46 protein-coding genes are annotated in these 49715 nt (G+C 72.4%); 20 read left to right on the top strand and 26 right to left on the bottom strand.

Going from position 1 to position 49715, the window contains the following annotated elements:
* Positions 1–179: 179 nt before the first annotated feature.
* On the bottom strand, positions 180–689 hold the full coding sequence (locus ACFV4G_RS27740; RefSeq protein WP_380444824.1) for a hypothetical protein: 510 nt from the start codon (positions 687–689) through the stop codon (positions 180–182).
* Between the two features lie 142 nt (positions 690–831).
* Here ACFV4G_RS27740 and ACFV4G_RS27735 point away from each other — a divergent pair, with 142 nt between their 5' ends.
* Both ACFV4G_RS27735 and ACFV4G_RS27730 read left to right on the top strand, forming a co-directional pair.
* Positions 832–1410: an NADAR family protein gene (locus ACFV4G_RS27735; protein WP_380444823.1), complete on the top strand. Its 579-nt coding sequence runs from the start codon at positions 832–834 to the stop codon at positions 1408–1410.
* Positions 1411–1606: 196 nt separating this feature from the next.
* Positions 1607–2662 carry a hypothetical protein gene (locus tag ACFV4G_RS27730; protein ID WP_380444822.1) on the top strand — a complete coding sequence of 352 codons (1056 nt, stop codon included), beginning with the start codon at positions 1607–1609 and terminating at the stop codon, positions 2660–2662.
* A gap of 76 nt (positions 2663–2738) precedes the next feature.
* Here ACFV4G_RS27730 and ACFV4G_RS27725 read toward each other — a convergent pair whose 3' ends face one another.
* Complete coding sequence (locus ACFV4G_RS27725) at positions 2739–4121, bottom strand: glycine--tRNA ligase (protein ID WP_380444821.1); 1383 nt, start codon at positions 4119–4121, stop codon at positions 2739–2741.
* Positions 4122–4333: 212 nt separating this feature from the next.
* On the opposite strand from ACFV4G_RS27725, the gene ACFV4G_RS27720 reads away from it, so the two are divergent.
* The 4 genes from ACFV4G_RS27720 to ACFV4G_RS27705 are packed head-to-tail and all read left to right on the top strand — an operon-like array spanning position 4334 to position 7510.
* Entirely contained in the window at positions 4334–5362 is a 1029-nt protein-coding gene (locus ACFV4G_RS27720) for a metal ABC transporter substrate-binding protein (protein WP_380444820.1), read from the top strand.
* Positions 5363–5373: 11 nt separating this feature from the next.
* A complete protein-coding gene (locus tag ACFV4G_RS27715) occupies positions 5374–6138 on the top strand; it encodes a metal ABC transporter ATP-binding protein (protein ID WP_380444819.1) in 765 nt (254 codons plus the stop codon).
* Entirely contained in the window at positions 6135–7064 is a 930-nt protein-coding gene (locus ACFV4G_RS27710) for a metal ABC transporter permease (protein WP_380444818.1), read from the top strand. Before ACFV4G_RS27715 ends, ACFV4G_RS27710 begins: the two co-directional genes overlap by 4 nt.
* Before the next feature lie 35 nt (positions 7065–7099).
* Entirely contained in the window at positions 7100–7510 is a 411-nt protein-coding gene (locus tag ACFV4G_RS27705) for a Fur family transcriptional regulator (RefSeq protein WP_329931091.1), read from the top strand.
* Positions 7511–7583: 73 nt separating this feature from the next.
* On the opposite strand, the gene ACFV4G_RS27700 is transcribed toward ACFV4G_RS27705, so the two are convergent.
* The 4 genes from ACFV4G_RS27700 to leuA all read right to left on the bottom strand — a co-directional run bounded on the left by ACFV4G_RS27700 (position 7584) and on the right by leuA (position 12133).
* Positions 7584–8420, bottom strand: coding sequence for an isoprenyl transferase (locus ACFV4G_RS27700; RefSeq protein ID WP_380444817.1), 837 nt, complete (start codon positions 8418–8420; stop codon positions 7584–7586).
* A gap of 4 nt (positions 8421–8424) precedes the next feature.
* Positions 8425–9171: a DNA repair protein RecO gene (gene recO, locus ACFV4G_RS27695; protein ID WP_359969802.1), complete on the bottom strand. Its 747-nt coding sequence runs from the start codon at positions 9169–9171 to the stop codon at positions 8425–8427.
* Positions 9172–9403: 232 nt separating this feature from the next.
* A complete protein-coding gene (locus ACFV4G_RS27690; protein ID WP_380444816.1) occupies positions 9404–10096 on the bottom strand; it encodes a TerB family tellurite resistance protein in 693 nt (230 codons plus the stop codon).
* Between the two features lie 240 nt (positions 10097–10336).
* Entirely contained in the window at positions 10337–12133 is a 1797-nt protein-coding gene (gene leuA / locus ACFV4G_RS27685; RefSeq protein WP_380444815.1) for a 2-isopropylmalate synthase, read from the bottom strand.
* Positions 12134–12482: 349 nt separating this feature from the next.
* On the opposite strand from leuA, the gene ACFV4G_RS27680 reads away from it, so the two are divergent.
* Together ACFV4G_RS27680 and ACFV4G_RS27675 are read left to right on the top strand one after the other, a co-directional pair.
* Positions 12483–13523, top strand: coding sequence for a M4 family metallopeptidase (locus ACFV4G_RS27680; protein ID WP_380444814.1), 1041 nt, complete (start codon positions 12483–12485; stop codon positions 13521–13523).
* Between the two features lie 143 nt (positions 13524–13666).
* A complete protein-coding gene (locus ACFV4G_RS27675; RefSeq protein WP_329931097.1) occupies positions 13667–13933 on the top strand; it encodes a protealysin inhibitor emfourin in 267 nt (88 codons plus the stop codon).
* A 46-nt stretch (positions 13934–13979) separates the two neighbouring features.
* On the opposite strand, the gene era is transcribed toward ACFV4G_RS27675, so the two are convergent.
* The 15 genes from era to hrcA form a co-directional block, all read right to left on the bottom strand.
* Complete coding sequence (gene era / locus ACFV4G_RS27670; protein ID WP_359969813.1) at positions 13980–14909, bottom strand: GTPase Era; 930 nt, start codon at positions 14907–14909, stop codon at positions 13980–13982.
* Positions 14910–14958: 49 nt separating this feature from the next.
* Positions 14959–15120 carry a hypothetical protein gene (locus ACFV4G_RS27665; protein WP_380444812.1) on the bottom strand — a complete coding sequence of 54 codons (162 nt, stop codon included), beginning with the start codon at positions 15118–15120 and terminating at the stop codon, positions 14959–14961.
* A 102-nt stretch (positions 15121–15222) separates the two neighbouring features.
* On the bottom strand, positions 15223–15576 hold the full coding sequence (locus ACFV4G_RS27660; RefSeq protein ID WP_380444811.1) for a cytidine deaminase: 354 nt from the start codon (positions 15574–15576) through the stop codon (positions 15223–15225).
* Between the two features lie 46 nt (positions 15577–15622).
* Entirely contained in the window at positions 15623–16168 is a 546-nt protein-coding gene (locus tag ACFV4G_RS27655) for a DUF4383 domain-containing protein (RefSeq protein WP_380444810.1), read from the bottom strand.
* A 38-nt stretch (positions 16169–16206) separates the two neighbouring features.
* A complete protein-coding gene (locus ACFV4G_RS27650; protein ID WP_380444808.1) occupies positions 16207–16443 on the bottom strand; it encodes a hypothetical protein in 237 nt (78 codons plus the stop codon).
* A gap of 43 nt (positions 16444–16486) precedes the next feature.
* Positions 16487–17812 (bottom strand): hemolysin family protein, encoded by a 1326-nt coding sequence (locus ACFV4G_RS27645; protein ID WP_380444806.1) that lies wholly within the window; start codon positions 17810–17812, stop codon positions 16487–16489.
* Between the two features lie 19 nt (positions 17813–17831).
* Positions 17832–18326, bottom strand: coding sequence for an rRNA maturation RNase YbeY (gene ybeY / locus ACFV4G_RS27640; RefSeq protein ID WP_063347517.1), 495 nt, complete (start codon positions 18324–18326; stop codon positions 17832–17834).
* Positions 18327–18340: 14 nt separating this feature from the next.
* The gene (locus tag ACFV4G_RS27635) at positions 18341–19477 is read right to left on the bottom strand and encodes a PhoH family protein (protein ID WP_380444804.1); all 1137 of its coding nucleotides are present in this window, start codon (positions 19475–19477) and stop codon (positions 18341–18343) included.
* 206 nt (positions 19478–19683) lie between these two features.
* Positions 19684–20607: a ribonuclease Z gene (locus ACFV4G_RS27630; protein ID WP_380444803.1), complete on the bottom strand. Its 924-nt coding sequence runs from the start codon at positions 20605–20607 to the stop codon at positions 19684–19686.
* Positions 20608–20612: 5 nt separating this feature from the next.
* Positions 20613–20966, bottom strand: coding sequence for a histidine triad nucleotide-binding protein (locus ACFV4G_RS27625; RefSeq protein ID WP_380444801.1), 354 nt, complete (start codon positions 20964–20966; stop codon positions 20613–20615).
* A 65-nt stretch (positions 20967–21031) separates the two neighbouring features.
* Positions 21032–21874, bottom strand: coding sequence for an RDD family protein (locus ACFV4G_RS27620; protein ID WP_380444799.1), 843 nt, complete (start codon positions 21872–21874; stop codon positions 21032–21034).
* Between the two features lie 100 nt (positions 21875–21974).
* The gene (locus tag ACFV4G_RS27615) at positions 21975–25223 is read right to left on the bottom strand and encodes a S41 family peptidase (RefSeq protein ID WP_380444797.1); all 3249 of its coding nucleotides are present in this window, start codon (positions 25221–25223) and stop codon (positions 21975–21977) included.
* Between the two features lie 148 nt (positions 25224–25371).
* Complete coding sequence (locus ACFV4G_RS27610) at positions 25372–26121, bottom strand: 16S rRNA (uracil(1498)-N(3))-methyltransferase (protein WP_380444796.1); 750 nt, start codon at positions 26119–26121, stop codon at positions 25372–25374.
* A gap of 127 nt (positions 26122–26248) precedes the next feature.
* The gene (gene dnaJ / locus ACFV4G_RS27605) at positions 26249–27391 is read right to left on the bottom strand and encodes a molecular chaperone DnaJ (protein ID WP_363649839.1); all 1143 of its coding nucleotides are present in this window, start codon (positions 27389–27391) and stop codon (positions 26249–26251) included.
* A 77-nt stretch (positions 27392–27468) separates the two neighbouring features.
* Positions 27469–28503 (bottom strand): heat-inducible transcriptional repressor HrcA, encoded by a 1035-nt coding sequence (hrcA, locus tag ACFV4G_RS27600; protein ID WP_380444794.1) that lies wholly within the window; start codon positions 28501–28503, stop codon positions 27469–27471.
* 249 nt (positions 28504–28752) lie between these two features.
* Here hrcA and htpX point away from each other — a divergent pair, with 249 nt between their 5' ends.
* From htpX to ACFV4G_RS27585, 3 genes are read left to right on the top strand one after another with little or no spacing between them, the layout of a single operon-like run.
* Complete coding sequence (gene htpX / locus ACFV4G_RS27595; protein WP_380444793.1) at positions 28753–29673, top strand: zinc metalloprotease HtpX; 921 nt, start codon at positions 28753–28755, stop codon at positions 29671–29673.
* A gap of 36 nt (positions 29674–29709) precedes the next feature.
* Positions 29710–30294, top strand: coding sequence for a hypothetical protein (locus ACFV4G_RS27590; protein WP_380444792.1), 585 nt, complete (start codon positions 29710–29712; stop codon positions 30292–30294).
* A gap of 24 nt (positions 30295–30318) precedes the next feature.
* The gene (locus ACFV4G_RS27585) at positions 30319–31152 is read left to right on the top strand and encodes a DUF3097 domain-containing protein (protein WP_380444791.1); all 834 of its coding nucleotides are present in this window, start codon (positions 30319–30321) and stop codon (positions 31150–31152) included.
* Here ACFV4G_RS27585 and ACFV4G_RS27580 read toward each other — a convergent pair.
* The 3 genes from ACFV4G_RS27580 to ACFV4G_RS27570 are packed head-to-tail and all read right to left on the bottom strand — an operon-like array spanning position 31143 to position 34911.
* Entirely contained in the window at positions 31143–31679 is a 537-nt protein-coding gene (locus ACFV4G_RS27580; RefSeq protein WP_380444790.1) for a Uma2 family endonuclease, read from the bottom strand. The two genes, ACFV4G_RS27585 and ACFV4G_RS27580, sit on opposite strands and share 10 nt — an antisense overlap.
* Positions 31680–31700: 21 nt before the next feature.
* Positions 31701–32930, bottom strand: a complete 1230-nt coding sequence (hemW, locus tag ACFV4G_RS27575; protein ID WP_380444789.1) for a radical SAM family heme chaperone HemW — start codon at positions 32928–32930, stop codon at positions 31701–31703.
* Positions 32931–32988: 58 nt separating this feature from the next.
* A complete protein-coding gene (locus ACFV4G_RS27570; protein WP_380444787.1) occupies positions 32989–34911 on the bottom strand; it encodes an AMP-dependent synthetase/ligase in 1923 nt (640 codons plus the stop codon).
* Between the two features lie 346 nt (positions 34912–35257).
* Here ACFV4G_RS27570 and ACFV4G_RS27565 point away from each other — a divergent pair, with 346 nt between their 5' ends.
* The 4 genes from ACFV4G_RS27565 (at position 35258) to ACFV4G_RS27550 (ending at position 41301) form a co-directional block, all read left to right on the top strand.
* A complete protein-coding gene (locus ACFV4G_RS27565) occupies positions 35258–36991 on the top strand; it encodes an ABC transporter ATP-binding protein (protein ID WP_380444785.1) in 1734 nt (577 codons plus the stop codon).
* A 134-nt stretch (positions 36992–37125) separates the two neighbouring features.
* Positions 37126–39024: an ABC transporter ATP-binding protein gene (locus tag ACFV4G_RS27560; protein WP_380444826.1), complete on the top strand. Its 1899-nt coding sequence runs from the start codon at positions 37126–37128 to the stop codon at positions 39022–39024.
* 196 nt (positions 39025–39220) lie between these two features.
* Positions 39221–40132, top strand: a complete 912-nt coding sequence (sigJ, locus tag ACFV4G_RS27555) for an RNA polymerase sigma factor SigJ (RefSeq protein ID WP_380444784.1) — start codon at positions 39221–39223, stop codon at positions 40130–40132.
* Between the two features lie 89 nt (positions 40133–40221).
* Positions 40222–41301 (top strand): NAD(P)/FAD-dependent oxidoreductase, encoded by a 1080-nt coding sequence (locus ACFV4G_RS27550; protein ID WP_380444783.1) that lies wholly within the window; start codon positions 40222–40224, stop codon positions 41299–41301.
* 118 nt (positions 41302–41419) lie between these two features.
* Here the strand turns inward: ACFV4G_RS27550 and lepA are convergent, their stop codons facing one another.
* Positions 41420–43288 (bottom strand): translation elongation factor 4, encoded by a 1869-nt coding sequence (lepA, locus tag ACFV4G_RS27545; protein ID WP_380444782.1) that lies wholly within the window; start codon positions 43286–43288, stop codon positions 41420–41422.
* Between the two features lie 214 nt (positions 43289–43502).
* Between lepA and ACFV4G_RS27540 the strand changes: the two genes are divergently transcribed.
* Together ACFV4G_RS27540 and rpsT are read left to right on the top strand one after the other, a co-directional pair.
* Entirely contained in the window at positions 43503–43808 is a 306-nt protein-coding gene (locus ACFV4G_RS27540) for an antibiotic biosynthesis monooxygenase family protein (RefSeq protein WP_380444781.1), read from the top strand.
* A 200-nt stretch (positions 43809–44008) separates the two neighbouring features.
* Positions 44009–44278 carry a 30S ribosomal protein S20 gene (rpsT, locus tag ACFV4G_RS27535; protein WP_218205877.1) on the top strand — a complete coding sequence of 90 codons (270 nt, stop codon included), beginning with the start codon at positions 44009–44011 and terminating at the stop codon, positions 44276–44278.
* 346 nt (positions 44279–44624) lie between these two features.
* Here the strand turns inward: rpsT and holA are convergent, their stop codons facing one another.
* A complete protein-coding gene (holA, locus tag ACFV4G_RS27530) occupies positions 44625–45623 on the bottom strand; it encodes a DNA polymerase III subunit delta (protein WP_380444780.1) in 999 nt (332 codons plus the stop codon).
* A gap of 83 nt (positions 45624–45706) precedes the next feature.
* Between holA and ACFV4G_RS27525 the strand changes: the two genes are divergently transcribed.
* From ACFV4G_RS27525 to ACFV4G_RS27515, 3 genes are all read left to right on the top strand, one after another.
* The gene (locus tag ACFV4G_RS27525; RefSeq protein WP_380444779.1) at positions 45707–46000 is read left to right on the top strand and encodes a hypothetical protein; all 294 of its coding nucleotides are present in this window, start codon (positions 45707–45709) and stop codon (positions 45998–46000) included.
* A gap of 286 nt (positions 46001–46286) precedes the next feature.
* Positions 46287–47696 (top strand): M14 family zinc carboxypeptidase, encoded by a 1410-nt coding sequence (locus ACFV4G_RS27520; RefSeq protein WP_380444778.1) that lies wholly within the window; start codon positions 46287–46289, stop codon positions 47694–47696.
* A gap of 283 nt (positions 47697–47979) precedes the next feature.
* Complete coding sequence (locus tag ACFV4G_RS27515) at positions 47980–49617, top strand: alkaline phosphatase family protein (RefSeq protein ID WP_380444777.1); 1638 nt, start codon at positions 47980–47982, stop codon at positions 49615–49617.
* Positions 49618–49715: the final 98 nt, after the last annotated feature.

The following is a 49715-nucleotide window of genomic DNA, read 5'->3' as shown; positions in this document are numbered from 1 at the left end:
ACCCCACCCCCCCCCCCCGCCCCCCGCCCCCGCGCCCCCCCCCCCCCCCCGCCCGCGCCCCCGCTCCCCCCCCCCCCCCCCCCCGCGGGCGGGCCCCCCCCCCCCCCCGTGTCCTCGCCGGAGCACGGCCGAGGGCCCGGATCGCGGGGATCCGGGCCCTCGGGGAGTCGAGTGCGGGCTCAGGCGGTGGCGGCCGGCTCGGCGTCCAGTTCGGCGAAGAACTCGTCGGCGATCGCGCGCGTGCGCGGCAGGTCGCCCAGCGGCTCGCCCACCACGCGGCCCGCCAGGTCGACGGCTACGGCGATGACGTCCTCCTTGAGCGCGGCCTCCGCGAGCACGCGGTCGGCCTCCAGCTGCACCTTGGCCGCCGCGACGATGCCGTCGCGCTGCGCCTGGCCCTCGGCGCGCACCGCCGCGATCAGGGCCGCGCCCTCCTCGGCGGCGTTCTGGCGGATCTCCGCGGCCTCGTGCCGGGCCGCGCTGAGCTCGGCCTGGAGCTGGTCGTGAACGGCCCGCGCCTCCGCCTGCGCGGCCTCCGCCCGCTCGGCCCCGCCCTCGATGGCGTCCGCACGGGCGGCGAGGTTCTTCTCGATGCGCGGCAGCAGCACCGCACCGAGAACGCCGAATATCAGGAAGAAGCAGAAGAGGCCGACGACGAGTTCAGCTGGATCTGGCTGCAGTGGTCCCATGCGGCGCATGCTAGTGGGAGCTCTCAACAGTCCGGGCGGCGCCCCCTTGGTGACGTCCGGTCAGCCTTGTCCCGCCAGGCTGCTCCGGGTCCGATCGAAATACGGTTGCGCCGCCTCCGGAACTTCGTGTCAGAATGACGATATGAGCAACGAGCACATGGGGGACCCGGTCGACACCCGCGACCGGACGGAGCTGGCGGCGCTCGTGGACGCCGGCGCCCGGCCGAAGTGGCTGATGTTCTGGGGGCACCGGGCCCGGCAGGACGGCGCGATCGGGCAGGGCGCGCTGAGCCAGTGGTGGCCGTGCCGGTTCACCGTGGACGGCGTGGAGTACGCGAGCGCCGAGCACTGGATGATGGCCGGCAAGGCGCGCATGTTCGGGGACGCCGCGATCGAGCGGCGCGTCCTGGCGGCCCGCACGCCCGCCGAGGCCAAGAAGCTCGGCCGACTGGTCGCGGACTTCGACGAGGCCACCTGGACGGCCGGGCGCTTCGAGCTCGTCGTGGCGGGCAACGTCGCGAAGTTCGGCCAGGACGAGGCCCTGCACAGCTACCTGCTCGGCACCGCGAACCGCGTCCTCGTCGAGGCCAGCCCGGTCGACCGCGTCTGGGGCATCGGCCTCGCCGCCGACGACGAACGCGCGGAACGCCCGGCCGAGTGGCGCGGGGAGAACCTCCTCGGCTTCGCCCTCATGGAGGTCCGCGCCCGCCTCACCGCCTGAGGCCCGCGCCCGCCTCACCGCCTGAGGCCGGCCGCCTCCCCCGGAGCGCGACCGGCGCACTTCTCGCAACGACCGCCGTCCGCGCGCTCCTTGACACCAGCCGGAGACGGCTGGACGTGCCCCCGTAACCGCCCCGCCACATTCCGACACCAGGATGTCTCGCAGTCAGGGACCAGATGGACAGGGTGGGGCGATCATGCGCATGCGGTCGAGCGCGCAAGAAAGCGAACTGCAGGCTCACGAACTGCGCGCGGAGCTGGACGAGTTACTCCGCGCCAGCCGGTACGCCGGGCAGCGCGAGCGACGGCTCACCGAGGCGATACAGGCCTCCCCGGACCGGCAGTGGCCGGACGGGGAGCTCATGCGGCAGCTCGCCCAGGCGCGCACGCTGCGCGAGGGCCTGGGCGCCCGGTGCATCCAACTGAGCGACCAGCTACAGCAGTTGGAGTTCGACCTGCGCCAGCACCCGGCGCAGGCGCCGCAATTCGCCACCCCGGAGCCGCCACCGCCGCGCCCGGACATCGGGGCGCTGGCGGGGCGGGTGACCACGCTCCACCGCAGCGGTGCCCTCACCGAGGTGGCCGACCTGCTGACCCAGGCCGCCGTCCGGCTCACCCCGGACGAGACCGCCCAGCTCGCCGGCCTCCTGGCCCGAAGAGGCCCGGGCGAGGCCTCCCGGCAACTCGCCCGCAGCGCCGCGCACACGGCCCCCGAGCACGCCGTCGCGGTGCTCGCCGAACTGCGCGAGGCGGGGCTCGCCGACGAGGCGGCCGAATTGTTCCACGCCTTCTGGGGCTACCCGGCCACCGCCCTGCCCGCCCTCCTCGCGGCCCTGGAGCACGCCGGCCAACTCGCCGACGGGGCCACGCTCCTGTGGGAGTGGGGCTCCGCCCCGACGCCCGAGCTGACCGTCCTCGCCGCCGGCCTCCGGCAGGCGGGCCGCCACAACGACGTCCGGACGCTGCTGCGCCAGGCCGCAGGCCGCCCGACGGCCGACCTCGCGGCCCTCGCGACGGACCTCCCGGCGCCCCTGCCCGCCGTGCTGCTGCACGAGCTCGCCGCGCTCCGCCCGCCCGTCGAACTCGTCCGGCTGGCGGCCTCGCTGGACCACCACCGCGGCCTCTACGACCTGCTCCTCGCCGCCCTGCACGCCGACCCGGCCAGGCACCGCGCGACCCTGGCCGCCCTCCGCGCGGCCGGCCTGCCGACCGAACCCGCCGTGCCCGCCCGCTCCCGCTGGGGCCGGCGGTAGGGCGCCGAGCCCGAACGCGAGGAAGCCCCCGCCCGTCCCGCAGGACGAACGGGGGCTCCCCGGAGAGCGAGCGGCCTCAGCAGCCGATCAGGCGCGCGGCCAGGTACGACTTGACCTGGTCGAGCGAGACGCGCTCCTGCGCCATGGTGTCGCGCTCGCGCACGGTCACCGCGTTGTCCTCAAGGGTGTCGAAGTCGACGGTGACGCAGAACGGCGTGCCGATCTCGTCCTGGCGGCGGTAGCGCTTGCCGATGGCGCCGGCGTCGTCGAACTCGACGTTCCACGCGGTGCGCAGGTCGGCGGCGAGGCCGCGGGCCTTCGGGGACAGCTCGGCGTTGCGCGACAGCGGCAGGACGGCGACCTTGACCGGGGCCAGGCGCGGGTCGAGCCGCATGCCGACGCGCTTCTCCAGGACGCCCTTGGCGTTGGGCGCCTCGTCCTCGAAGTAGGCGTCGATCAGGAAGGCCAGCATGGCGCGGTTGAGGCCGGCCGCCGGCTCGATGACGTACGGGAAGTACCGCTCGCCGCTCTCCTGGTCGAAGTACTTGAGGTCCTGGCCGGAAGCCTCGCTGTGCACCCGCAGGTCGTAGTCGGTGCGGTTGGCGACGCCCTCGAGCTCGGAGAACTCGCTACCGCCGAAGTTGAAGCGGTACTCGATGTCCACCGTGCGCTTGGCGTAGTGGGAGAGCTTCTCCTTCGGGTGCTCGAAGAAGCGCATGTTCTCGGTGCGCAGGCCGAGGCCGACGTACCAGTCCCAGCGCTGCTGGAGCCAGTACTCGTGCCACTGCTCGTCCTCGCCCGGCTTGACGAAGAACTCCATCTCCATCTGCTCGAACTCGCGGGTGCGGAAGATGAAGTTGCCGGGGGTGATCTCGTTGCGGAAGCTCTTGCCGGTCTGGGCGATGCCGAACGGCGGCTTCTTGCGCGAAGTGGTCTGGACTGCCTTGAAGTTGGTGAAGATGCCCTGGGCGGTCTCGGGGCGCAGGAAGGCCAGGCCGCCGGCCTCCTCGGTGACGCCGAGGTGGGTCTTCAGCATGCCCGAGAAGTCCTTGGGCTCGGTGAACTGGCCCTTGGTGCCGCAGTCGGGGCAGTTGACGTCCTTGAGGCCATTCGGCGGCGGGAAGCCGTGCTTGGCCTCGTACTTCTCCTCAAGGTGGTCGGCGCGGTGGCGCTTGTGGCAGGAAAGGCACTCGGTCAGCGGGTCGTTGAAGGTGGCGACGTGGCCGGAGGCCTCCCACACCTCGCGGGCGAGGATCACCGACGAGTCCAGTCCGACGACGTCCTCACGGGCCTGCACCATCGTGCGCCACCACTGGCGCTTGATGTTCTCCTTGAGCTCGACGCCCAGCGGCCCGTAGTCCCAGGCGGCACGCGTACCGCCGTAGATCTCGCTGCAGGGGTAGACGAAGCCACGGCGCTTGCTCAGGCTGACGATCGTGTCGATCTTGTCGGCGGCCACAGTGCTCTCTTCAGTACGTAAGGCACGGTCAGGGCACGGCTGGTTGCTCGTACCCGAATACCTCAGATTACCGGCCCCATGGGTACGGGGTTCAAATCGGTATCGTCGGACCGGCCCCACTGATTCCCATCGCACCACCCGAGCCGGTCACCCGCCGTTCACCCACCCGAGTGATTTGACAATCGTTTCCAATCAAGATGAGAATGATTGTCATGATGATCCGACGACACGCTCGCACCTCCATAGCCTTGGCCGCCACCACGATCGCCGCCGCGCTCACGCTCACCGCGTGCGGCGGCAGCAGCAGCGCCAAGGACGCGGACGGCAAGCTGAACGTCGTCGCCTCCTTCTACCCGATGGAGTTCCTCGCCCAGCAGATCGGCAAGGACCACGTCGCGGTCACCGACCTCACCGCCCCTGGCGTCGAGCCGCACGACCTGGAGCTCACCGCCAAGCAGGTCGCGAGCGTCCAGAAGGCCGACGCGATCCTCTACCTCAAGGGCCTGCAGCCGACCGTCGACCAGGCCGTCGGCCAGTCCTCCGCGAAGGCGAAGATCGACGCCACCGCCGCCAGCCCGCTGGTCGACCACCACCTCGACGAGGACACCGCCGCGGGCGACGGCCACAAGCACGACGGCCCGGCCGGCGACCCGCACATCTGGCTCGACCCGGCCCGCTACGCGGCGATCGCCAAGAGCGTCGGCGACTCCTTCGCCAAGGCCGACCCGGCCCACGCGGACGACTACCGGAAGAACACCGACGACCTCGTCAACCGGCTCGGCGCCCTGGACAAGGAGTTCCAGACCGGGCTGAAGGACGCCAGGACCAGGACCTTCGTCACCAGCCACGCCGCCTTCGGCTACCTCGCCGACCACTACGGCCTCACCCAGGTCGCCATCAACGGCGTCGACCCGGAGTCCGAGCCCACCCCGGCCCGCCTCGCCGCGGTGCAGAAGGCCGCCAAGGACAACGGCGTCACCACGATCTTCTTCGAGGCCCTCGTCGACCCCAAGCTCGCCAACACCGTCGCCAAGGACCTCGGTCTCAAGACCGCGGTCCTGGACCCGCTGGAGGGCGTCAAGGACCCGGCCAAGGACGACTACCTGAGCGTGATGCGGCAGAACCTGGCCAACCTCCAGGCCGCCCTGGGCGCAGCTCCTGCCGCCGCCCCGACCGGCACCGCCCCGACGACGGACGCCCCGGCCACCACCGCCCCGACCCCCGCGCCCACCGCCAGCTGACGGGACCCCCGATGAACCACCCGATACCCCCGGCCGTCCGCCTCCACAGCGCCGTCGCCTCGCGCGGCGGCCGGCCGGTGCTGCGCGGGATCGACCTCACGGTCGAGCCCGGCGAGGTCGTCGCCCTGCTCGGCGCGAACGGCTCCGGCAAGTCGACCACCGTCAAGACCGTGATCGGCTCCGTCCCGCTGGAGCAGGGCGCGCTGGAGCTGTTCGGCATCCCCTTCGCCAAGTTCCGCGCCTGGCACCGGATCGGGTACGTCCCGCAGCGCACCACCGCCGCCTCCGGCGTCCCGGCGACGGTGCGCGAGGTCGTCTCCACCGGACGGCTCCCGCAGCACCGCCTGCTGCCGTTCCGCCGCAGGGACCGGGACGCCGTGGACCGCGCGCTCGCCGCCGTCGGCATGCTCGACCGGGCCGGGGACGGCGTCGGCGACCTCTCCGGCGGCCAGCAGCAGCGCGTGCTCATCGCCCGCGCCCTGGTCGGCTCCCCCGACCTGCTGATCATGGACGAGCCGATGGCCGGCGTCGACGCCGCCAGCCAGCAGGTGCTCGCCGACACCCTGCGCGCCGAGGTCGCCCGCGGCGCCTCCGTGCTCCTCGTCCTGCACGAACTCGGGCCGCTGGAGCCGCTGATCGACCGCGCCGTGGTGCTCCGGGACGGCTGCGTCGCGCACGACGGCCCGCCCGTGCCAAACACCGGCCTGCACGCCCTGCCCGGCCACGACCACGTCCACCCGCACGCCGACCACACCCCGCCGAGGCTGCTCGCATGACCGAGATGCTCTCCTACGACTTCATGCAGCGCGCCCTGCTCGCCGCCGTACTGGTCGGGATCACCGCCCCCGCCGTCGGCATCTACCTGGTGCAGCGCCGCCAGGCCCTGATGGGCGACGGCATGGGCCACGTCGCGATGACCGGCGTCGGACTCGGCTTCATCTTCCAGACCAGCCCGGTCTGGATGGCCGTCCTGGTCTGCGTGCTCGGCGCCGTCACCATGGAGCTCGTCCGCTCGCGCGGCAACCAGCGCGGCGACATCGCCCTCGCGATGCTCTTCTACGGCGGCATGGCCTGCGGCAAGCTCCTCGTCTCGCTCTCCGCCCAGGCCGGGGCCGGCTCGCTGGAGAGCTACCTGTGGGGCTCCATCCTCACCGTCGCCCCCGCGGACCTCGCCGCGATCGCCGCACTCGGCGCGGTGGTCATCGCCGTCACCGTCGGCCTGCGCCGCCAGCTCTTCGCGATCTGCCAGGACGAGGACTTCGCCCGGGTCACCGGCCTGCCGGTGCGCACGCTCAACCTGCTGCTCGCGGTCATGGCCGCGGTCACCGTCACCGTCGCCATGCGGGTCGTCGGCCTGCTGCTGGTCAGCGCCCTGATGGTGGTCCCGGTGGTGGCCGCCCAGCAGCTCACCCGCTCCTTCGCCGCCACCCAGGCGGCCTCGATCGCGCTCGGCGTGGTCGTCTCGCTGGCCGGCGTCACCGGCTCCTACCAGCTCGACGTGCCCTCCGGCCCGGCCATCGTGCTGCTCGCCATCGCGGTCTTCGCGGTGTTCAGCGCGATCGCCGCGCCGCTGGCCCGACGCCGCCACCGGGCGGGCGCCGACCCGGGGCCGCGCGAGTGCGACGTCCAACTGCCCGGACGGGCTTCTTCGAACACCTCTGACGCGGGCACGCCGGAGGGGCGGGCGGGGCTGGCACAATGAGGTGCGAGACGCCCACCACCCCAGGAGGACCCACGGTGACCACCGCCGGCCCGTCGCCGCGTGCCCGATCGACCCGGCAGCGTGCCGCCGTCTCGGCGGCCCTGGACGAGATCGAGGACTTCCGCAGCGCGCAGGAGCTCCACGACATGCTCAAGCACCGCGGAGACTCCGTCGGGCTGACCACGGTCTACCGCACGCTCCAGTCCCTCGCCGACGCCGGCGAGGTCGACGTGCTGCGCACCGCCGACGGCGAGGCGGTGTACCGGCGCTGCAGCAGCGGTCACCACCACCACCTGGTCTGCCGGCACTGCGGCGCGACCGTCGAGGTCGAGGGCCCGGCGGTGGAGCGGTGGGCCAACTCCGTCGCCTCGGAGCACGGGTTCAGCGACATCGCGCACACGCTGGAGATCTTCGGCACCTGCGCGGAGTGCGCCAAGAAGGCCTGACGGGCCGCACACGCCTGACGGAACGACGGAAAGGCCCGTGGGAACGGATCCCACGGGCCCTTCCGTCGTGTCCTCAGCGCTGCGCGGGGACTCCCTGCGCGGGCACCTCGTTCGGGATGGCCCCGCCGAAGCGCCGGTCGCGCATCGCGTACTGCTCGCAGGCACGCCACAGGTCGCGGCGGTCGAAGTCCGGCCAGAGCACGTCCTGGAACACGAACTCGGCGTAAGCGGACTGCCAGAGCAGGAAGTTGGAGGTGCGCTGCTCGCCGCTGGGGCGCAGGAACAGGTCCACGTCCGGCATGTCCGGGTGGTACAGGTACTTGGCGATGGTCTTCTCGCCGACCTTCTTCGGGTCGAGCTTGCCGGACGCGACGTCGGCCGCGATGGCCTGCGCCGCGTCCGCCAGTTCGGCCCGGCCGCCGTAGTTGACGCACATGTAGAGCGTGACGGCGTCGTTGTCCTTGGTCTGCTCCTCGGCGACCTTGAGCTCCTGGACGACGCTCTTCCACAGCTTGGGCATCCGGCCGGCCCAGCGCACCCGCACGCCCATCGCGTCCATCTCGTCGCGGCGGCGGTGGATGACGTCCCGGTTGAAGTTCATCAGGAACTTCACCTCGTCGGGCGAGCGCTTCCAGTTCTCGGTGGAGAACGCGTACAGCGAGATGTTCTTCACGCCGAGCTCGATCGCGCCCTTGAGCACGTCCAGCACGACCGCCTCGCCGACCTTGTGGCCCTCGGTGCGCGGCAGCCCGCGCTCCTTGGCCCAGCGGCCGTTGCCGTCCATCACGATGGCGACGTGGTTCGGCACCAGCTCGCCGGGGATCTTCGGGGGCCGGGCGCCGCTGGGGTGCGGGGTCGGGGGGAGGTACTCCCGCTGCTTGCCGCCGCCGAAGAGCCGTCGCGCTGCCATGTGCTCACTTCTCCACGTATCTCATCGAGCGGATTCCCCGCTCCAGGTGCCACTGCAGATAGGCCGCGACGAGGCCGCTGCCCTCCCGCCAGTACCGCGGCTCGCAGGAATCCGCCGTCTGCCAGTCGCCCGACAGCAGCGCCCCGAGCAGTACCAGTGTCTCAGGGGAGGGTACGGCACATCCGGGCACTCGGCAGTCCGCGCACAGCACCCCGCCCGCCGGGAGCGAGAAGAAACGGTTCGGCCCGTCCAGCCCGCACTTGGCGCAGTCGGTGAAGCTCGCGCCGTACCCGTTCACCGCGAGCGAGCGCAGCAGGAAGGCGTCCAGCACCAGGTGCGACTCGTGCAGCCCGGCCGCGAGCGTGCGCAGACCCCCCACGAGCAGCAGGTACTGCTGGACGGCCGGCTCGCCCTCGTTCTCGGCGAAGCGCTCGGCCGTCTCCAGCATCGCCGTCCCGGCGGTGTACCGGCCGTAGTCGGTGACGATCGAACCGCCGTACGGCGCGATCGTCTCGACCTGGGTGCACAGCGGCAACCCGCGGCCGATCAGCTCACTCCCCCGGCTGAAGAACTGCACGTCCACGTGCGAGAACGGCTCCAGCCGGGCGCCGAACTTGGACTTGGTCTTGCGCACCCCGCGCGCCACCGCGCGCACCTTGCCGTGCTGGCGGGTCAGCAGGGTGATGATCCGGTCGGCCTCGCCGAGCTTCTGCGCCCGCAGCACCACGCCGTCGTCCCGGAACAAGCTCATGCGCCCGCCTCGCTACGCTCGGCAGGGGCATTCGCCCACTCGCACCTGTTCAATGACTCGCTCGCTCCGCCATGCCCACCATTGTCGCCCACCCGGGCGCAGCCGTGTGCCCGCACCCAGGCCGTGGGGGAGGACCTGTGCGGTGCGGGTCACGGCGGGCCCGGAGGGGGGGAGACGGGCCCGTTTGTGGGGGTTGGTGATGGCTCTGCGGCAGTGTGTGGAGAGAGCAGGTCTAGTACGGCGCCCGGGTGGCCGCCTCCAGCAGCGCCGAGACCCGGGTCTGGGGCAGGTCCAGGCAGCGCCCGACCGCGGCCAGCGCCTCCCGCTCCTGCGGCAGGTAGCGCCCGTCGGCGAGCGCGATCGCCGCGCCCTGGAGCAGCAGCCGCTCGCGGCCCTGGTGGGCCAGGTGCGGGGCGAGCGGTTCGAGCACCGCGTGCAGTTCCACGGCGAGGCCGCCGGCCTCCCCCAGCCTCCGGCCGGGAGGTGCCCCCAGGTCCTGGGCGTCGTAGAGTTCGCCGCCGAGCCCGGACAGGGCGGCGAGCGCGGCCAGCACCTGGGCCTCGCCGCAGTCCTCGAACCCGGCCTCGCGCACCGCCGCGCAGGCGGCCTCGCGGGCCGCGCGGTGGGCGGTGCCGCCGGCCGCGAGCAGGGCCAGCGCGATCGTGTACTGGGCGTCCCGCAGCATGCCGCCGAGCCGGACGCAGGTGGGCTGTTCGAGGCTCTCGACCCCGTACCGGCCGTCGCAGCCGGTGCACTGCACGCTGCCGATCACCGGTCCGAGCGGGAGCACCGGGGTGCCCAGCAGCCGCAGCCACCGCCGGCCGTGCTGCCGGCGGTAGTTGCGGTCCCCGCCGCAGCCCGGGCAGAAGAAGTCACCGAGAACGTCGGTCCGCCACCTCGGGCGAACACCCCACAAGCTGGTCACGGCGCCACTCCCCAGACATGGCAGGCGGCCTGCACAACTATGGGCAGGTCACGCGACCGGACACCGAGGCCGTCCCACCGACCCGGCTTTCCGGTGGATCGATGTTGCCACGCCCGGAGGCGGGTGTCAGTACCCCGAACGCCTTCCGGAGCGAAAAAATGTGGCCCAGGACACAGTCGGGGCGGGCAACGCCGAGGGCCGCCCCGCAGGACGGCCCTCCGTGCGTGCCACTCGTACGAACTACCCGCGCTGCGCCCGGTTGACGGCGCTGATCATCGCCTTCAGGGACGCCAGCACGGTGTTGGCGTCGATGCCCACGCCCCACAGCACCTTGCCGTCCACCGCGCACTCGACGTACGCGGCGGCCTGGGCGTCGCCGCCCTCGCTCAGCGCGTGCTCGGAGTAGTCCAGGACCCGCACGTCCACGTCGATCCGGCCCAGCGCGTCGGCGAACGCGGAGACCGGGCCGTTGCCGACACCGGTCAGGGTGACCGGCACGCCGTCCACCACGGCCCCGGCGATCAGCGCGTCCCGGCCGTCCTCGGTGGTCAGGGTGCGCGAACCGCTCAGCGTGATCCGGCCCCACGGGTTGTCCGTGGTCGGCAGGTACTCGTCCTCGAAGACCCGCCAGATCTCGGCCGGGGTGACCTCGCCGCCCTCGGCGTCGGTCTTGGCCTGGATGATCCGGGAGAACTCGATCTGCATGCGGCGCGGCAGGTCCAGCTTGTGGTCGTTCTTCAGGACGTACGCGACACCGCCCTTGCCGGACTGGCTGTTGACCCGGATGACCGCCTCGTAGGTGCGGCCGACGTCCTTCGGGTCGATCGGCAGGTACGGCACGCCCCAGGTGTGCTCCGCCACCGGCACGCCCGCCGCCTTCGCGTCCGCCTCCAGGGCGTCGAAGCCCTTCTTGATGGCGTCCTGGTGCGAGCCCGAGAAGGAGGTGTAGACCAGGTCACCGGCGTACGGGTGGCGCGGGTGCACCTCCATCTGGTTGCAGTACTCGGCGGTGCGGCGCACCTCGTCGATGTCGGAGAAGTCGATCTGCGGGTCGACGCCCTGCGAGAACAGGTTCATGCCCAGGGTCACCAGGTCGACGTTGCCGGTCCGCTCGCCCTGGCCGAACAGGCAGCCCTCGATGCGGTCCGCACCGGCCATGTAGGCCAGTTCGGCGGAGGCGACGGCGGTGCCACGGTCGTTGTGCGGGTGCACCGACAGACAGACGAACTCGCGGCGCGACAGGTTGCGCGACATCCACTCGAACTGGTCGGCCTGGACGTTCGGGGTGGCCCGCTCGATGGTGGCCGGCAGGTTCAGGATGATCTCGCGGCCCTCGCCCGGCTGCCAGACGTCCATGACCGCCTCGCAGACCTCCAGCGCGAAGTCCAGCTCGGTGTCGACGAAGATCTCCGGCGAGTACTGGTAGCCGAAGACGGTGTCCTCGCCCAGCAGCTTCTCCGCGTACTCCATCACCAGCCGGGTGCCGTCGGTGGCGATCGCCTTGGTGGCCGCCATGTCGTTGCGGAACACCACCCGGCGGAAGAGCGGCGCGGTCGCGTTGTACAGGTGGACGGTCGCGCGCGGGGCGCCGACCAGCGACTCGACGGTCTTCTCGATCAGCTCCTCGCGGGCCTGCGTCAGCACCGAGATGGTGACGTCCTCGGGGATCGCCCCCTCCTCGATCAGCGACCGTACGAAGGCGTGGTCGGTGGCCCCGGAGGACGGGAAGCCGACCTCGATCTCCTTGTAGCCCATCGAGACCAGCAGGTCGAACATCTTGCGCTTGCGGGCCGGCGACATCGGGTCGATCAGCGCCTGGTTGCCGTCCCGCAGGTCGGTGGACAGCCAGCGCGGCGCCTTGGTGATCACCTTGTCCGGCCAGGTGCGGTCGGGCAGGTCGACCGTGCCGAACGGCAGGTAGCGCCCGTGGCGCATGCCGGACGGCTGCTGGCGCACGCTCGCGGCGGTGATCGGGGTGGGACGGTCGACGAAGGCCCGGCCGGCGGGGATGGGCGCGGCGGAGGTCTGCTCGGTCATGGAACGGCTCTCGGCTTCCTGTGGGTGCGGGGCTGGTCGGGTCCTGTGAAAGGGGGGAAAACACCGACTGGCCGGCCTGCTGCCGCTCACGATCCGCCGTTGGACCGCCGGATGACGCGCACAGCTCGATCCCCGCGGCGAGGGAGCCGGCCCCAGTGGACTACAGGCCCTCGACGCGGCAGCTAAGAAGAAGCAGCCCGTTGCGCATGATGATCCCCAGCGTAACCGAGGCACGTGCGCCCCCGAAGTGATCCGGGCAACCTTCCCACTCCTTGAGACGGCGGCACCGGCGCCTCCGCTTGCGCGCGCGCCGGTGACAACCGGTCATCGAGGCCTCACTCTGGGCCACATGACTGCCGCGCCGCCGCTGTGCACCATCGTTCCGCCGTACGTCCTCGACCACCTCGCCGAGGCCGGTCACGAGCCCGCCGCCCGCTCCCTGCTCCTCGACGCCGCCCACCGCTCGACCCGCCACGCCGCTCCCCCGGCCGCCCCCGCCGGCCCCGCCGGCCCGGGTGCCACCGGGCTCAGCCGGGTGATCGCCGACACCGGCCACAGCGAGCGGCTGCCCGGACGGACCGTCCGCACCGAGGGCCAGGCCCCGGTCGCCGACCGGTCCGTCGACCACGCCTACGACGGCCTCGGCGCGACCTTCGCGCTGTACGCCGACGCCTTCGGCCGCCGCTCCGTCGACGGCCGCGGGCTGCGGCTGGACGCGACGGTGCACTACGGCCAGGACTACGACAACGCGTTCTGGAACGGCAAGCGGATGGTCTTCGGCGACGGCGACGGCGAGGTGTTCGGCGACTTCACCGCCTGCATCGACGTCATCGGCCACGAACTCACCCACGGCGTCACCCAGTTCACCGCCGGCCTGGAGTACCGGGACCAGCCGGGGGCGCTCAACGAGTCGGTCTCCGACGTCTTCGGCTCGCTGGTCAAGCAGTACGCGCTGCGCCAGGGCGCGGCCGACGCCGACTGGCTGATCGGCGCCGGCCTGCTCGCCCCCGGCGTGCAGGGCGTCGCGCTGCGCTCGATGAAGGCGCCCGGCACCGCCTACGACGACCCGCGCCTCGGCAAGGACCCGCAGCCGGCGCACATGCGGGACTACGTGCAGACCGCCGGGGACAACGGCGGCGTGCACATCAACTCCGGCATCCCCAACCACGCGTTCTACCTGCTGGCCACCGCGCTCGGCGGCTCGGCCTGGGAGTGCGCCGGACGGATCTGGTACGACGCGCTGACCGGCCGCCGGCTGCCCGCCGACGCCGACTTCACGGCCTTCGCCCGGGCCACCGTGGCCGCCGCCAAGGCCCGTTACCCCGACCGGAGTTCGATCGCGGACACCGTGACGGCCGCGTGGGCGCAGGTGGGCGTCAGCCCCGGCTGACGGCACCCCGGCCCCCGAACTCCCGTTCCCCGGGCCGGGGAGCGGGAGTTCGGGACCGGCCGAGACCAGGTTGAGCCGGGCTTAAGGTCACGGTCCGGGAAAAGCCCGGCAAAAACCCATCCCTACGTAGCACCATGGCCACCATGCGTATCCAGGTGACCCGGACCGGCGGCCTCGCGGGAATCGTCCGCCGCGCGGAGCTCGACACCACCGACCGTACGGACGCCCCGCACGTCCACGCGCTCGCCCGCGAGGCCGTCGCGGGCGGGCTGCGGGCCCCGTCGTACGGGGTGCCGGACGGCTTCCACTACGAGATCACCGTCGACGGCCGCACGGTCCACTGCGCCGACCCGAAGCTCACCGACTCGCAGCGCGAGCTGGTGTCGCTGGTGCTGCGCGAGGGCGCGTAGGACGTTCCCCGGGCACCCCCCGCGCGGCACCCGGCCCCGCGGCCGGTCAGAACCCGAGCTTGCGCAGCTGCTTCGGGTCGCGCTGCCAGTCCTTGGCCACCTTGACGTGCAGGTCGAGGAAGACCGGCGTGCCGAGCAGCGCCTCGATGTGCTTGCGGGCCGTCGTGCCGACGTGCTTGAGCCGCGCGCCCTTGGCGCCGATGACGATCGCCTTCTGGCTCTGCCGCTCGATGTAGACGTTCGCGTGGATGTCCAGCAGCGGACGGTCCGCCGGGCGGCCCTCGCGCGGCAGCATCTCCTCGACCACGACGGCCAGCGAGTGCGGCAGCTCGTCCCGCACGCCCTCCAGGGCGGCCTCACGGATCAGCTCGGCGACCATGATCTGCTCGGGCTCGTCGGTGAGGTCGCCGTCCGGGTACAGCGGCATGCCCTCCGGCAGCAGCTTGGTGATCAGGTCGGCGACCAGCTCCACCTGCTTGTCGCCCACCGCCGAGACCGGGATGATCTCGGCCCACTCGATGCCCAGCTCGACGCCGAGCTGGTGGACGGCGATCAGCTGCTCGGCCAGCCGCTTGGAGTCGACCAGGTCGGTCTTGGTGACGATGGCGACCTTGGGGGTCTTCTTGATCTCGGCGAGCTCCTTGGCGATGAACTTGTCGCCGGGGCCGAGCTTCTGGTCGGCGGGCAGGCAGAAGCCGATCACGTCGACCTCGGCCCAGGTGGAGCGGACCAGGTCGTTGAGGCGCTCGCCGAGCAGGGTGCGGGGCTTGTGCAGACCGGGGGTGTCCACCAGGACGAGCTGGGCGTCCGGGCGGTGGACGATGCCGCGCACGGTGTGCCGGGTGGTCTGCGGACGGTCGGAGGTGATCGCGACCTTCGTCCCCACCAGGGCGTTGGTCAGGGTCGACTTGCCCGCGTTGGGCCGGCCGACGAAGCACGCGAATCCGGATCGGTACGGGGAGGAAGGGGCACTCATGCGCTCCATTCTCCCTGATCACCGGGAGCCGGCCGACCCGGCCGCGCGGTCAGCCCTTCGAACCGCCGCCGCGCGAGGTCAGCGCGGCGACGATCAGCAGCAGGAGGAAGGCCAGCGAGCCCCCGAGCCACCAGGGCGAGCCGGTCTCCTGCCACTTGCCCATCCCCATCACGAACAGCAGCAGCCCGGCGAAGAACGCCACCGTGCCCATGTCCCCAGCCCCCTCACCGATTCCCCTCCGGTGAGATTATCTGCTGAACGCAGGAACGTTCCGCCGGGCCACCGACGCGTCGGGAACGCGCGAGAACGCCCCTCAGGAGGCCTTGACCGCCACCCGGAGCGTCCCGTCCGGACCGGCCAGCAGCAGTGGCGTCCCGGCCCCGCCGAGGTCCCGCACGGCCGCCAGGTCGGCCTCGGCCGGCCGCTCCGCCTCGCTCACCACGGCCGCCGCCTCCAGCGACTTCGCCCCGCTGGCCACCGCCATCGCGACGGCCGTCTGCAGCGCGCTCAGCCGCAGCGACTCCAGCGCGACCGTCCCGGCCACGTACGTCCGCCCGGTCTCGTCACGCACCGCGGCCCCCTCGGGGACGCCGTTGCGGGCGCGGGCCGAGCGGGCCAGGGTGATGATCTTCTTGTCTTCGGGGTCGAGCTCGACGTTGTCACTCATGCGCCGAGCATAGGCGCCGACCGGCCCGCGGGGCCCGGGGCGGCCCTCAGTGGCCGACCGGCTGGGTCGGTCCCGGGTTCGGGTTGAGGACCTTGACGAAGGTCTTCGGACCGGACGGCAGCGGCGTCTCCCGCTCGATGCGCCCGCGCCAGAACGGGTTGTCGTGCGGCAGGTGGCTGCTCACCCGTCCGTACATCCCGAACGTCGTCACGACGGTCCCGAACACGAAGGCGAACAGCACGTTCGACATCCGGAAGTTGAGGATGTTGGCGTCCGGCCGGCCGAGCACCGTCAGCCCGTAGAACCCTGACAGCACGAACAGCACGCCGACCACCATGTTCAGGTTCGACGCGAAGTTCCCGCCGATCACCGCCCCCACCACCAGGATCGCGCCCACCACGATGGACAGGATGCTCAGCGTCCCGTTGGTCGACAGCCCGGCGACGCGGTCACCGTGCGTCGCGAGGAACCCCGGGTGGTCGGCCAGGCCGAGGCACCCGAACACGATCAGGAAGATCCCCCCGAGCCCCGCCCCGGCCCGCCACACGGTGGCGAGCTTCGAGTCGACGGGCAGTTCGTCTTGCAGCTTCATGGCGACCTCCACCATGGGCCGGCCGGGCGGCACCCGGCCTAGCTGTAGGGATGGCTCCCCTGCATGTGCGGGACCTCGTGCATGTAGAGCGAGCCGCACTGCTGACAGCAGCGCAACCCGGTGCCCCATTCCTGCTCGGGCCGGGTCTCGGCCTCGTCCGCCATGGTCCGGCCGCACAGCGCCATCGCGAGGTCGCCGTCCCGGACCACGTGCCAGACCTTGACCCCGCCCGCCGCCCCTTGCGGGCCGTACTCCGCGCGAAGTTGATGCGTCATGCCCTCCATGGTCGCTCCGCCGACCCGCCGCCGCTACTCGCGGCTACTCGCCCTGGTCGTCCGAGGGGTCGTCGGCCCGGCGGACGGGGGTGGCGACCATCGAGCCGATGCGGTTGCGGCGGCCGGCGGAGGACTCGGCGGTCAGCAGGATGCCGGTCAGGCCGGTGTCGGCGGGTTCGGGCAGCGGGATCTCGCAGGCGGAGCCGGGGATCGGGACGCGGCCGAGGTGCTTGGCGAGCAGGCCGCCGACGGTCTCGACGTCCTCGTCCTCCAGCTCGATGCCGAAGAGTTCGCCGAGGTCCTCGACCAGGAGGCGGGCGGTGATCCGGTAGGAGCCGTCGCCGAGGTCCTCCACGGGCGCGATCTCCCGGTCGTACTCGTCGGTGATCTCGCCGACGATCTCCTCCAGGACGTCCTCGATGGTGACCAGGCCGGCCGTGCCGCCGTACTCGTCGATCACGATCGCCACGTGCGAGCGGCGCTGCTGCATCTCGCGCAGCAGGTCGCCGGCCGGCTTGGAGTCCGGGACGAAGACGGCCGGGCGCATCACCGCGCCGACCTCCTCCGACTCGGCCTCCCGGTTGATGTGGGTGCGCCGGACGAGGTCCTTCAGGTAGACGATGCCGACGACGTCGTCCTCGTTGTCGCCGACCACCGGGATGCGCGAGAAGCCCGAGCGCAGCGCCAGCGTCAGCGCCTGCCGGACGGTCTTGTGCCGCTCGATCATCACCAGGTCGGTGCGCGGCACCATGACCTCGCGGACGATGGTGTCGCCCAGCTCGAAGACCGAGTGCACCATGCGGCGCTCCTCGTCCTCGATCAGGTCGTCCTTCTCGGCGAGGTCGACGAGGGCGCGCAGCTCCGCCTCGGAGGCGAACGGCCCCTCGCGGTAGCCCTTGCCCGGGGTCAGCGCGTTGCCGAGCAGGATCAGCAGCCGCGGGATCGGGCCGAGCACGGCGGCCAGCGGCAGCAGCACGAAGGAGGCCGCGGTCGCCGTGGTCAGCGGGTGCTGGCGCCCGATCGTGCGCGGCGAGACGCCCACCGCGACGAACGACACCAGCACCATCACGCCGAAGGCGAGCAGCACGGCCTGCCAGGTCGGGGCCACGTTGCGCACGCACACCACGGTGACCAGGACGGCCGCCGCCATCTCGCTGGCCACCCGGATCAGGGTGGCCAGGTTGAGGTAGCGGATCGGGTCGGAGGCGACGGTCAGCAGCCGGGCCGAGCCGCGCCGCCCGGAGCGGACGGCCTCCTCGGCCCGGAACCGGGACACCCGGGAGATGCCCGCCTCGGCGCACGCGGCCAGCCAGCCGAGCACGACGAGCAGCACGGCACCGAGGATGAAGCTCGTACTCTCACCACTCACAGGAGTTCGGGCTCCGCGCTCAGTGGGTGGTGGGGGCCGGCGAGAGGCCGCCGAGCCCGCGACCGGCCCGCCAGTCGTCGAGGATCCGCTTCTGGAGGGCGAACATCTCTTCCTCCTCCTCGGGCTCCTCGTGGTCGTAGCCGAGCACGTGCAGCACGCCGTGGACGGTGAGCAGCTGGAGCTCCTCGTCCATCGAGTGCTTGGACGGGGCCGCCTTGCCCTGCTGCTCGGCGACCTCGGGGCAGAGCACGATGTCGCCGAGCAGGCCCTGCGGCAGCTCCTCGCCCTCCTTGCCGGGGCGCAGCTCGTCCATGGGGAAGGACATCACGTCGGTGGGTCCGGGGAGGTCCATCCACTGGATGTGCAGCTCCTCCATCGCCGCGCCGTCCACCAGGATCACGGACAGTTCGGACTGCGGGTGGATCCGCATCTTGTCCAGGGCGAAGCGGGCGACGTCGAGGATGGCTTCCTCGTCGGCGTCCCAACCGGACTCGTTGGCGATGTCGATCGACATGACGGGCTGTTCGCTCAGCTTTCGGTGCGATGGGACTGTCGGGGTGCGCGGGGCGCCGTGGCCTTGCTCGCCGCGCGCCGCTGGGCGGGCTTGCGGGCGGCCGGGGCGTTGTCCTCGGCCTCCTGCCGGGCGTCCCAGCGTTCGTACGCGTCCACGATCCGGCCGACCAGCTTGTGGCGGACCACGTCGGTGCTGGTGAGGACGGAGAAGTGGATGTCGGGCACGTCGGCCAGGATCTCCTGGACGACCTTGAGACCGCTGCGGGTGCCGCCCGGGAGGTCGATCTGGCTGGTGTCGCCGGTGACCACCACCCGGGAGTTGAAACCGAGGCGGGTGAGGAACATCTTCATCTGCTCGGGCGAGGTGTTCTGGGCCTCGTCCAGGATGATGAAGGCGTCGTTGAGGGTCCGGCCGCGCATGTAGGCGAGCGGGGCGACCTCGATGGTGCCGGCCGCCATCAGGCGCGGGATGGAGTCCGGGTCCATCATGTCGTGCAGCGCGTCGTACAGCGGGCGCAGGTACGGGTCGATCTTCTCGTAGAGGGTGCCGGGCAGGAAGCCCAGCCGCTCCCCCGCCTCGACGGCCGGGCGGGTCAGGATGATCCGGTTGACCTCCTTGGCCTGCAGGGCCTGGACGGCCTTGGCCATCGCGAGGTAGGTCTTGCCGGTGCCGGCCGGGCCGAGGCCGAAGACGATCGTGTGCCGGTCGATCGCGTCGACGTAGCGCTGCTGGTTGAGGGTCTTGGGGCGGATCGTGCGGCCGCGGTTGGACAGGATGTTCGCGGTGAACACCTGGGACGGCGCCGGGCTGTCCGGGTCCTCCTCCTGGCTGCGGAGCATGGCGATGGAACGCTCCACGGAGTCCTCCGTGAGGGGCTGGCCGGTGCGCAGCACCAGCATCATCTCGTTGAAGAGCTTCTGCACGAGGCCGACCTCGGCGGGTGCCCCGGTGGCGGTCACCTCGTTGCCGCGGACGTGGATGTCGGCGGCGGGGAAGCCCTGCTCGATCACGCGCAGCAGCGAGTCCGCCGTGCCGAGCAGGGTGACCATCGGGTGCTTTTCGGGGATGACGATCCGGGCGCTGACGCGGCCGTCGTCGGCCGGTTCGGGGCGCGACTGACCATTGGTACGGGTCTGCGATGTGTCACTCATAGGTCGGCGCTGGGGCCTGCCTCATCCCATCCGTGGTGTCGTGTGCCGCTCGGTGTCTCCGGGGCACCAGGGTACGCCGCGAGCGTGATCGCCGCGGCGGGCGGCGGGGCCGCACCCGACGATGCTGCGGCAGATCGGGGGACGGCGCGAGCCCTTTTCGGCGCTCCCGGCCTCACCACGGGTTCCGCGAGCGCGAAGGCGGACGCTCAGGGCAGCCGCCGCGGCGGGACGGGCACCCGGGCGAGGTCGCCGGCGAGCACCAGTTCGCCGTCGAAGTGCTTGCGGGCGTCGGCCAGGTGCTGGCCGAGGTCGGGGTAGCGCTGGGAGAAGTGGGTCAGCACGAGGGTGCGCACACCGGCCTCGGCGGCGGCCTTGGCGGCCTGCCCGGCGGTGAGGTGGCCGTGGTCCTCGGCGAGGTGGGCGTCGGCGTCGGTGAAGGTGGACTCGACGACCAGCAGGTCGGCACCCTCGGCCAGTTCGTGGACGCCCTCGCAGAGCCGGGTGTCCATCACGAACGCGAACTTCTGGCCGAGCCTGGGCTCGCTGACCTCGTCCAGGGTGACCGTCCGGCCGTCCGCCTCGATCGCGCCATCGTGCTGCAGCCGGCCGACCGCCGGGCCCCGGATGCCGAGGGCGGCGAGCCGTTCGGGCACCAGGCGGCGGCCGTCCGGCTCGGACAGCCGGTAGCCGAAGGACTCCACCGGGTGCGAGAGGCGCACCGCGTCCAGCGCGAAGCGCGCGCCGGGCGCGGGCAGCGGGCCCGGCTCGTCGATCGGGCGCGGGCGCAGCACCGCCGTCTCGTGGTAGGCGGTGGCGTGCCGCAGCCGCTCGAAGTAGACCTCGCCGGAGGCGGGGAAGTAGACGTCGACCGGGTGCGGGACGCGGTCCAGGTTGATCCGCTGGATCACCCCGGCGAGGCCCAGGCAGTGGTCGCCGTGGAAGTGGGTCACGGCGATCCGGGTGATCTGGGTGGCCGAGACCCCGGCGTGCAGCATCTGCCGCTGGGTGCCCTCTCCGGGGTCGAACAGCAGTCCCTCGCCGTCCCAGCGCAGGAGGTAGCCGTTGTGGTTGCGGTGCCGGGTGGGCACCTGGCTGGCGGTGCCGAGGACGACGAGTTCGCGCTGCGACACGTAGGTCAGACCATGCTCTCGGTCATCGGCTTGCCGCCGAGCACGTGCACGTGCGCGTGGAAGACGGTCTGCCCCGCGCCGGCGCCGGTGTTGAAGATCAGCCGGTAGTCCTCGACGCCCTCGTCCCTGGCCACCAGGCCCGCCTCGGCGAGGAGTTCGCCGGCGATCTCCGGCTCGGCGGCGGCCAGCGCGGCGGCGTTCGGGTAGTGGACGTGCGGGATGACGAGGACGTGCACCGGCGCCTTCGGGGCGATGTCGCGGAAGGCGAGGACGCGCTCGGTCTTGCGCACCACCGTGGCCGGGATGTCGCCCGCCACGATCTTGCAGAACAGGCAGTCGGGCTGCGGCTCGCCGGCCATCGGATTCTCCTCGGGATCGCGTTCGGGGTCGTGCTTCGTCTGCGCTGGGGCCGTACGGCCGCAGCCTAGCCGAGCCGCCCGGTGGCCTGCTCGTACTCCCGCAGGTGCTTCCAGCGCACGATCCGCACGCCGACGATGTCGCCCTCGCCCTCGAACTCCTCGCTGAGCCAGCTGACCAGCAGGACGACGAAGCCGATCAGCCAACGCCGGGTGAGCCGCCAGGTGTTGGGGTGCATGACGCGCTTGCGGCGGATCACCCGCAGCGCCATGACGCCCTTGCCGACGCTGAAGCCGGTGAGGCGGGCGAGCAGCACCTGGTTGACGAACGACAGGACGAGGCCGGTGGCCAGCAGGCCGACGATCCACGGCACGCCGGCGACCGCGCCGTGCTTGCCCGCGTGGCCGGCCTTGTTCGCGACGGCGAAGGCCGGGCCGACGGCGACCAGGAAGTCGATCAGGATGGCCGGAAAGCGCCGGTAGTTGCTGGTCTCCGGCGGCGTGGGCGCCGCGGTGGCGGCGTCGAACCCCTGCCCGTGGGCCGCGTACGGCTGCGCGGGCTGCGGCTGTTGGGCCGGCTGCGGCTGGTACGGCTGGCCGTGCGCCGGGTACGGGTTCTGCCCGTGCGGCGGGTACGGATTCTGACCGTACTGCGGCTGGGGCTGCTGGTACTGCTGCTGCTGCGGCTGCTGGTACTGCTGCGGCGACTGCTGCTGGTACTGCTGCGGTGGCTGTGGCTGCTGGTACGGCTGTGGCGACTGCTGCTGCGGCTGCTGGTACTGCTGCGGCGGCTGCTGCTGCCCGTACGGATTCGGCGGGTACCCCTGCGCCGGGTACGCCTGCTGCGGCGGCTGCGGCTGTGCGTAAGGGTTCTGGCCGTACTGCTGCGGTGATGGATAGCCCTGTGCCATGTGCTCCCCCGTAGAGCTGTCGAGCAAGATCAGCCCCGCATCCTACTCACCGCCCGGAGCGGGAAGTCGGCCCACCCGACTTCCCGCTCCGGACCCGCCCCTACTGCCAGGGCAGCGGCGGCGCCGTCCGGGCCGGCGCCTCGGCGAGCGCGGCCAGCGCGATGCGCACGCCGGCGGCCAGCTGCGGGTCCTCGCCCGCGGCCCACTCGTGCGGCGCGATCGGCACCTCGACGTCCGGGTCGACGCCGTGGTTCTCCACGCCCCAGCCGTAGTTCTCCAGCCAGAACGAGTACTTGGGCTGGGTGACCAGGGTGCCGTCGACCAGGTGGTAGCGGCTGTCGATGCCGATCACCCCGCCCCACGTCCGGGTGCCGACCACCGGGCCGAGCCCCAGTGCCTGGATCGCGGCGTTGACGATGTCGCCGTCCGAACCGGAGTACTCGTCGGCGAGCGCGACGACCGGTCCGCGCGGGGCGTCCCCGGGGTAGGGCTGCGAGCTGGTGATGTCCCGGGCGACGTTCCAGCCGACGATCCGGCGGGCCAGCTTCTCGATCACCAGCTGGGAGGTGTGGCCACCCCGGTTCTCCCGGATGTCGACGATCACGCCCTCCTTGGCCATCTCGGAGCGCAGGTCGCGGTGGAGCTGGGCCCAGCCGGCGCTCTGCATGTCCGGGATGTGCAGGTAGCCGAGCCGCCCGCCGGACAGCTCGCGGGTCTCGGCCCGGCGCCCGGCCACCCAGTCGTGGTAGCGCAGCGCCTCCTCGTCGGCGAGCGGGACGACCACCGGGTGGCGCTGGTCGGTGCCGTCCTTGCCGGCCACGGTGAGCTCGACGGGCTGCCCGGCGGTCCCGGCCAGCAGCGGCGCCGGGCCGGTGACCGGGTCCACCGGGCGGCCGTTGACGGCGAGGACGGCGTCCCCGGGGCGGATCGCGGCGCCGGGCGCGGCGAGCGGCGAGCGGGCCCGGGGGTCGGAGGACTCGCCGGGCAGGATCCGGGCGATCCGCCAGAGGTCCCCGTCCTTGACCAGGTCGGCGCCGAGCAGGCCCTGGCGCCGCGCGGGCTCGGTGTGCAGGCCGTAGGGCATGACGTAGGCGTGCGAGGTGGCGAGTTCGCCGTGCACCTCCCAGAGCAGGTCGACCAGGTCGTCGTGCGAGCCGACCCGTTCGACCAGCGGGCGGTAGCGCTCCAGGACGCCGTCCCAGTCGACGCCGGCGAGGTCCGGGCGCCAGAAGTTGTCGCGCATCAGCCGGCCGTTCTCGGCGTACATCTGGCGCCACTCGGCGGCCGGGTCGACCGTCACCCGCAGCCGGGCGAGGTCGACGGCCGTCTCGTCCTCGTCGCCCGCCTTGTGGTCGGCCGGGAGGATCCGCAGCTCGCCCTCGTCCACGACCGCCAGCCGGCTGCCGTCCCCGCTGACCGCGAACCAGTCCAGGCCGTGCACGAGCGGCTCGGCCCGGCGCTTCTTGAGGTCGAAGCGCTCCAGCGTGGCCCGGGGCCGTTCGTCCTCCAGCGAGGCCGCCTCGTCGCCGAGTTCGCCGAGCAGCGGCAGGCGCGTCCACAGCACGCCGTCCTTGCCCGCCTTGAGCGCGCCGAAGCGGCCGCCCTCCACCGGGAAGGGGACGATCCGGTCGGCGATGCCGTCCAGGTCGACCCTGGTCACCGGCGCGGCGTCGGCGCCGCCCTCCTCGCCGTCGCCCTTCTTGCCGCGCGGCTCCTCGTCCTCCCCGCCGAGCGGGCGCCCGGCCCGCTGCGGGCCGAACGGGGACGGCGTGTCGGCGGCCAGCGTGATCAGGTACGGGCGGCAGCCGTTGGGGAAGGACAGGTCGAAGACGTGCGAGTCGTAGACCGGGTCGAAGTTGCGCTCCGACAGGAAGGCCAGGTAGCGGCCGTCCGCGGTGAAGGCCGGCGCGGTGTCGACGAAGCGCTGCTGGGTGACCTCGCCGACCGTCCGGGTGGCCAGGTTCGCCAGCACGATCTGGCGCAGCGACCACGCCCCGCTGCCCGGCACCGGTCGCGACCAGGCCAGCCACGCGGAGTCCGGGCTGAACACCAGGCCGCTGACCTCGCCGTCGGTGCTGCGGGCCAGCTCGTGCACGGCGCCGTCGGCGAGCGTCACCAGCAGCACCCGGCCGTCGTGCACGCCGAGCGCCGCCTGCTTGCCGTCCGGGGAGACCACCAGCGAGTTGACCCGGCCGAGCTGTCCGGCGGCCAGCCGGCGGCGCTCGGCGCCGTGGACGGCGGGGGCGAACTCCAGCCCGTCCTCGCCCCCGGCGTCCGACACCCACAGCACGCCCTGCGCGCCGTCCTCGCCCGGCACCACGCGGGCCAGCCGGCCGCGCACGCCCGGCGTCTCGTCCAGCACCCGGGCCGGGCCCTCGCGGTGGGTCAGCCAGTGCACGCTCCCGCGCACCACGACGGCGCTGGCCCGGCCGGTGCGGTCCGGGGCGACGGTCTCCAGCCAGTGCGCGGCGTGCACCGGGCGCGGGCGGCGGCCGGTGCGCGGCCCGGCCAGCCGGACGTCCAGGCGGCGCGGCTCGGCGCCCTCGGCCAGGTCCTCCAGGAGCCACAGGTCGCCGGCCCGGTGCCAGACCACCCGGGTGCCGTCGGTGGCGGCGTTGCGGGCGTAGAAGCCGTCCGGGGAGGTGGTGTGGCGGCGCAGGCCGGTGCCGTCCGGGAGGCTGGAGTAGAGCTCGCCGACGCCCTCGTGGTCGGACAGGAACGCGATCCGCGAGCCGTCCGTGCCGGCCACCCACAGCGGCGAGGAGAGCTGCCCGTCGAGGTCCTCGTGGATCCGGACGAACTCGTCCCGGCCGATCCACAGCTTGCCCGCCCGGCCGCCCCGGTAGCGCTTCCACCAGGCCGGTTCGCGGTTGTTGACGGTGCCCAGCAGCACCCGGTCGCCGTCCGGCTCGAAGGCCAGCCCGCCGACCGGCCCGTACGGCAGCCGCACCGGCTCGCCGCCGTCCAGCGGCACCGCGTGCGCCCAGGTGCGGCGCAGGGTGGCCTGCCCGGCGGTGGTGGTGGCGATCGGACGGCCGTCGGCGGTCCACCCCTGTAGCTGGGTCTGGCCGCTGCCCCAGTGGGTCAGACGCCGCGACGGGCCGCCGTCCACCGGCACGACGTGCACCTCGGGCGCGCCGTCCCGGGCGGAGGTGTAGGCGATGTGCCGCCCGTCCGGGGAGAACCGCGGGTGGTGGACGGGCAGGTGATCGGCCGTCAGCCGCCAGGCCCGGCCAGCGTCCAGCGGGGCGAGCCAGACGTCGTTCTCGGCGACGAAGGTGACCAGGTCACCGTGCAGATGCGGGTGGCGCAGGTATGCGCCGACAGGGTTGCTGAGGGGTTCCGTCACGCCGCCAGCGTAGGCACGTACGCGGACGGGGCGGGCCGCTTTTACCCGACTCCACCCGGGTGAGACCGGGGCGGGATCCGGGCGGGAACCGAGTGGGATCCGGGCGAAAACCGGACGGGATCCGGGCGGCCCCCGAACGCAGGGGCCGTCAGGCCCAGCGCCCCGTGCGCCCGAGCAGCAGCGCCCCGGCGGCCACGCCGGCCGTCGAGGTGCGCAGCACCGACGGGCCGAGCCGGTGCGGCTTCGCGCCCGCCTCGGCGAAGGCGGCCAGCTCCTCCGGGGAGACGCCGCCCTCGGGGCCGACCACCAGGACGACGTCCCCGGCGGCCGGCAGCGCGGCGGCGGCCAGCGGCTCGGAGCCCTCCTCGTGCAGCACCGCGGCGAACGCGGCACCGGCCAGGACGGGGGCCAGCTGGCGGGTCGTCATCAGGTCCCGCACCTCGGGGAAGCGCAGTCGGCGGGACTGCTTGCCCGCCTCCCGGGCGGTGGCGCGCCACTTGGCGAGCGCCTTGGCGCCGCGCTCGCCCTTCCACTGGGTGATGCAGCGCGAGGCGGCCCACGGGATCACGACGTCCACGCCGACCTCGGTCATGGTCTCCACGGCCAGCTCGCCGCGGTCGCCCTTGGGCAGCGCCTGGACGACGACGATCCGCGGCGCCGGCTCCGGCTCGCGGCGCACGGCGGCCACCGTGACGTCGATCGCGTCCTTGCCGAGCACCTCGGCGACCGTCCCGTCCACGCCGAGCCCCAGCCCGTCGGCCAGGGTGACCGCCTCGCCCGCCGTCAGCCGCTTCACCGCGGCCGCGTGGCGCCCCTCCGGCCCGTCCAGCCGCACCACGGCCCCGGGCGCGGCGGCGGCGATCCGCTCGGTCTCTACGACGAACACGGGGGCGGTCATGAGGGGGAACCTTTCCGGGGTGGGACCTGCGGCCCGGGCCGGCAACCACGGCCAGGGCCCGCGACCAGGGGGGACGGAACGCGAAAGGGGTGCCGGGGCGAGGACCCCGGCACCCCTCCGCGGACGGCTAGCGGCCGTTGAACGCGTCCTTCAGACGCGAGAACAGGCCCTGCTGGCCCGGCGCGAACTGGCCGGACGGGCGCTCCTCGCCGCGCAGCACCGCGAGGCGGCGCAGCAGCTCCTCCTGCTCGGGGTCGAGCTTGGTGGGCGTCTGCACCTCGACGTGCACTATCAGGTCGCCCCGGCCGCCCCCGCGCAGGTGGGTGATGCCGCGGCCGTGCAGCGGGATCGACTGGCCGGACTGGGTGCCGGGCCGGATGTCGACCTCCTCCAGCCCGTCCAGGGTCTGCAGCGGCACCTGGGTGCCGAGCGAGGCGGCCGTCATCGGGATGGTGACGGTGCAGTGCAGGTCGTCCCCGCGCCGCTGGAAGACGGTGTGCGTGGTCTCGGCGATCTCGACGTACAGGTCGCCGGCCGGGCCGCCGCCGGGGCCGACCTCGCCCTCGCCGGCCAGCTGGATCCGGGTGCCGTTGTCGACACCGGCCGGGATCTTGACGGTCAGGGTGCGGCGGGCGCGGACCCGGCCGTCGCCGGCGCACTCCGGGCACGGGGTCGGCACGACGGTGCCGAAGCCCTGGCACTGCGGGCAGGGGCGGGAGGTCATGACCTGACCCAGGAAGGACCGGGTGACCTGGGAGACCTCGCCCTTGCCGCGACACATGTCACAGGTCTGCGCGGAGGTGCCGGGCGCGGCGCCCTCCCCGCTGCACGTGGTGCAGGTGACGGCCGTGTCGACCTGGAGCTCCTTGGTGGTGCCGAACGCGGCCTCCTCCAGGGTGATCTCCAGCCGGATCATGGCGTCCTGCCCGCGGCGGGTGCGCGAGCGCGGGCCCCGCTGGCCGGCCGCGGCGCCGAAGAAGGCGTCCATGATGTCGGAGAAGCCGAAACCGGCCGCGCCGGCGCCGAAGCCGCCCGCGCCACCGCCGCCGCCCGGCGAGAGCGGGTCGCCGCCGAGGTCGTAGACCTGCCGCTTCTGCGGGTCGGAGAGCACCTCGTAGGCGGCGTTGATCTCCTTGAACCGCTCCTGCGTCTTCGGGTCCGGGTTGACGTCCGGGTGCAGTTCGCGTGCCAGGCGCCGGAACGCCTTCTTGATCTCGTCCTGCCCCGCATCCCGTCGGACGCCGAGTACCGCGTAGTAGTCCGTGGCCACCTAATGCTCCGCTTGTTCCGCCTGTAGTAGTGCTGCGACAGGGCACCACCGCTGGTCTGTCCAGCGGTGGCTGATTGCTACGACTCGGCCAGGATCTGACCCACGTACCGCGCCACCGCTCGCACCGCCCCCATTGTGCCCGGATAGTCCATCCGGGTCGGACCGATCACACCCAGTTTGGCCACGCTCTCGTCGCCCGAACCGTAGCCGACGGACACCACCGAGGTGGAATTCAGCCCCTCGTAGGCGTTCTCCCGGCCGATCCGGACCGTCATCGCCGCGTCCGTGGTCTCACCCAGGAGGCGGAGCAGGACGACCTGCTCCTCCAGGGCTTCCAGGACCGGCTGGATGGTGAGCGGGAAGTCGTGGCCGAAGCGGGTCAGGTTCGCCGTGCCGGCCAGCATGATCCGCTCCTCGTTCTGCTCGGCGAGCGCCTCGAACAACGTCGCCAGGACCGTGGTGACGGTCGGCCGGTCGACCTGTTCGAACATCGCGGGCAGCTCCTCCAGCGCCGCCGGGACGTCCGGCAGGCGCTGGCCGACGGCCCGCGCGTTGATCCGGGCCCGCAGGTCCGACAAGGCCGTCTCGCCGACGGTGCCCGGGCAGTCCACCATCCGCTGCTCGACCCGGCCGGTGTTGGTGATCAGGACCAGCATCACCTTGGCCGGGGCGAGCGCGACGAGTTCGATGTGCCGCACGGTGGAGCGGCTCAGCGAGGGGTACTGCACGACGGCGACCTGCCGGGTGAGCTGGGCGAGCAGCCGCACGGTGCGTGCGACGGTGTCGTCCAGGTCGACCGCGCCCTCCAGGAAGTGCCGGATCGCGCGCCGCTCGGGCGCGCTCATCGGCTTGACCTCGGCGAGCCGGTCGACGAACAGCCGGTACCCCTTGTCGGTGGGGATGCGCCCGGCGCTGGTGTGCGGCTGGTGGATGTACCCCTCCTCCTCCAGCGCCGCCATGTCGTTGCGGACGGTGGCCGGGGAGACCCCGAGGTTGTGCCGCTCCACCAGGGCCTTCGAGCCGACCGGCTCCTCGGTGCCCACGTAGTCCTGGACGATCGCGCGCAGCACGGCGAGCTTGCGGTCGTCGAGCTGGCGGACCTCACCGGCCATGGGGCACGCACCTCCGTCTTCGCACGTTGTCCGTTGTGACGTATCGAGCTGATGCGGGCCTGGAAGGCCCGGGTTTGGCACTCTGAGCGCACGAGTGCCAGAACCCTACCTGCCAGTGTACGGCCCGGGTCCGACGGCAGGAACGGCGCAGCGGGGGTGATCCTGCCCGCAGTTCCCGGCGCGGGGGTGGTGCCCCGCGGCCGTCCGGGTGGCAGCATCGATAGCGGACGGCGAACGGAGGAGCAAGCGATGTCGAGCTCGGCCCAGCACACCCGATTCGCGCCCGACCGCGGCCTGACCGGCCGGATGGTCGGGACCATGTTCGTGATCGGGCTGTTGTACGTCGGATTCACCGGCCTGCTGATCGTGCTGCTGCGCGGCGCCTGGCCCCTGATCGTGCTGATCTCCGGCGGGCTGTTCGTGGCCCAGTTCTGGTTCAGCGACAAGATCACCGAACGGGCCATGGGCGCCCGCCCGGTGTCCCCCGAGCAGTACCCGCAGCTGCACGGCACCGTCGACCGGCTCTGCGCGCTCGCCGACATGCCCAAGCCCAGGGTGGCGGTCGCCGACAGCGACATGCCGAACGCCTTCGCCACCGGCCGCAACCCGCAGAACGCCGTCGTGTGCGTCACCACCGGCCTGCTGCGCCGGCTGGAGCCCGAGGAGCTGGAGGGCGTCCTCGCGCACGAGCTCTCGCACGTCGCCCACCGGGACGTCGCCGTGATGACGATCGCCGGGTTCCTCGGCGTCCTCGCCGGGGCGATGACCAGGATCGCCATGTACGGCGGGTTCATCGGCGGCGGGCGCAACAACAACGACCAGAACGCGGCGATCGCGGCGCTGATCATCCCGCTGGTGTCGATCGTCGTCTACGCGATCAGCTTCCTGCTCACACGGCTGCTGTCGCGCTACCGCGAGCTCGCCGCCGACCGCGCCGCCGCCCAGCTCACCGGCCGGCCCAGCGCGCTCGCGTCGGCGCTCACCAAGGTCACCGGGCAGATCGCCGCGATCCCGTCCAAGGACCTGCGCCAGGCCCAGCCCTACAACGCCTTCTACTTCGCCCCGGCGCTGAGCGCCAAGGAGACGGCCTCCCAGCTGCTCTCCACCCACCCGACGCTGGAGAAGCGGCTGGAGCAGCTGGCGAAGATCTCCGCCCAGCTGGGCCGCTGAGCCCCGCCGACCCGCCGACCGCCTGAAGGGACCGCCGTGGGAATCCTGGACGCCCTGTTCGGCCGCACCAAGCCCGTCAAGCCCGACCTCGACCAGCTGTTCGGCGTCCCCTCGGCCGCGCTCACCCTGGAGGCCGGCGCCGGGTTCCTGCCCACCGGGCTCGGCTCGGTGTGCTTCGCGGCCGTCGAGGGCGCCGCGTTCGTCCAGGTCGAGCAGCAGGTGCGGGCGCTGCTCGACGCCGACACCGAGCGCGGCGGCGTCCCGGTGGAGGCCTCCAAGGACGGCTACGGCTACTCGTGGCTGCTCGCCCGGCACACCGCGGAGGAACTGCCGGAGCTGGTGAACGACCTGCACGCGGTCAACAGCGAGCTGGAGGCGAACGGCTTCGGGCCGCAGCTGCTCTGCTCGCTGGTGGGCTTCCGGAACGGGGAGGGGCAGTCGCTGGCGCTGGTCTACCTGTACAAGCGCGGCACGTTCTACCCGTTCGCGCCGATGCCCGGCGGCGGGGAGCGGCGCAACAGCCCGCTGGAGCTGCAGATCAACGCGATGCTGGCGAACGACCTGCGGCTGGAGAAGGACCTCGGCCGCTGGTTCCCGGTGTGGGGCGCGCCCGGTCTCTGACGGGCCGTCCGTAGACTCGCCGGCATGCGCAGCCGCCAGTACGGACCCGACCTGACCCCGCCGTGGAAGAAGCAGGCACCCGCCCCGGAGGTGCCCGCCGAGCGGGACCTCGTGGTCGAGGAGGCGGCGACCGGCTTCTGCGGGGCGGTGGTGCGCTGCGAGAAGACGGCGGAGGGGTTCACCGTCACCCTGGAGGACCGTTTCGGCAAGCACCGGGTGTTCCCGATGGTGCCGCGCGGCTTCCTGCTGGAGGGCAGGGTCGTCACCCTGGTCCGCCCGTCCGGCCCGGCCCCCGTCCGCGCCCCGGCCCGCACCGCCTCCGGTTCGGTCGCCGTCCCCGGCGCCCGCGCCCGGGTGGCGCGCGAGTCCCGCATCTACGTCGAGGGCCGGCACGACGCCGAACTGGTCGAGCGGGTCTGGGGCGACGACCTGCGGATCGAGGGCGTCGTGGTCGAGTACCTGGAGGGCGTGGACGACCTGCCCGCGATCGTCGCCGACTTCACCCCGGGCCCCGGCCGCCGCCTCGGCGTCCTGGTCGACCACCTGCTGCCGGGCACCAAGGAGCACCGCATCGCCGCCCGGGTCACCGGCGAGGACGTGCTGGTCGTCGGCCACCCCTACATCGACATCTGGCAGGCGGTGAAGCCGTCTTCGGTCGGCATCCCGGCCTGGCCGACGGTCCCCCGCGGCGAGGTGTGGAAGGAAGGCGTCTGCCGCCGCCTGGGCTGGCCCGTCGACACCCCGGCGGCGTGGAAGCACATCCTGTCGAAGGTGAACTCCTACAAGGACCTGGAGCCCGAACTCCTGGGCAGGGTGGAAGAGTTGATCGACTTCGCGACCCTCCCGGGTCAGGCGTAGGTCTGGAACTCCGAGGTGTCCAGCGTGACGCCCAGCAGATCCACCGGAATGGGCTCGCCGAACTTGGTGGTCCGCTCGGACACGTAGTCCGGCAGACCCGAGGCGCTCGCCCGGGTGGGTTCGGTGAGCAGCACGCAGACGGCCTTGATCGGGTCGACGATCAGGTAGACGGGGATCATGCCCTCGGCGTAGAGCTCGCGCTTGGTCCGGTAGTCGCGGAGCGCACTGGTCTTCGTGACCACCTCCACCGTCGCCACCGGCACAGTCGCTTCGGCAGCCCCTCTCTCGAACACCACGAGATCCGGCCGCAATCGACTGCCGCCACCACCGCAGGAGACATCCTGCCTGGTCCAGCGATGCCACCTCTCGGCGGGGATCTGATGGATCAGGGACTCGACGATGAGATTGGTCGTCAGGTCGGAGCTCAAGGACAGCAAGATCTCCCCGAAGATGAGCTCGGCGCGAACACCTTCCGGGATCTCAAGGCTCTCCAGAACCCCCCACACTCGCGCACTTGGAGTAGTCACGCGAACACCCTAGAGGTCGGCTCAGTCCACCAGGTCACGCACGACCGCGTCCGCCAGGAGACGGCCCTGGAGGGTGAGGGTGGCGCGGCCCCCGGCGTAGGTGTCGGGGGCGAGGAGGCCGCTCGCGAGCGCTTCGGCGGCCGCCTCGCGGGCCGTGTCGGTGAGGAGCGTGAGCGGGATGCCCTCGGCGAGGCGCAGTTCGAGGAGGATGCGCTCGACGCGGCGGTCCTCGTCCGTCAGCACCTCGCGGGCCAGGGCGGGGGTGCGGCCCTCGGCCAGCGCCCGGGCGTAGGCGGCGGGGTGCTTGGCGTTCCACCAGCGGACGCCGCCGACGTGGCTGTGGGCGCCGGGGCCGGCACCCCACCAGTCGGCGCCGGTCCAGTACAGCTCGTTGTGGCGGCAGCGGCCCTCGGGGGTGGTGGCCCAGTTGGAGACCTCGTACCAGTGGTAGCCGGCGGCGGCGAGCGCCCGCTCGGCGATCAGGTAGCGGTCGGCGTGGACGTCGTCGTCGATCATCGGGAGCTCGCCGCGCTTGACGCGGGCGGCGAGGCGGGTGCCTTCCTCGACGATCAGCGAGTAGGCGGACACGTGGTCGGGCCCGGCGCCGATGGCGGCGTCCAGGGAGGCCCGCCAGTCGTCGTCGGACTCGCCGGGGGTGCCGTAGATGAGGTCGAGGTTGACGTGCTCGAAGCCGGCCGCGCGGGCCTCGGCCACGCAGGCCTCGGGGCGGCCCGGGGTGTGGTGGCGGTCGAGCAGCTGCAGCACGTGCGGGCGGGCGCTCTGCATGCCGAAGGAGATCCGGTTGTAGCCGCCCTCGCGCAGTTCGGCGAGGTACGCCGGGCCGACGGACTCCGGGTTGGCCTCGGTGGTCACCTCGGCGCCGTCGGCGAGCCCGAACTCGTCGCGGATCGCGGCGAGCATCCGCACCAGGTCGCGGGCGGGCAGCAGCGTCGGGGTGCCGCCGCCGAGGAAGACCGTCTCCACCGGGAGGTCCGCGTCGCCCAGGACGCGACGGGCGAGCCGGATCTCCGCGATCACGTTGTCGGCGTACGTCTCCTGCGAGGCGACCGCGCCCGAGGAGCGGAGCTCGGTGGCGGTGTACGTGTTGAAGTCGCAGTAGCCGCAGCGGCTGGCGCAGTACGGCACGTGCAGGTAGAAGCCGAACGGCCGGGTGCCGAGCCCGTCGAGGGCGTGCGCGGGCAGGGAACCGTCGGACGGCACCGGATCGCCGTCGGGGAGTGCGGAGGGCATGACCCCATTGTCCCGTACGGCCGGGGCGAACCCGCGGGCCGTACGGGACGGGGGCGGCTCAGGCCTCGTTGGCCCCCGCGTACATCGCGGTCACGGCGTCCGCGTAGGTCCGCTCGACCACCGGGCGCTTGATCTTCAGGCTCGGGGTGAGCTCGCCGTGCTCGATGTCGAGGTCGCGCGGCAGCAGGTGGAACTTCTTGATCGTCTGCCAGCGCTGGAGGTCGCCGTTGAGCTTCTTCACGAAGCCCTCGATCAGCTCGTGGACCTGCGGGTCGGCGGTCACCTCGGCGTAGGACTTGCCGGCCAGGCCGTGCTCGGCGGCCCACGGCATGATCACGGCCTCGTCCAGGCCGATCAGCGCGGTGCAGAAGTTGCGGCCGTTGCCGATCACCAGGATGTTGCTGACGAACGGGCACACCGCCTTGAACTTGCCCTCGACCTCGCTCGGCGCGACGTACTTGCCGCCGGAGGTCTTGAACAGGTCCTTCTTGCGGTCGGTGATCCGCAGGAAGCCGTCGGCGGTGAGCTCGCCGATGTCCTCGGTGTGGAACCAGCCGTCCGGCTCCAGCACCTCGGCGGTCTTCTCCGGCAGGTTGTGGTAGCCGCGCATGACGCCCGGGCCGCGCAGCAGGATCTCGCCGTCCTCGGCGATCCGCACCTCGGTGCCCGGCAGGGCGCGGCCGACCGTGCCGATCCGCACGTCCTCCTTGCGGTTGACGCAGGAGCCGGCGCTGGTCTCGCTCAGGCCGTAGCCCTCCAGGATCGGCACGCCGGCGCCGAGGAAGAAGTAGCCGATCTCGGGGGCCAGCGCCGCGCTGCCGGAGACCGCGCCGCGCAGGCGCCCGCCGAACGCGGCGCGGATCTTCGCGTACACCAACTTGTCGGCGACCGCGTGCTGCGCCCGCAGGGCGAACGGCGCGCCGTCCACCCCGGTGGCGATCCGGTTCTCCTGGACGACCCGGGCGTACTCGCGGGCCACCCCGGCGGCCCAGCGGAAGATCTTGTACTTCGCGCCGCCCTCGGCCCGGGCCCGCCCGGCGATGCCGTTGTAGACCTTCTCGAAGATGCGCGGCGCGGACGCCATGACGGTCGGCCGGATGGCCGGCAGGTTGTGGATGATCCGGTCGACCCGGCCGTCCACCGCCATCACGTGGCCGGTGGCGATCTGGCCCGAGATCAGCGTCTTGCCGAACACATGCGACAGCGGCAGCCACATGAACTGGACGTCGTCCGGGCCGAGCAGCCCGCTCGCCTCCTGGGCGCGCGCCTCGTACGCCCAGCAGTCGTGCACCAGGCGCACGCCCTTGGGGCGACCGGTGGTGCCCGAGGTGTAGATCAGGGTGGCCAGCTGCTCCTTGTCGAGCGCGGCGACGGCCTTCTCGACGGCGTCCGGGTGCTCCTCGAGGTACGCGGCGCCGCGCTCCTCCAGCTCGGCCAGGGTGATGAGGTCGAGCCCGGCCGTCTCGGGCGCCGCGGCGGGGGCGTCGAACAGGATGACGGTGCGCAGTTCGGGCAGTTCCCCGATCTGCTCGACGGCCTTGGCGAGCTGCGCGGCGTTCTCCGCGAACATCGCCCGGCAGCCGGAGTCGGAGAGGATGAAGGCCGTCTCGTCGGCGTTGGTGCTCGGGTAGACGGTCGTGGTGGCCGCGCCCGCGCACATGTTGCCGAGGTCGGCGACGATCCACTCCAGGCGGGTGGAGGAGGCCAGGGCGACCCGGTCCTCGGGCTGGATGCCGAGCGCCATCAGGCCGGCGGCCACCGCCTTGACCCGGGCCGCGGTCTGCGCCCAGGTGAGCGAACGCCACTGCTCGGCGCCGGGGGCGCTGTCCGCGGCCTGCTCGTCGACCGGGGCGGGGTAGCGGTAGGCCTCGGCGTTGGGGGTCGCGGCGACCCGCTCCAGGAACAGGTGGGCGACGGAGGCGGGACGCCCGGCGACGATGTCGGCGCTGCCGGAGTCGATCAGGGACTGCGCGGAACTCAACGAGGACCTCCGGGGGCGGGTGGCCGTCTGAGGGATTTGTCGCGGCTCCCGTGGGGGCGGTCGCCGGTCCCCCGTTACGCGTGCGGTACCGGCGAGTAACAAGGGGGCAATCAGCAGCCTAGGGGGAAACCGGTCATTCCGTAAGGGGGTCTACCCGCCAGGCACCCCGCCACCACCCCGGTGCCCCGCGGACGGCACCCGCGTGAACCCCGCAACCCGGCCCGCCCGGCGGTTCGGCAAAGGACTGGACAAACCTCATGTCCCGGCCGGGGGAATCGTCTGTACGAGTGCACGAAGGAACGAGAATTGGGATGCGAATCCACCCGTCGACGACAAGAGTGTGCAAGTGCTGATCAGACTGCTCAGGGCGTACCTGCGCCCGTACTCCCGACCGATCGCCCTGCTGGTCGTCCTCCAGCTCGTATCGACCCTCGCCGCGCTCTACCTGCCCACTCTCAACGCCGACATCATCGACAGCGGCGTCGTCAAGGGCGACACCGGCTACATCCTCAGGGTCGGCGCCGTCATGATCGGCGTCACCCTCGTCCAGGCCCTGTGCTCGATCGGCGCCGTCTACTACGGCGCGCACACCGCCATGGCCTTCGGACGCGACGTCCGCGCGGCCGTCTTCGACCGCGTCCAGAGCTTCTCCGCCCGCGAGGTCGGCCAGTTCGGCGCCCCCTCCCTGATCACCCGCACCACCAACGACGTCCAGCAGGTCCAGATGCTGGCCCTGATGAGCTTCACCCTCATGGTCGCCGCACCGATCATGTGCGTCGGCGGCATCATCATGGCCCTCAACCAGGACGTCCCGCTGTCCGGCCTGCTGCTCGCCGTCATCCCCCTCCTCGGCACCGTCGTCCTCCTGCTCGTCCGCGCGCTGCGCCCCAAGTTCCGCAGCATGCAGGAGAAGATCGACACGGTGAACCGCGTCCTGCGCGAGCAGATCACCGGCATCCGCGTCATCCGCGCCTTCGTCAAGGACGACCACGAGCAGGCCCGCTTCGGCGAGGCCAACGGCGACCTCACCGACGTCGCGCTCCAGGTCGGCCGGCTGATGTCGTTCATGTTCCCGGCCGTCATGCTCGTCGTGAACGTCTCCAGCGTCGCCGTCCTGTGGTTCGGCGCCCACCGCATCGACAGCGGCGGCATGGAGATCGGCGCCCTGACCGCGTTCCTCTCCTACCTCATGCAGATCCTCATGAGCGTCATGATGGCCACCTTCATGTTCATGATGGTGCCGCGCGCCGAGGTCTGCGCCGAACGCGTCCAGGAGGTCCTCGGCACCTCCTCCAGCGTCGTGCCGCCCGCCGCGCCCGTCACCGAGGTCCTGCGCCGCGGCAACCTCGAACTGCGCGACGTCGACTTCCGCTACCCCGGCGCCGAGGCCCCCGTGCTGCGCGGCATCGCCATCACCGCCCGCCCCGGCGAGACCACCGCCGTCATCGGCTCCACCGGCAGCGGCAAGTCCACCCTCCTCGGCCTCGTCCCCCGGCTCTTCGACGCCACCACCGGACAGGTCCTGCTCGACGGCGTCGACGTCCGCGAACTCGCCCCCGAGGCGATCGCCGAGAGCGTCGGCCTCGTCCCCCAGAAGCCCTACCTGTTCACCGGCACCGTCGCCAGCAACCTCCGCTACGGCCGGCCCGACGCCACCGACGAGGAACTCTGGCACGCCCTCGACGTCGCCCAGGCCAAGGACTTCGTCGAGAAGCTCCCCGAAGGCCTCGACGCCCCCATCGCCCAGGGCGGCAGCAACGTCTCCGGCGGCCAGCGCCAACGCCTCGCCATCGCCCGCGCCCTCGTGCGCAAGCCCGACGTCTACCTCTTCGACGACTCCTTCTCCGCGCTCGACTACGCCACCGACGCCCGGCTGCGCAAGGCCCTCTCCCACGAGACCTCCGACGCCACCGTCCTGATCGTCGCCCAGCGCGTCTCCACCATCCGCGACGCCGACCGCATCATCGTCCTCGACGAAGGCGCCGTCGTCGGCAGCGGCACCCACCACGAGCTCATGGCCGGCAACCCGACCTACCGGGAGATCGTCCTCTCCCAGCTCACCGAGCAGGAGGCGGCGTGACCACCCCCCGCAAGCCCAGCGCCCCCCAGCAGCCCGCCGGGCAGCAGCCGTCGGACCGGGCGACGGCCGACGAGCTCCCCAGCGACTCCCAGGCCGCCGCCGCCCGCCGCGGACCGGCCGGCCCCGGCCGCTTCATGGGCGGCCAGGGCACCGAGAAGTCCATGGACTTCAAGGGCTCCGGCAAGCGCCTGCTCGGCCTGCTGCGCCCCGAACGCCCCCTGCTCGCCGCCGTCCTCGGCCTCGGCGTGCTCAGCATCGGCTGCGCCGTCACCGGCCCCAAGGTCCTCGGCAACGCCACCGACCTGATCTTCGCCGGCGTCGTCGGCGCCCGCTTCGAGCCCGGCACCTCCAAGGCGCAGGCCGTCGAGGGGCTGCGCGCCCACGGCCAGGGCGGCATCGCCGACCTGCTCTCCTCCGTCGACTTCACCCCCGGCCAGGGCATGGACTTCGGCGCCATCGGCACCGTCCTGCTCTGGGTGCTCGCGATCTACGTCGCCTCCGCCCTGTTCGGCATCGTCCAGGGCCGCCTCGCCACCAAGGCCATCCAGCGGGCCGGCTACCGGCTGCGCCAGGACGTCGAGGCCAAACTCGCCCGCCTGCCGCTGAGCTACTTCGACAAGCAGCCGCGCGGCGAGGTCCTCAGCCGGGTCACCAACGACATCGACAACATCAGCCAGTCGATGCAGCAGACGCTCGGACAGGTCGTCAACTCGCTGCTCACCGTCGTCGGCGTGCTCGCGATGATGTTCTGGATCTCCCCGCTGCTCGCGACGATCGCCCTGGTGTCCGTACCGCTGTCGGTGGTCGTCGCCGCCAAGGTCGGCAAGCGGGCGCAGCCGCAGTTCGTCCAGCAGTGGGCCTCCACCGGCAGGCTGAATGCCCACATCGAGGAGATGTACACCGGGCACGCCCTGGTCAAGGTCTTCGGCCGGCAGCGCGAGTCCGCCGAGACCTTCCGCGAGCACAACGAGGCACTGTTCGCCTCCAGCTTTCGCGCCCAGTTCATCTCCGGCATCATCCAGCCCGCGATGATGCTCATCGGCAACCTGCAGTACGTGCTCGTCGCCGTCGTCGGCGGACTGCGGGTCGCCAGCGGCGCGCTGTCCATCGGCGACGTGCAGGCGTTCATCCAGTACTCGCGGCAGTTCAGCCAGCCGCTCACCCAGGTCGCCAGCATGGCCAACCTGGTGCAGTCCGGCGTCGCCTCCGCCGAGCGCGTCTTCGAACTCCTCGACGCGCCCGAGCAGACCCCCGAACCGGCCATGCCCGAGAAGCCCGACGTGATCCACGGCCGGGTCGCCTTCCAGGACGTCTCCTTCCGCTACGAGCCCGACAAGCCCCTCATCGAGGACCTCTCGCTCAAGGTCGAACCCGGCCAGACCGTCGCCATCGTCGGCCCCACCGGCGCCGGCAAGACCACCCTCGTCAACCTGCTGATGCGCTTCTACGAGGTCAGCGGCGGGCGGATCACCCTCGACGGGGTCGACGTCTCCGCGATGTCCCGCGAGGACCTGCGCTCCGGCATCGGCATGGTGCTCCAGGACACCTGGCTGTTCGGCGGCAGCATCGCCGACAACATCGCCTACGGCGCCCAGGGCGCCACCCGCGAGCAGGTCGTCGAGGCCGCCAAGGCCGCCCACGTCGACCGCTTCGTGCGCACCCTGCCGGACGGCTACGACACCGTCATCGACGACGACGGCGCCGGCGTCAGCGCGGGCGAGAAGCAGCTCATCACCATCGCCCGGGCCTTCCTCGCGCAGCCCTCCATCCTCGTCCTCGACGAGGCGACCAGCTCCGTCGACACCCGCACCGAGGTGCTCATCCAGCGGGCCATGGCCCGGCTGCGCACCGGGCGCACCAGCTTCGTCATCGCGCACCGGCTCTCCACCATCCGGGACGCCGACGTGATCCTCGTGATGGAGAACGGCTCGATCGTCGAGCAGGGCTCGCACGACGAACTGATCTCCGCCGGCGGCGCGTACGCGCGGCTGTACCAGGCGCAGTTCGCGGAGGCCGTGGCCGAGGTGGACTGACCGGAGGTCGCGTTCGGGCCGGGGCGGGACTCTCCCGCTCCGGCCCTTCGCGTTCCCGGGCCCTTCGCGTTCGCCGGCCCTTCGGACGGCCCGGGCCGTTCACGCCCCGGCCCTCCGCGTGTCCCGGCCGTCCGCGCGGCCCGGACCCGCTCACCCGGCCTTCGCTTTCCCCGTGCGGACCGCTACCTTTGGGCCCGTGATCGACGAGGAGGCCCCGGACGCGTTCGAGGCGAACCGACGCTACCTGGGCTCGGTCGCCTACCGGCTGCTCGGCACGTTCACCGACGCCGAGGACGTCCTCCAGGAGGCCTGGCTGCGCTGGCGGGCCGCCGACCGCGCCGCCGTCGCCGACCCGCGGGCGTTCCTCACCACCGTCGTCACCCGGCTCTGCTACGACCAGCTCGGCTCCGCCCGGGCCCGCCGCGAGTCCTACAGCGGCGAGTGGCTGCCCGAGCCGTCCGTCTCCTACGCGAGCGCCCCCGACTCCCCCGCCGAACTCGCCGAACGCGGCGAGTCCGTCTCGCTCGCGCTGCTCGCCGTCCTGGAACAGCTCACCCCCGCCGAGCGGGCCGCGTTCGTGCTGCACGACGTCTTCGCGGTCGGCTTCGACGAGATCGGCGACTCGCTCCACCGCACCCCCGACGCCGCCCGCCAGCTCGCCTCCCGGGCCCGCCGCCGGGTCCGGGACGGCGGCCGCCGCGCGAGCGCCGACCGGGCCGAACACCGGCGCGCCGTCGAGGCGTTCGCCGCCGCGGCACTCGGCGGCGACCTCCAGGGTCTGATGGCCGTCCTCGACCCGGACGTGGTGTGGACCGCCGACGGCGGCGGCATCGTCCGCGCCGCCGCCCGCCCGGTCCGCGGCGCCGACAAGGTCACCCGCCTGATCGCCGGCTCGGTCGCGAAGTGGTTCACGCCGGAGCTGCGCCTCGCCCTCGCCGAGGTCAACGGCGAACCCGGCATGGTCTGGTACGACTCGACCACCGGAGCCGTCGCCGGCGTGCTGGCGTTCACCGTCGCCGACGGCCTGATCACCGGGACGTACGTCGTGGTCAACCCCGGGAAGCTCACCCACCTCGGCCCCTTCGGGGGGCCGAGCACCGGGGCGTGACGCAGGTCACTGTCACACCCCGTCCGGCTGCGTCGTCCCCTTGCCGAACCGCGCTGAACGACAGCGCACCTCGCAGGGAGGCGGACGAGATGAGCAGCACCACCACCGAGAAGCGGATCGTCGTCCTGGGCGCCGGCTACGCCGGACTCAGCACCGCCAAGGGTGCCGGCCGGCACCACGCCGTCACCCTCGTCGCGCCCGAGGAGCGGCTCCTCCACCGCGTCCGCCAGCACGAGACGGCGGCCGGCGGCGGGCGGGACTGGCCCGCCATCGCACGGCTCGCGCGCGGCCGGCGCATCGAGCACCGCCGCGCCAGGGCCGTCGGACTCGACCTCGACGGCCACAAGGTCCAGCTCGACGACGGCACCGTCCTCGGCTACGACACCCTCGTCTACGCCCTCGGCAGCCGCACCGCCTGGCACGACGTCCCCGGCGCCGCCGAGCACGCCTACGGCGCCGAACGCGCCGCCGAACTCGACCACCGCCTGCGCGACGCCGGCGAACCCGGCACCCTCGCCGTCGTCGGCGGCGGCGCCACCGGCATCGAGCTCGCCGCCGAGCTCGCCGAGGCCCACCCCCGGTGGCGGGTACGGATCGTCACCGCCGGCCGGGTCGGCGGCATCTACTCCCCCAAGGGCCGCGCCCACGTCCGCCGCGTCCTCGACCGGCTCGGCGTGGCCGTCCACGAGGACGCCACCGTCACCGAGGTCACCCCCACCGGGCTGCGCACCACCACCGGCCCGGTCGACGCCGACGTCACCGTCTGGGCCGCCTCGATGGAGCCGCACCCGCTGGCCGCCGCGGCCGGACTGGCCGTCGACGACCGCGGCCGGGCCCTGGTCGACGAGTACCTCCGGTCGGTGTCCCACCCGGACGTCCACGTCGTCGGCGACGCCGCCGCGGTGACCGTCCCCGGCACCGGGACCCTGCGGATGGGCTGCGCCACCGCCCTGCCGATGGGCCAGTACGTCGGCAAGCTGCTCGACGGGCGCACGGACGGGCCCTTCGCGTACAAGTACGTCGCGCAGTGCCTGAGCCTCGGGCGGCACGACGGGATGCTCCAACTGGTCCGCGGGGACGACTCGATGCGGCCCACCGTGCTCACCGGGACGGCGGGGCGGCTGGCCAAGGCCGCGATCGTCGCCGGGGTGCTCGCCGCGCTGAAGTGACCGTCCGGAGGGGAGCCGAAGTGACCCTCCCCGGACGGGAAGTGACCGTCCCCGAACGCGTGGAAGGGCCCGGAGTGCGATCGCTCCGGGCCCTTCCGCCGCTGCTACTTCTCTTCCGTTACTTCTTTTCCTTGGGGGCCTCGGCGTCGGTGGACAGCGCGGCGATGAAGGCCTCCTGCGGGACCTCCACGCGGCCGACCATCTTCATCCGCTTCTTGCCCTCCTTCTGCTTCTCCAGCAGCTTGCGCTTGCGCGAGATGTCACCGCCGTAGCACTTGGCGAGGACGTCCTTGCGGATCGCGCGGACCGTCTCGCGGGCGATCACCCGGGAGCCGATGGCCGCCTGGATCGGCACCTCGAACTGCTGGCGGGGGATGAGCTTCTGCAGCTTGCCCGCCATCATCACGCCGTAGTTGTAGGCCTTGTCCTTGTGCACGATCGCGGAGAACGCGTCGACCGCGTCGCCGTGCAGCAGGATGTCGACCTTGACCAGGTCGGCGGTCTGCTCGCCGATGGGCTCGTAGTCGAGGGACGCGTAACCGCGGGTCTTGGACTTCAGCTGGTCGAAGAAGTCGAAGACGATCTCCGCGAGCGGCAGGGTGTAGCGCAGCTCGACCCGGTCCTCGGAGAGGTAGTCCATGCCCTGGAGGCTGCCCCGGCGGGACTGGCACAGCTCCATGATCGCGCCGACGAACTCGTTGGGCGCGAGGATCGTGCCGCGCACGACCGGCTCGTACACCTCGGCGATCTTGCCGCTCGGGAACTCGCTCGGGTTGGTGACGGTGTGCTCGGTGCCGTCCTCCATGATCACCCGGTAGACCACGTTCGGGGCGGTGGAGATCAGGTCGAGGTTGAACTCGCGCTCCAGGCGCTCCCGGATGATCTCCAGGTGCAGCAGGCCGAGGAAGCCGCAGCGGTAGCCGAAGCCGAGCGCGACCGAGGTCTCCGGCTCGTACACCAGGGCGGCGTCGTTCAGGCGCAGCTTGTCCAGGGCGTCGCGCAGCAGCGGGTAGTCCGAGCCGTCCAGCGGGTACAGGCCGGAGAACACCATCGGGCGCGGGTCCTTGTAGCCGCCGAGCGGCTCGGTCGCGCCCTTGTGCATCGACGTGATCGTGTCACCGACCTTGGACTGCCGGACGTCCTTCACACCGGTGATGATGTAGCCCACCTCGCCGACGCCGAGGCCGTCGGCGACCTTCGGCTCGGGCGAGATGACGCCGATCTCCAGCAGCTCGTGGGTCGCGCCGGTGGACATCATCGCGATGCGCTCGCGCTTGGTGAGCTGGCCGTCCACGACACGGACGTAGGTGACCACGCCGCGGTAGGAGTCGTACACCGAGTCGAAGATCATCGCGCGGGCCGGGGCGTCCTTGACGCCGACCGGGGCCGGGATGGTGTTGACGATGTGGTCCAGCAGGTCCTCGACGCCCAGACCGGTCTTGGCGCTGACCTGGAGCACGTCGGAGGGGTCGCAGCCGATGATGTGCGCGATCTCGGCGGCGTACTTCTCCGGCTGGGCGGCCGGCAGGTCGATCTTGTTGAGCACCGGGATGATCGTGAGGTCGTTCTCCAGCGCCAGGTACAGGTTGGCGAGGGTCTGCGCCTCGATGCCCTGGGCCGCGTCGACCACCAGGATGGTGCCCTCGCACGCGGCGAGGGAGCGGGACACCTCGTACGTGAAGTCCACGTGGCCGGGGGTGTCGATCATGTTGAGGATGTGCGTCGACCCGGTGTTCGGCCCGGTCTTCGGCGCCCACGGGAGGCGGACCGCCTGCGACTTGATGGTGATGCCGCGCTCACGCTCGATGTCCATGCGGTCGAGGTACTGGGCACGCATCTGCCGCGGGTCGACGACGCCGGTGATCTGCAGCATCCGGTCTGCGAGCGTCGACTTGCCGTGGTCGATGTGGGCGATGATGCAGAAGTTGCGGATCAGCGCCGGGTCGGTACGGCTGGGCTCTGGCACATTGCTGGGGGTCGCGGGCACCTTGGTCCGATTCTCCGTTGGTCCGGGGCCGGGGGCGTCCGGGTCATCGCTGACCGGCTTCCCGGGGGGACCGGACAGTCTCGTCCGATCGAAATAGTTCCTCCCATCCTCCCACGACCCCGGCGCGGGCCGCCGTTCGGTCCGGCCCGGGTCGTTCGTGGGGGTGCGGAGCAGGCCTTCCCACCCGGACCGAGCGGCGACAGGATGGCGTCCCATGATCCTGGAAAGCGCCCTGCTCGACGTCCTGCCCGGCCGGGAGGACGAGTTCCTCGCCGCCTTCGCCGAGGCCCGGCCACTGATCGCCGTCCAGCGCGGCTTCCGCTCGCTGCAGCTGCGGCGCTGCCTCGACGAGGGGCGCGGCTCGCGCTTCCTGCTCCAGGTCGAGTGGGAGACCCTCGCCGACCACACCGAGGGCTTCCGCGGCTCCGCCGAGTACGAACGCTGGCGGGACCTCCTGCACCGCTTCTACCGGCCCTTCCCTGAGGTCGAGCACTACGGCGAGCCGGTCCTCGACGCGTAGCTCGGTGCGCGGGCGGTCGGACGTGCGGCCGGTCGGGCGTGCGGCCGGCCGGGGTGCGGCGCTCCGGCCGGTTTGGGGCGGGCGGCGGGCCCCTGGTAGCGTAGTCAGCTGCACCTGGCCTCGGCATGCCCTCTCAGCTGGTCCGACGGCCCGAAGGTGCAACCCGTTCAATACCTTTTAGACAAGACTGAGGCTCCTTCGTGGCGAACATCAAGTCCCAGATCAAGCGCAACAAGACCAACGAGAAGGCGCGCCTGCGCAACAAGGCCGTCAAGTCCTCGCTGAAGACCGCTCTGCGCAAGGCCCGTGAGGCCGCTGCCGCCGGCGAGACCGAGAAGGCCGTCGTGCTGGCCCGCGCCGCCTCCAAGGCGCTGGACAAGGCCGTGAGCAAGGGCGTCATCCACGCCAACCAGGCCGCCAACAAGAAGTCGGCCATCACCAAGCGCGTCAACACCGCCGTCCAGGCCTGACGCCACCGGGGGCCACTGGCCCCCGACGCCGCAGGGTGACCCGGCCCTCTACCCGGACCCCTGAGGCGCGCGAGACTCGCACCGCACGCGGCCTGCGTTCGCCACGCGGGTGCGGTGCACACAGCACTACGGCAGGCGCCGTGACCTCCCTCTTCTCCAGAGGCCGGTCACGGCGCCTGTCGCGTTGGGCCCATGCGGGCGGTGGGAGTGACGCCCCCCGAGGGCGCGCGGGAGCGTGGGAGCGTGCGGGGCGCGGGGGCTTTCGAGGCGCCCCTGGCCGCGCTCGTCGGTACGGCTCAGTACGGCCTAGGACGGCCCAAGACGGCTCAGTACGGCCTAGGACGGCTCAGTACGACGGACGGCTGCCCGCCCGGGCCGCTCGGGCCACCGCGACCACCGCGCGCTCCAGGGCGAAGGCCGGATCGTCCGAGCCGCCCTTGACCGCGGCGTCCGCCTGCGCGATCGCCGTCAGCGCGACGGCCACGCCGTCCCCCGTCCAGCCGCGCATCTGCTGGCGGACCCGGTCGACCTTCCACGGCGGCATGCCCAGCTCGCGCGCCAGGTCCCCCGGGCGCATGTTCCGCCCGGCGCTCGCCAGCCGCCCGATGCTGCGCACGCCGGACGCCAGCGCGTAGGTGATGCCCGTCGGCGGCTGCCCGACCGCCAGCGCCCAGCGCAGCCGCTCCAGCGCCTCCGCCGCCCGGCCGGTGACGGCCAGGTCCGCCACCTCGAAGCCGGTGGCCTCGGCCCGGCCGCTGTAGTAGCGGGCCACGACGGTCTCGTCGATCGTGCCCTCGACGTCCGAGGTGAGCTGGCTGCACGCGGCCGCCAGCTCGCGCAGGTCGCTGCCGAGCGCGTCCAGCAGGGCCTGGCAGGCCTCCGGCGTCGCGGAGCGCCCCAGCGTGCGGAACTCGCCCTTGACGAAGGCCAGCCGCTCGCTCGCCTTCGCCAGCTTGGCGCAGGCCACCTCCCGGCCGCCCGCCTTGCGCCCCGCGTCCAGCAGGCCCTTGCCCTTGGCGCCGCCCGCGTGCACCAGCACCATGATCACTTCTTCGGCCGGGGCCTCGATGTACGCCTTGACCTCCTTGACGGAGTCGGCGGAGAGGTCCTGGGCGGCCCTGACCACGATCACCTTGCGCTCGGCGAACAGCGACGGCGTCGTCAGCTCGGCCAGGCTGCCGGGCTGGAGCCCGCCCGGCGGGACGTCCCGCACGTCGGTGTCCGGATCCGCCGCCTTCGCCGCCGCCACCACCTGGGCGACCGCACGGTCGAGCAGCAGCTCCTCCTGGCCGACCGCGAGGGTCAGCGGGGCGAGCAGGTCGTCGGGTGCACTCTTCCTGGCCATCCCCACCAGCATCCCACGGAGCGCGGACAGCCCCGGCCGGACCTGGGCGACGGCAGCGCCCGGCGGACCTGGAGAATGGGCCGGTGACCGAAGACCTCACCACCGACCAGCCGGACGTCGACGACCCGCACGCCCGGCAGCTGCTCGTCCTGCCCGACCGCGACGCCGCCGACGAGGCCGCGGAGGAACTCAGCGCCACCCAGCCCGATCTCGGCGAACTGGAGGTCGTCCGCGACGCCCTGGCCGGCGAGGACGACGCCGAGGACGCCCAGTGGCTGGTCGTCGTCGAACCCCCGGAGGACGGGTGGACCCCGGCCAGGCTGCGCGCCCTGGACGCGCTCGCCGCCGAGTACGAGGGCTGGCGCGAGGAGGGCTGACCACACCCCGGCCGGCTCGACCGCCTGGGCGCCCGGGGCGACTTGCACGCTCTGGCGGACTTGACCGTTCCGGCGGACTTGACCGCTCTGGCCGCAACGGAAAACTCCCCGCCGGGAGTTGACGGGCGGTCGGGGCGGCGCTTTGCTTCATGGACGGTGGTGGTGGCGTGCGGCGGACTTGATGTCATGCCCCTGACACAAACGCATGGCGCTCCCTGCTTTCCGCTCCCCGCCCGCTCCACCACCCGTCCCCCACGCGACACCCCCACGACTTCGGAGGCCCCCCATGGCCAGGAAGCGTTCCATCGCCCTCGCGGCCGGCACCCTCGCCGCACTCACCGCGCTCGCCCTCACCGCCGTACCGAGCGCGACGGCCCAGAACACCCACCGGTCCGGCCCCGGGAACGTCTTCGTCTACCGCATCCCCACCCACACCGCGGCAGACGCCCAGACGCTCACCGGCGCAGGCTTCGACCTGCTCGAACACCGGCAGGGCGACGACCTGTTCGTCCTCGGCGACGCCCGCGACGGCACCCGGCTGCGACTGCTCGGCTTCACGCCGACGGTCGAGCGGACGATGCCCGACCCGGCCCAGGCGCCGCTCCAACTCCGTCCCAGGAGCGGCCAACTGGCGGCCGGCGACCCGAACGAGACGTACGACGGCGGCTACCACACCGTCAACGCCCACTACGCCCACCTCGACCAAGTCGCCTCCCAGCACCCCGACCTGGCGACCGTGGTCACCTACGGCCAGTCCTGGCGCAAGCAGAACGGCCGGCCCGGCGGCTACGACCTCAAAGCCGTCTGCATCACCAAACGGACCGGGAACGACTGCTCGCTCTCACCGAACTCGGCCAAACCCCGCTTCTTCCTGATGAGCCAGATCCACGCCCGCGAGATAACCACCGGCGAAATGTCGTGGCGCTGGATCGACCACCTCACCGGCGGCTACGGCACCGACCAGGACGTCACCGCGCTCCTCGACTCCACCGAACTCTGGGTCGTGCCGATCGCCAACCCCGACGGCGTCGACATCGTCCAGCAGGGCGGCGACAACCCGCTCTACCAGCGCAAGAACGCCGACGACTCGAACGGCTCCGCCTGCGACTTCTCCGGCCAGATCGGCGTCGACCTCAACCGCAACGCCGGCACCCACTGGGGCGGACTCGGCACCTCCCCCGACCCGTGCTCCGAGATCTACCTCGGGCCGCAGGCCGACTCCGAAGTCGAGAACACCGCCCTGGAAGGGCTGTTCCGCAACCTCTACCCGGCCGTGCGCGGCCCCGGCGACACCGACCCCGCCCCGGCGGACACCCGCGGCATCATGATCACCCTGCACAGCGACGCCAGCATGGTCATCTTCCCGTGGGCCCACGACCACACCGTCCACACCGGCAACGACGCCGCGCTGCGCGCCCTCGCCGGCAAACTCGGCACCCTCACCAACTACCAGGCCGGCCAGGCCGGCGAGATTCTCTACGACGCCGCCGGCGGCACCGACGACTGGGTCTACGACAAGCTCGGGACCGCCAGCTTCACCATCGAGGTCGGCGACAGCGACTCCCGCGGCTGCTCCGGCTTCATGCCCGCCTACTCCTGCCAGGACTCCTACTTCTGGCCCAAGATGAAGACCGCCCTGATGTACGCCGCCACCCACGCCCAGGCCCCGTACACGACCACGGCGACCGACGGCTGAACCGCCCCACCCGCCCCACCCCCGGCCGCGGCGTTCCGGACTCCCCGGAACGCCGCGGCCGGCCCCATTCGGACCGAGGACATTTCCGGCTGCCCGTTCATTGACGGTGCATGTTCACCAATTCCGTTGACCGTGAGTCCACTTGGTGAGATTCGCCGAATTCTCGAATTTCTCCGCCGAGGAGTCCGACGCTGTTCATTCCCCGGCCGCCGCCGGTATACCGGGGCCTCCCACCCTATGAGCGCACCGCCGCAGCCACCTTCCCCCTCGACAGGAGTCTTCCGTGACCCGTCGTTACGTCCGGCTCGCCGCCACCCTCGGCGCCGCCGGAGTGCTGGCCGGATCCACCGTCGCCCAGGCAGCCGCCGCCGAAGAGGGCCGCGACGCCCACGCCAAGCACGTGCTGCTGGTCTCGGTCGACGGCCTGCACCAGTCGGACCTCGCCTGGTTCGTGGCCCAGCACCCCCAGTCCGCGCTGGCCCGGCTGGTCGGCGGCGGTGTCGAGTACACCCGCGCGAGCACCACCAACCCCTCGGACTCCTTCCCCGGCATGGTCGCGCAGCTCACCGGCGGCGGCCCGGGCACCACCGGCGTCTACTACGACGACACCTACAACGCCGAACTGCTCCCGGCCGGCACCACCGACTGCGAGAACGCCAAGCCCGGCGTCGAGATCGACCTCACCGAGGACCTGGACAAGAACCAGGACTCGATCGACGCCGGCCAGGGCCTCGCCGGCCTGCCCGGCTCCATCCTGCAGATGACCGGCCGGCCGCAGACGCTGATCAACCCGGCCAAGCTGCCGGTCGACCCGGACACCTGCCAGCCGGTCTACCCGCACTCCTACCTCCAGGTGAACACCGTCTTCGAGGTGGCCCGCCAGGCCGGCCTGCGCACGGCCTGGTCGGACAAGCACGCCGCCTACGACATCCTCAACGGCCCCTCCGGCGAGGGCATCCAGGACCTCTTCACCCCGGAGATCAACAGCAAGGCGACCGGGTACAGCGGCGACTGGACCAAGGACAACAAGGCCACCCAGCAGTACGACTCGTACAAGGTGCAGGCCGTCCTCAACGAGATCGACGGCTACGACCACAGCCGCGCGGAGAAGGTCGGCACCCCGGCGGTCTTCGGCCTGAACCTCCAGTCCGTCTCCACCGCGCAGAAGCTCAACAGCTCCGACGGCCTCCAGGGCGGCTACGCCACCAAGGGCGTGCCCGGCCCGCTGCTCGCGAAGAGCCTGGAGTTCGTCGACCAGCAGATCGGCGCCCTGACCGCGGAACTGCGCGCGCAGCACCTCGACGGCTCCACCACGATCATCCTGTCGGCCAAGCACGGCCAGTCCCCGACCGACCCGACCGCGCTCAACCGGATCGACGACGGGCCGCTGCTGGACGGCCTCAACGCCGCCTGGAAGGCCGCCCACCCGGGCGCCGGCAACCTCGTCGCCCACGCGGTCGACGACGACGGCGTGCTGCTCTGGCTCAACGACCGCTCCGACGCCGCCACCGGGTTCGCCAAGAACTACCTGCTGGCGCAGAGCGGCAACGGCGTCGACATCAACGGCAAGGCCCGCCCGTTCACCCGGAGCGGCATCGAGCGGATCTACGCGGGCGACGAGGCCGCCGACCACTTCGGCGTCGACCCGGGCGACCCCCGGGTGCCGGACGTCTTCGGCGTCGCGCAGTACGGCGTCGTCTACACCGGCGGCAGCAAGATCGCCGAGCACGGCGGGGCCCACGCCGACGACCTGAACGTGCCGCTGGTCGTCTCCGGCGCCGGCACCCCGGGCGGCGTCCGCGAGGACGAGAAGGTCGAGACCAAGCAGATCGCGCCGACCATCCTGAAGCTGCTCGGCCTCAAGCCGAACGCCCTGGAGGCCGTCCGCGAGGAGCACACCCGGGTCCTGCCGGTCCGCTGACCGCCGGACGGCGGAAGCCGCCCGCCGGCCTCCGATGACCCACCCCGAGCGGGGCGGGGGGGGGGGGGGCGGCGTGGGCGGGCCGCCCCCCGCGCGCC

The organism is Kitasatospora sp. NPDC059747, assembly GCF_042732955.1.
Classification (GTDB): domain Bacteria; phylum Actinomycetota; class Actinomycetes; order Streptomycetales; family Streptomycetaceae; genus Kitasatospora.
This window is presented reverse-complemented; position numbering and strand designations above follow the sequence as displayed.

Excerpts from the sequence above, each read along its gene's own strand:
- ACFV4G_RS27740 (WP_380444824.1), bottom strand. The coding sequence starts at position 689 with ATGGGACCACTGCAGCCAGATCCAGCTGAACTCGTCGTCGGCCTCTTC.
- ACFV4G_RS27735 (WP_380444823.1), top strand. The coding sequence starts at position 832 with ATGAGCAACGAGCACATGGGGGACCCGGTCGACACCCGCGACCGGACG.
- ACFV4G_RS27730 (WP_380444822.1), top strand. The coding sequence starts at position 1,607 with ATGCGCATGCGGTCGAGCGCGCAAGAAAGCGAACTGCAGGCTCACGAA.
- ACFV4G_RS27720 (WP_380444820.1), top strand. The coding sequence starts at position 4,334 with ATGATGATCCGACGACACGCTCGCACCTCCATAGCCTTGGCCGCCACC.
- ACFV4G_RS27715 (WP_380444819.1), top strand. The coding sequence starts at position 5,374 with ATGAACCACCCGATACCCCCGGCCGTCCGCCTCCACAGCGCCGTCGCC.
- ACFV4G_RS27710 (WP_380444818.1), top strand. The coding sequence starts at position 6,135 with ATGACCGAGATGCTCTCCTACGACTTCATGCAGCGCGCCCTGCTCGCC.
- ACFV4G_RS27700 (WP_380444817.1), bottom strand. The coding sequence starts at position 8,420 with ATGGCAGCGCGACGGCTCTTCGGCGGCGGCAAGCAGCGGGAGTACCTC.
- recO (WP_359969802.1), bottom strand. The coding sequence starts at position 9,171 with ATGAGCTTGTTCCGGGACGACGGCGTGGTGCTGCGGGCGCAGAAGCTC.
- leuA (WP_380444815.1), bottom strand. The coding sequence starts at position 12,133 with ATGACCGAGCAGACCTCCGCCGCGCCCATCCCCGCCGGCCGGGCCTTC.
- ACFV4G_RS27680 (WP_380444814.1), top strand. The coding sequence starts at position 12,483 with ATGACTGCCGCGCCGCCGCTGTGCACCATCGTTCCGCCGTACGTCCTC.
- ACFV4G_RS27675 (WP_329931097.1), top strand. The coding sequence starts at position 13,667 with ATGCGTATCCAGGTGACCCGGACCGGCGGCCTCGCGGGAATCGTCCGC.
- era (WP_359969813.1), bottom strand. The coding sequence starts at position 14,909 with ATGAGTGCCCCTTCCTCCCCGTACCGATCCGGATTCGCGTGCTTCGTC.
- ACFV4G_RS27665 (WP_380444812.1), bottom strand. The coding sequence starts at position 15,120 with ATGGGCACGGTGGCGTTCTTCGCCGGGCTGCTGCTGTTCGTGATGGGG.
- ACFV4G_RS27660 (WP_380444811.1), bottom strand. The coding sequence starts at position 15,576 with ATGAGTGACAACGTCGAGCTCGACCCCGAAGACAAGAAGATCATCACC.
- ACFV4G_RS27655 (WP_380444810.1), bottom strand. The coding sequence starts at position 16,168 with ATGAAGCTGCAAGACGAACTGCCCGTCGACTCGAAGCTCGCCACCGTG.
- ACFV4G_RS27650 (WP_380444808.1), bottom strand. The coding sequence starts at position 16,443 with ATGACGCATCAACTTCGCGCGGAGTACGGCCCGCAAGGGGCGGCGGGC.
- ybeY (WP_063347517.1), bottom strand. The coding sequence starts at position 18,326 with ATGTCGATCGACATCGCCAACGAGTCCGGTTGGGACGCCGACGAGGAA.
- ACFV4G_RS27635 (WP_380444804.1), bottom strand. The coding sequence starts at position 19,477 with ATGAGTGACACATCGCAGACCCGTACCAATGGTCAGTCGCGCCCCGAA.
- ACFV4G_RS27625 (WP_380444801.1), bottom strand. The coding sequence starts at position 20,966 with ATGGCCGGCGAGCCGCAGCCCGACTGCCTGTTCTGCAAGATCGTGGCG.
- ACFV4G_RS27620 (WP_380444799.1), bottom strand. The coding sequence starts at position 21,874 with ATGGCACAGGGCTATCCATCACCGCAGCAGTACGGCCAGAACCCTTAC.
- ACFV4G_RS27610 (WP_380444796.1), bottom strand. The coding sequence starts at position 26,121 with ATGACCGCCCCCGTGTTCGTCGTAGAGACCGAGCGGATCGCCGCCGCC.
- hrcA (WP_380444794.1), bottom strand. The coding sequence starts at position 28,503 with ATGGCCGGTGAGGTCCGCCAGCTCGACGACCGCAAGCTCGCCGTGCTG.
- htpX (WP_380444793.1), top strand. The coding sequence starts at position 28,753 with ATGTCGAGCTCGGCCCAGCACACCCGATTCGCGCCCGACCGCGGCCTG.
- ACFV4G_RS27585 (WP_380444791.1), top strand. The coding sequence starts at position 30,319 with ATGCGCAGCCGCCAGTACGGACCCGACCTGACCCCGCCGTGGAAGAAG.
- hemW (WP_380444789.1), bottom strand. The coding sequence starts at position 32,930 with ATGCCCTCCGCACTCCCCGACGGCGATCCGGTGCCGTCCGACGGTTCC.
- ACFV4G_RS27560 (WP_380444826.1), top strand. The coding sequence starts at position 37,126 with ATGGGCGGCCAGGGCACCGAGAAGTCCATGGACTTCAAGGGCTCCGGC.
- ACFV4G_RS27550 (WP_380444783.1), top strand. The coding sequence starts at position 40,222 with ATGAGCAGCACCACCACCGAGAAGCGGATCGTCGTCCTGGGCGCCGGC.
- ACFV4G_RS27540 (WP_380444781.1), top strand. The coding sequence starts at position 43,503 with ATGATCCTGGAAAGCGCCCTGCTCGACGTCCTGCCCGGCCGGGAGGAC.
- holA (WP_380444780.1), bottom strand. The coding sequence starts at position 45,623 with ATGGCCAGGAAGAGTGCACCCGACGACCTGCTCGCCCCGCTGACCCTC.
- ACFV4G_RS27520 (WP_380444778.1), top strand. The coding sequence starts at position 46,287 with ATGGCCAGGAAGCGTTCCATCGCCCTCGCGGCCGGCACCCTCGCCGCA.